Annotated in this window: 50 protein-coding genes, 1 tRNA gene and 8 pseudogenes (2 of these 59 running past the window's edge); 18 read left to right on the forward strand and 41 right to left on the reverse strand. The window is 57.3% G+C overall.

The window, feature by feature from the left end; all coding sequences use genetic code 11:
- The 3 genes in view from ACQVLG_RS05070 to ACQVLG_RS05080 are tightly spaced (at most 19 nt apart) and all read left to right on the forward strand, a layout consistent with a single transcriptional unit that may run on beyond the window.
- Positions 1–195, forward strand: partial view of a hypothetical protein gene (locus tag ACQVLG_RS05070; protein ID WP_474293192.1) — the 3' portion only. 18 nt of this gene lie to the left of the window's left edge; only the last 195 of its 213 coding nucleotides appear in the window; its start codon lies off the left edge, out of view; it ends in the stop codon at positions 193–195.
- A 9-nt stretch (positions 196–204) separates the two neighbouring features.
- Positions 205–450 (forward strand): DUF4224 domain-containing protein, encoded by a 246-nt coding sequence (locus ACQVLG_RS05075; RefSeq protein WP_474293194.1) that lies wholly within the window; start codon positions 205–207, stop codon positions 448–450.
- A 19-nt stretch (positions 451–469) separates the two neighbouring features.
- Positions 470–1459 carry a tyrosine-type recombinase/integrase gene (locus ACQVLG_RS05080; protein ID WP_474293196.1) on the forward strand — a complete coding sequence of 330 codons (990 nt, stop codon included), beginning with the start codon at positions 470–472 and terminating at the stop codon, positions 1457–1459.
- Between the two features lie 13 nt (positions 1460–1472).
- Here the strand turns inward: ACQVLG_RS05080 and ACQVLG_RS05085 are convergent, their stop codons facing one another.
- From ACQVLG_RS05085 to ACQVLG_RS05105, 5 genes are all read right to left on the reverse strand, one after another.
- Positions 1473–1667: a hypothetical protein gene (locus ACQVLG_RS05085; protein ID WP_474293198.1), complete on the reverse strand. Its 195-nt coding sequence runs from the start codon at positions 1665–1667 to the stop codon at positions 1473–1475.
- Between the two features lie 21 nt (positions 1668–1688).
- Positions 1689–2198 carry a deaminase gene (locus ACQVLG_RS05090; protein ID WP_474293200.1) on the reverse strand — a complete coding sequence of 170 codons (510 nt, stop codon included), beginning with the start codon at positions 2196–2198 and terminating at the stop codon, positions 1689–1691.
- The gene (locus ACQVLG_RS05095; RefSeq protein ID WP_474293202.1) at positions 2150–2914 is read right to left on the reverse strand and encodes a deoxycytidylate deaminase; all 765 of its coding nucleotides are present in this window, start codon (positions 2912–2914) and stop codon (positions 2150–2152) included. Before ACQVLG_RS05095 ends, ACQVLG_RS05090 begins: the two co-directional genes overlap by 49 nt.
- A gap of 131 nt (positions 2915–3045) precedes the next feature.
- The gene (locus ACQVLG_RS05100; protein ID WP_474293204.1) at positions 3046–3417 is read right to left on the reverse strand and encodes a hypothetical protein; all 372 of its coding nucleotides are present in this window, start codon (positions 3415–3417) and stop codon (positions 3046–3048) included.
- 246 nt (positions 3418–3663) lie between these two features.
- Positions 3664–3737, reverse strand: a tRNA-Gly gene (locus ACQVLG_RS05105).
- A gap of 298 nt (positions 3738–4035) precedes the next feature.
- On the opposite strand from ACQVLG_RS05105, the gene ACQVLG_RS05110 reads away from it, so the two are divergent.
- The 8 genes and pseudogenes from ACQVLG_RS05110 to rfbD all read left to right on the forward strand — a co-directional run bounded on the left by ACQVLG_RS05110 (position 4036) and on the right by rfbD (position 11769).
- Positions 4036–4287 carry a hypothetical protein gene (locus ACQVLG_RS05110; RefSeq protein WP_230539130.1) on the forward strand — a complete coding sequence of 84 codons (252 nt, stop codon included), beginning with the start codon at positions 4036–4038 and terminating at the stop codon, positions 4285–4287.
- A gap of 418 nt (positions 4288–4705) precedes the next feature.
- A complete protein-coding gene (locus ACQVLG_RS05115) occupies positions 4706–4951 on the forward strand; it encodes a diacylglycerol kinase (RefSeq protein WP_474293206.1) in 246 nt (81 codons plus the stop codon).
- 252 nt (positions 4952–5203) lie between these two features.
- The gene (locus tag ACQVLG_RS05120) at positions 5204–6631 is read left to right on the forward strand and encodes a mannose-1-phosphate guanylyltransferase/mannose-6-phosphate isomerase (RefSeq protein ID WP_474293208.1); all 1428 of its coding nucleotides are present in this window, start codon (positions 5204–5206) and stop codon (positions 6629–6631) included.
- A 938-nt stretch (positions 6632–7569) separates the two neighbouring features.
- A pseudogene (locus ACQVLG_RS05125) lies at positions 7570–8176 on the forward strand (sugar transferase); the annotation flags it as partial.
- A 118-nt stretch (positions 8177–8294) separates the two neighbouring features.
- Positions 8295–9373: pseudogene (gene rfbB, locus ACQVLG_RS05130) on the forward strand (dTDP-glucose 4,6-dehydratase).
- Positions 9373–10266 carry a glucose-1-phosphate thymidylyltransferase RfbA gene (gene rfbA / locus ACQVLG_RS05135; RefSeq protein ID WP_474293210.1) on the forward strand — a complete coding sequence of 298 codons (894 nt, stop codon included), beginning with the start codon at positions 9373–9375 and terminating at the stop codon, positions 10264–10266. Before rfbB ends, rfbA begins: the two are co-directional and overlap by 1 nt.
- A 44-nt stretch (positions 10267–10310) precedes the next feature.
- Complete coding sequence (gene rfbC, locus ACQVLG_RS05140; protein WP_474293212.1) at positions 10311–10856, forward strand: dTDP-4-dehydrorhamnose 3,5-epimerase; 546 nt, start codon at positions 10311–10313, stop codon at positions 10854–10856.
- A 40-nt stretch (positions 10857–10896) separates the two neighbouring features.
- Positions 10897–11769 carry a dTDP-4-dehydrorhamnose reductase gene (gene rfbD, locus ACQVLG_RS05145; RefSeq protein ID WP_474293214.1) on the forward strand — a complete coding sequence of 291 codons (873 nt, stop codon included), beginning with the start codon at positions 10897–10899 and terminating at the stop codon, positions 11767–11769.
- A gap of 641 nt (positions 11770–12410) precedes the next feature.
- Here the strand turns inward: rfbD and ACQVLG_RS05150 are convergent.
- From ACQVLG_RS05150 to leuS, 29 genes and pseudogenes are all read right to left on the reverse strand, one after another.
- The gene (locus ACQVLG_RS05150; protein ID WP_474293216.1) at positions 12411–13514 is read right to left on the reverse strand and encodes a glycosyltransferase; all 1104 of its coding nucleotides are present in this window, start codon (positions 13512–13514) and stop codon (positions 12411–12413) included.
- Between the two features lie 185 nt (positions 13515–13699).
- Positions 13700–14695, reverse strand: a complete 996-nt coding sequence (locus ACQVLG_RS05155; RefSeq protein ID WP_474293218.1) for a glycosyltransferase family 4 protein — start codon at positions 14693–14695, stop codon at positions 13700–13702.
- Positions 14696–14737: 42 nt separating this feature from the next.
- Positions 14738–15964 carry an O-antigen ligase family protein gene (locus ACQVLG_RS05160; RefSeq protein WP_474293220.1) on the reverse strand — a complete coding sequence of 409 codons (1227 nt, stop codon included), beginning with the start codon at positions 15962–15964 and terminating at the stop codon, positions 14738–14740.
- 60 nt (positions 15965–16024) lie between these two features.
- Entirely contained in the window at positions 16025–17227 is a 1203-nt protein-coding gene (locus ACQVLG_RS05165) for a glycosyltransferase family 4 protein (RefSeq protein ID WP_230539141.1), read from the reverse strand.
- Positions 17224–17853: an acyltransferase gene (locus tag ACQVLG_RS05170; protein ID WP_329958045.1), complete on the reverse strand. Its 630-nt coding sequence runs from the start codon at positions 17851–17853 to the stop codon at positions 17224–17226. The genes ACQVLG_RS05165 and ACQVLG_RS05170 overlap by 4 nt, the downstream gene beginning before the upstream one ends.
- Positions 17854–17895: 42 nt before the next feature.
- Positions 17896–18153, reverse strand: coding sequence for a hypothetical protein (locus tag ACQVLG_RS05175; protein ID WP_474293223.1), 258 nt, complete (start codon positions 18151–18153; stop codon positions 17896–17898).
- The gene (locus ACQVLG_RS05180) at positions 18150–18728 is read right to left on the reverse strand and encodes a glycosyltransferase (RefSeq protein ID WP_474295543.1); all 579 of its coding nucleotides are present in this window, start codon (positions 18726–18728) and stop codon (positions 18150–18152) included. Before ACQVLG_RS05180 ends, ACQVLG_RS05175 begins: the two co-directional genes overlap by 4 nt.
- Entirely contained in the window at positions 18689–18892 is a 204-nt protein-coding gene (locus ACQVLG_RS05185; RefSeq protein WP_474293225.1) for a glycosyltransferase family 2 protein, read from the reverse strand. Before ACQVLG_RS05185 ends, ACQVLG_RS05180 begins: the two co-directional genes overlap by 40 nt.
- 4 nt (positions 18893–18896) lie before the next feature.
- On the reverse strand, positions 18897–19505 hold the full coding sequence (locus tag ACQVLG_RS05190; RefSeq protein ID WP_474293227.1) for an acyltransferase: 609 nt from the start codon (positions 19503–19505) through the stop codon (positions 18897–18899).
- Positions 19506–19610: 105 nt separating this feature from the next.
- Positions 19611–20198 carry an MATE family efflux transporter gene (locus ACQVLG_RS05195; protein WP_474293229.1) on the reverse strand — a complete coding sequence of 196 codons (588 nt, stop codon included), beginning with the start codon at positions 20196–20198 and terminating at the stop codon, positions 19611–19613.
- Positions 20195–20758 (reverse strand): oligosaccharide flippase family protein, encoded by a 564-nt coding sequence (locus ACQVLG_RS05200; protein WP_474293231.1) that lies wholly within the window; start codon positions 20756–20758, stop codon positions 20195–20197. Before ACQVLG_RS05200 ends, ACQVLG_RS05195 begins: the two co-directional genes overlap by 4 nt.
- Complete coding sequence (locus ACQVLG_RS05205) at positions 20755–21870, reverse strand: DegT/DnrJ/EryC1/StrS family aminotransferase (protein WP_230539145.1); 1116 nt, start codon at positions 21868–21870, stop codon at positions 20755–20757. The genes ACQVLG_RS05200 and ACQVLG_RS05205 overlap by 4 nt, the downstream gene beginning before the upstream one ends.
- Positions 21871–21978: 108 nt before the next feature.
- Positions 21979–23199: a GumC family protein gene (locus tag ACQVLG_RS05210; protein WP_230539146.1), complete on the reverse strand. Its 1221-nt coding sequence runs from the start codon at positions 23197–23199 to the stop codon at positions 21979–21981.
- 57 nt (positions 23200–23256) lie between these two features.
- Entirely contained in the window at positions 23257–23649 is a 393-nt protein-coding gene (locus ACQVLG_RS05215) for a sugar 3,4-ketoisomerase (RefSeq protein WP_474293233.1), read from the reverse strand.
- The gene (locus ACQVLG_RS05220) at positions 23625–24212 is read right to left on the reverse strand and encodes an acyltransferase (RefSeq protein WP_474295545.1); all 588 of its coding nucleotides are present in this window, start codon (positions 24210–24212) and stop codon (positions 23625–23627) included. The genes ACQVLG_RS05215 and ACQVLG_RS05220 overlap by 25 nt, the downstream gene beginning before the upstream one ends.
- A 165-nt stretch (positions 24213–24377) precedes the next feature.
- Positions 24378–26150: an SLBB domain-containing protein gene (locus tag ACQVLG_RS05225; protein WP_474293235.1), complete on the reverse strand. Its 1773-nt coding sequence runs from the start codon at positions 26148–26150 to the stop codon at positions 24378–24380.
- A 163-nt stretch (positions 26151–26313) separates the two neighbouring features.
- Positions 26314–29175: a YjbH domain-containing protein gene (locus ACQVLG_RS05230; protein ID WP_474293237.1), complete on the reverse strand. Its 2862-nt coding sequence runs from the start codon at positions 29173–29175 to the stop codon at positions 26314–26316.
- A 432-nt stretch (positions 29176–29607) separates the two neighbouring features.
- Entirely contained in the window at positions 29608–30312 is a 705-nt protein-coding gene (locus ACQVLG_RS05235; protein WP_474293239.1) for a DUF4197 domain-containing protein, read from the reverse strand.
- A 183-nt stretch (positions 30313–30495) separates the two neighbouring features.
- The gene (locus tag ACQVLG_RS05240; protein ID WP_474293241.1) at positions 30496–32085 is read right to left on the reverse strand and encodes a tetratricopeptide repeat protein; all 1590 of its coding nucleotides are present in this window, start codon (positions 32083–32085) and stop codon (positions 30496–30498) included.
- A 3-nt stretch (positions 32086–32088) separates the two neighbouring features.
- Positions 32089–34293 (reverse strand): EAL domain-containing response regulator, encoded by a 2205-nt coding sequence (locus ACQVLG_RS05245; RefSeq protein WP_230539152.1) that lies wholly within the window; start codon positions 34291–34293, stop codon positions 32089–32091.
- Between the two features lie 5 nt (positions 34294–34298).
- A pseudogene (locus ACQVLG_RS05250) lies at positions 34299–36450 on the reverse strand (HDOD domain-containing protein).
- A gap of 203 nt (positions 36451–36653) precedes the next feature.
- Positions 36654–37932: pseudogene (locus tag ACQVLG_RS05255) on the reverse strand (multidrug effflux MFS transporter).
- 74 nt (positions 37933–38006) lie between these two features.
- On the reverse strand, positions 38007–39212 hold the full coding sequence (locus ACQVLG_RS05260; RefSeq protein WP_442908040.1) for a THUMP domain-containing class I SAM-dependent RNA methyltransferase: 1206 nt from the start codon (positions 39210–39212) through the stop codon (positions 38007–38009).
- A 122-nt stretch (positions 39213–39334) separates the two neighbouring features.
- Positions 39335–39948 (reverse strand): annotated as a pseudogene (locus ACQVLG_RS05265) (DsbA family protein).
- A gap of 10 nt (positions 39949–39958) precedes the next feature.
- Positions 39959–40396, reverse strand: coding sequence for a CopD family protein (locus tag ACQVLG_RS05270; RefSeq protein WP_076565768.1), 438 nt, complete (start codon positions 40394–40396; stop codon positions 39959–39961).
- 84 nt (positions 40397–40480) lie between these two features.
- Positions 40481–41751, reverse strand: a pseudogene (locus tag ACQVLG_RS05275) (glutamate-5-semialdehyde dehydrogenase).
- Between the two features lie 23 nt (positions 41752–41774).
- Entirely contained in the window at positions 41775–42791 is a 1017-nt protein-coding gene (holA, locus tag ACQVLG_RS05280; RefSeq protein ID WP_230539157.1) for a DNA polymerase III subunit delta, read from the reverse strand.
- A 10-nt stretch (positions 42792–42801) separates the two neighbouring features.
- A complete protein-coding gene (locus tag ACQVLG_RS05285; RefSeq protein WP_474293244.1) occupies positions 42802–43314 on the reverse strand; it encodes an LPS-assembly lipoprotein LptE in 513 nt (170 codons plus the stop codon).
- A 79-nt stretch (positions 43315–43393) separates the two neighbouring features.
- Positions 43394–46034: pseudogene (leuS, locus tag ACQVLG_RS05290) on the reverse strand (leucine--tRNA ligase).
- Positions 46035–46184: 150 nt separating this feature from the next.
- On the opposite strand from leuS, the gene ACQVLG_RS05295 reads away from it, so the two are divergent.
- Both ACQVLG_RS05295 and ACQVLG_RS05300 read left to right on the forward strand, forming a co-directional pair.
- Positions 46185–46973 (forward strand): DUF6597 domain-containing transcriptional factor, encoded by a 789-nt coding sequence (locus tag ACQVLG_RS05295; RefSeq protein ID WP_474293246.1) that lies wholly within the window; start codon positions 46185–46187, stop codon positions 46971–46973.
- 52 nt (positions 46974–47025) lie between these two features.
- Positions 47026–47418 (forward strand): VOC family protein, encoded by a 393-nt coding sequence (locus tag ACQVLG_RS05300; protein ID WP_474293248.1) that lies wholly within the window; start codon positions 47026–47028, stop codon positions 47416–47418.
- Positions 47419–47424: 6 nt separating this feature from the next.
- Here the strand turns inward: ACQVLG_RS05300 and ACQVLG_RS05305 are convergent, their stop codons facing one another.
- Entirely contained in the window at positions 47425–48333 is a 909-nt protein-coding gene (locus ACQVLG_RS05305; RefSeq protein ID WP_474293250.1) for a LysR substrate-binding domain-containing protein, read from the reverse strand.
- Positions 48334–48494: 161 nt separating this feature from the next.
- Here ACQVLG_RS05305 and ACQVLG_RS05310 point away from each other — a divergent pair.
- Both ACQVLG_RS05310 and ACQVLG_RS05315 read left to right on the forward strand, forming a co-directional pair.
- Positions 48495–49672, forward strand: a pseudogene (locus ACQVLG_RS05310) (acyl-CoA dehydrogenase).
- Positions 49672–50919, forward strand: coding sequence for a CaiB/BaiF CoA transferase family protein (locus tag ACQVLG_RS05315; RefSeq protein ID WP_474293252.1), 1248 nt, complete (start codon positions 49672–49674; stop codon positions 50917–50919). The pseudogene ACQVLG_RS05310 and the gene ACQVLG_RS05315 overlap by 1 nt, the downstream one beginning before the upstream one ends.
- A 45-nt stretch (positions 50920–50964) precedes the next feature.
- Here the strand turns inward: ACQVLG_RS05315 and ACQVLG_RS05320 are convergent, their stop codons facing one another.
- Genes ACQVLG_RS05320 through ACQVLG_RS05330 form a run of 3 tightly spaced genes read right to left on the reverse strand, consistent with a single transcriptional unit; the run spans position 50965 to position 52758 of the window.
- The gene (locus ACQVLG_RS05320) at positions 50965–51291 is read right to left on the reverse strand and encodes a barstar family protein (RefSeq protein ID WP_474293254.1); all 327 of its coding nucleotides are present in this window, start codon (positions 51289–51291) and stop codon (positions 50965–50967) included.
- A gap of 8 nt (positions 51292–51299) precedes the next feature.
- Entirely contained in the window at positions 51300–52109 is an 810-nt protein-coding gene (gene dapB, locus ACQVLG_RS05325) for a 4-hydroxy-tetrahydrodipicolinate reductase (RefSeq protein WP_474293256.1), read from the reverse strand.
- A 19-nt stretch (positions 52110–52128) separates the two neighbouring features.
- The gene (locus ACQVLG_RS05330) at positions 52129–52758 is read right to left on the reverse strand and encodes an outer membrane protein assembly factor BamE (RefSeq protein ID WP_329958046.1); all 630 of its coding nucleotides are present in this window, start codon (positions 52756–52758) and stop codon (positions 52129–52131) included.
- Between the two features lie 195 nt (positions 52759–52953).
- On the opposite strand from ACQVLG_RS05330, the gene fur reads away from it, so the two are divergent.
- Complete coding sequence (gene fur / locus ACQVLG_RS05335) at positions 52954–53385, forward strand: ferric iron uptake transcriptional regulator (protein ID WP_034745717.1); 432 nt, start codon at positions 52954–52956, stop codon at positions 53383–53385.
- 47 nt (positions 53386–53432) lie between these two features.
- Here fur and hrcA read toward each other — a convergent pair whose 3' ends face one another.
- Together hrcA and ACQVLG_RS05345 are read right to left on the reverse strand one after the other, a co-directional pair.
- The gene (gene hrcA, locus ACQVLG_RS05340) at positions 53433–54449 is read right to left on the reverse strand and encodes a heat-inducible transcriptional repressor HrcA (RefSeq protein ID WP_230539166.1); all 1017 of its coding nucleotides are present in this window, start codon (positions 54447–54449) and stop codon (positions 53433–53435) included.
- A 117-nt stretch (positions 54450–54566) separates the two neighbouring features.
- Complete coding sequence (locus tag ACQVLG_RS05345; RefSeq protein ID WP_230539167.1) at positions 54567–55292, reverse strand: HAD family hydrolase; 726 nt, start codon at positions 55290–55292, stop codon at positions 54567–54569.
- A 245-nt stretch (positions 55293–55537) separates the two neighbouring features.
- On the opposite strand from ACQVLG_RS05345, the gene ACQVLG_RS05350 reads away from it, so the two are divergent.
- Both ACQVLG_RS05350 and ACQVLG_RS05355 read left to right on the forward strand, forming a co-directional pair.
- On the forward strand, positions 55538–56134 hold the full coding sequence (locus tag ACQVLG_RS05350) for a hypothetical protein (RefSeq protein ID WP_230539168.1): 597 nt from the start codon (positions 55538–55540) through the stop codon (positions 56132–56134).
- Between the two features lie 143 nt (positions 56135–56277).
- Complete coding sequence (locus ACQVLG_RS05355; RefSeq protein WP_474293259.1) at positions 56278–56757, forward strand: hypothetical protein; 480 nt, start codon at positions 56278–56280, stop codon at positions 56755–56757.
- 186 nt (positions 56758–56943) lie between these two features.
- Here the strand turns inward: ACQVLG_RS05355 and mmsB are convergent, their stop codons facing one another.
- Positions 56944–57671, reverse strand: partial view of a 3-hydroxyisobutyrate dehydrogenase gene (gene mmsB / locus ACQVLG_RS05360; protein ID WP_230539170.1) — the 3' portion only. Its footprint extends 175 nt past the window's final position; 728 of the gene's 903 nt are visible here — the last part of the coding sequence; the start codon falls outside the window, past its right edge; it ends in the stop codon at positions 56944–56946.

Raw genomic sequence — 57671 nt, forward strand, 5'->3', positions numbered from 1 at the left:
AATTCGCCGCGGCAAATCGCCTTGGGCGACCGCGTGACATTCGATACCGATGAAGGCTACCAGGCAGGCACCGTCAACGACCTGCGCCGCGACGTGGGCAATGGCGAGCTGCATGCGTGGGTGGAGCTGGACCACCAGTGGCCGGGCATGTTCCGGGCCGTGCCGCTGGCGGCAATCATCCCCGCATTGAGTTAGGGACACAGTATGGCGGACCAGATAGCGACGAATGCCACCTTCCTGTCGATGGCCGATATTTGCGCCCTGACCGGCAGGAAGATGAAAACGAAGCAAATTGAGGCACTGCGGAAGATGGGCCTTCCCTTTTGGGTAAATGCCATCGGGCGGCCGGTTGTCGCAGTCGCAGCAGTTGAGGGGCGCAAGGAAGCGCCACGGGAAAAAACATGGGTAATGCCAAGGATCAATAAAAATGGGCCGACGAAACACACGTAATTTGAACATGCCGCCGTGCATGCACCCGCGCACCCAGCGCAGCGGCAAGGTGTACTACTACATGTACACCAAGGACAAGCCGCGCAAGGAAATTCCACTTGGGCCTGACTTCATCCTGGCGCTGAAAAAATATGCTGAGCTTAATATCGTGGTTGAACCAATGACTGGTGCGACGTTCTCCGATGTGCAAAACCGCTATCTAGTCGAAGTCGTGCCAAAATTGGCAGCCAGCTCGGCCCGCATGTATCGCTCTGACATCAAGCATCTGCTGGCGGCATTTTCAGAAGCGCCGCTTTCGCAAATCAAGCCGATGCACATACGCCAATTCTTGGACGATCGTGCGGACAAGCCGACCACGGCGAATCGATGCAAGCGCGTGTTTTCGACCATGTGGAATCATGCACGCGGCTGGGGCTATACCGATCTGCCAAACCCATGCGAAGGGATACAGGGCCATTCGCTGCCCAAACGCACGGTCTACATCACTGATGCTGTATTCGATGCGGTGTGGGCGCATGCCAGCACTCCCTTGCGCGATGCCATGGACCTTGCGTATTTGACTGGTCAGCGACCTGCCGATGCGTTGAAGATGACCGAAAGCGACATCATCGGTGGCTATCTTGTTGTAACACAGGAGAAAACAAAACAACCGTTGCGCATCAAGGTTGTCGGCGAACTGGAAGCGTTGGTCGAGCGCATCAGGGCCCGCAAAGCCACTCATAGCATAGTCACTGCTGCGTTACTAGTGAACGCGCACGGAAAGCGTCTGACTGGTCCAGCGCTACGCTCCCAATTCGATGTGGCGAAAAAGCTCGCCGCAAACAAACTACCCAACCTTCAACCTGAGATCAAGAAATTTTGGTTCTATGACCTTCGAGCAAAAGCCGCCGATGACACGTCTGACGAACGCGGAGATCAGGCGGCCAGCGATCTCTTAGGCCATGACAGTATCAAAACCACCCAAAGACACTACTTGCGAAGAGGGAAAAAAGTATCCCCAACGAAATAGCTAAATAAACTACCTATTTTGAGTGGTGTAAATTCGAGAAATTTAAAATAGAAATTTGCGCTAGTTGATTAAACTCCATCGACTGTTGTTCAATTAGCTTAGCGCCATTCCCTTCATCTTGCCAAATATCCTTTTTCCAGGCAGGCCAATCACGCACAACACTTTCAGAATCCCTTAGATTTTTCAAAAAATCCATTTCACTTTTCACTTATCTTCTCCAAACATTCTTTCACATAAAAAGTTGTGGCGACTCACGCTCAATATAGCTTGTCGGAAGCATTTGCATACGCAAAGTTGCCCCTTTTTCGGTCCACGTCGTAGGCGTTCCATCTTTCGTCTTACGCTTTACTGCATAACCACTTCCCAGATTTACAGAAAACAAATTAAAAAAACTACGCGGGCCAACACCAACAAATGGTTCAAAATATACTTTGTCTTTTTTCCCTGGCTCTAATGTAATAGAGTCATCATGAAAATCAAGTGCCCTACTCTTCGGATATGGCTCCACATATACAACTCTACTTATTCCTGCCGCAACCATGTGCTTCGCACAGTTATGACATGGAAAAGTAGTGCAGTAAATTTGCGCCCCTTTAGTTGCAATATTGCCCCTCGCACAAGAAAGCAAAGCTTCCATTTCAGCGTGAACAATACGTCCATACTCCGTAATATCCTTTAATTTGCTTCCTTTTAGTACGTCTTTAAACTCTTCCCGCTTATCCTCAGGAATTTGCTCCAAAATATCATTTTTATTTCAGCTTTCGCTAACGCATTAGTATCGCCAGCACGGACATAATCACGCCCATCTTTTTGATCTTTAATTTCAACACCATCGACGTATTCTGGCCAATATAATCCACCACCAAACTTTGGAACGTCATTTGCACCTGTTGCTACAATCGAACAGTCCTTCGCCACAACAGCACCTACTTGACGCGACAGATCGGCTGATCGAAGTGATGCAGAAAAAGCCATGAACATCGCATACTCATCAAAAGTAGGTGTAACGAATGGCTGTCCAAAAATCAAATTCAAAAAGCGCCAAATATCATTTAAAAATTTATCACTATTCGGGCCAAAATCCACAAAAAAATCTGAAAGGTGATAGGTATCCCGAGTATGTTGGCCATGTGGATCTTTTTCATCCGCATCGCGAGATATCAGATGAGAAGCCTCGTCCAGTGTCGCGCTTTTCTTCAAGGTCAAGTAGTCTGAACGCCTAGACTCCAAGCTATAAACACCGATTAAATAAAATCCATTTGAGTATATTTTTCTTAATGCGGCGACTTCATCTGGGTGCTTCAACGAACTAATGATGTATGCCTTCTTTCGCATAGGCATTTTTTCACCATGAACACCTTGCGACTTTCTTTCAGCATTGATGCGTGCTGCTGCGGCCTTCGCCAATATTCCAAAATCTCCTGTCTTTCTGCGCAATTCATTACCTTCAGTCATTAACTTATCTACTCGATCAGCATATGATTCAGCAACAAATTTAACCAATGGTGAAATAATATGATTTGAAATTTTTATAACTTCACAATCATATCCAAAGGTTGCTAACCGCTCTATAATAATAGTCGATATTACAGAAAGGTCAGTGCCAACTGCGCCGACAAGACCAATAATAAGTTCTGAATCAAACTCAGAACGAAATTCAGGTTCAGAAATTGGATGACTATCAATTTTTGTATACTGATAGTCAATTTCTTTCTTTTTATCACTACTTTGATTATTTGAAGCAAGGCAATAGATGCCCCGATTAGTGCCTTTATTCTCTGTGACTGTACATAGTCGCCTTGAACGCTAATCTTACGTGACATTGGGTGCCAGTTAACCAATACTTTTTCAGGAGTGCGCAGCTGGGTCAATGTCTGGTTCTTTACTTGCCACTCGCCGTCGACCCCATGAGCAACAAGCAACTCCTTCAGCTCATCCAATGTTCCGTGAAAATCCATGCAATTTCCTATAGATAGCAGTGACCAGTATGGCCAATTATTGCATTAATTCTAATCTATGTTCCGCCAGGAAATGTCACGGATACTCACACATCTACTATTAAGAAGCCCGGACGCAAAAAAATAGCCGGCGCTCCCCCCTCGATCAGGTGAAGCCCGGACAAAATCGTATAGATGTAGCATTTTTGTGGAGCAAGCAATGCTTTGTGGAGCGGCAGATTGAGGCCACCACCAAGATGTACGCTATGGAGCGGGTGAAGGGAATCGAACCCTCGTCGTAAGCTTGGGAAGCTTCTGCTCTACCATTGAGCTACACCCGCGAAGCCTGCATTTTACGCGGGATGGGAAGGACTTGGCAAACTTGTGCGGCGCTTTTGAATTCATCAGCAATCCTTGCCGAAATGAATAGAAAATATTAAATTCGCATCGGCACGCCAACGTTTTTGTTGATGCTGAACAACATCGCGGGAAGTTTGGTGCAGTGAATGACCTCGAATACGGCTAAAATAAGAGAAATTATTGTCGCCCTGAACGGTGTGGCGCAGACTAGCCGAAGAAATGTTGCTACAATCGAGTGACAGTTTAGCATTCCCGCTGTTCAACCTAAAAGGATATCCCATGAAGAAAATTCTGATCGCTTCGGCAATCCTGTGCTTCGCTTCCGCACAAGCCATGGCTCAATCGGCACCAGCTCCTGCACCAGCAGCAGCTGCACCAGCAGCTGGCGCTACTGGCGCCGCCGCTGCTGGCACTGTTGCCGGCCTGAGCACGAGCGCCCTGATCGCCATCGGCGCAGCAGTTGCCGTTGTGGCCGGTGCAGCAAGCTCGGACTCGACCACCGCGCACACGACCCCAAGCCACGCCAAGTAATCTGTTGATGCCTTTGGCTGAGACAGACAAGGCCAAGCCAGCGGGCTGACGTCAAGCCGCACAACGCTGGCCTGGTCCCACGAGAAGCAAGCCTTGTCATACAAAGCGCCACTTCCTCGATAAAAGCCCTTTTTCATTTTCTTGAAAACGGGCTTTTTATTTTTCTTCAATGATGCGCGCGCTGTTAACGCCAGTCTTTCCTATTCCTGATACCTGGTCCTCTCCATGTGCGGGCGATACGCATCTGTTTTCAGAAAGAGCATCGGTCGTCAGGAAAATGAGTCGCCCTGACCAATCATGCATAGTTAATGAAAAACCAGCCTTTCCATAAACGCATGGGGTTTGCCCTGCAAGGCTTGAGTTCCGCCTTCCGCATGGAATCGAGCTTCCGGCTGCAATGCCTTGCTGCCCTCAGGTATTGATCGTACTGGCCTGGAACCGACCGGCCATGATCTGGTGGGCTTTATTGTTGCTCAACTGTGGCATGGTCCTAGCGGCGGAGCTCTTCAACACCGCCCTCGAAAATTTGATTGATCATATCCACCCGGCCCTCCATCCCTGTATCAAGACCGTCAAGGATTGCGCCGCAGGCGCCGTGCTCATTCTCAGTCTCAGTGCCATCTGCGTGTTTGTTGCTTTTTTGCTTGAAAACGTTGTGTGCTAAGGGGGAATACTGGGGGAGCAAACTACAATACAGGACGCGCTAGAATACCTGCCTCTCAGATTCCATAGAGTCGGGAGAAAATACAAAGATTCCTGTAATTCATTAAAATACTGCCCCTGCTTGCAACATTGATTTTTTGGCAGCATGCATGTCCGCCTCCTGTTGAAGAGCGCGGCAATCCGGGCAAGTTTTAGTGGATGCCGAATGACCAATCATTCAGCTCTATCCAATATTATTTACATTGAAGCATAAATGATGACTATTCCCCTCCTACCGGTAATTCTTTGTGGTGGCTCCGGCACACGTTTATGGCCGCTTTCGCGCGAAGCATTCCCAAAGCAGTTTCTGCGCTTGTCGACTCAGGGCAGCATGCTGCAACAAACGCTGCAGCGTCTGGCCGGCATCGACAATATGTCGCCAGCATTACTGGTATGCAACGAATCTTCACGCTTCATTGTCGCGGAGCAGGTGCGTGAAATCGGCCTGGAACATAGTCGCATGTTACTTGAGCCCATGCGCCGCAATACAGCACCGGCGATCGCCTCAGCCGCCCTGCAGGCGATGGAGCATGGCGAAGATCCGCTATTGTTGGTGTTGCCATCGGACCACGTCATTCTGGATACCCCGGCTTTCCATCGAGCAATCGCGCTGGCGCGTACTGCTGCAGAGGCAGGTAATTTGTTGACTTTCGGTATCACACCAACGTCTCCAGAAACAGGATACGGCTATATTCGCACCGAAGGCACTGCAACCGGGCAAGTTCAGCGCGTACTTGAATTCGTGGAAAAGCCGGCCTTGGCGCTTGCAGAACAATATATCGCCAGCGGTGATTACTTCTGGAACAGCGGCATGTTCCTGTTCCGCGCCAGCCGCTACCTGGCGGAGCTGGAACGCTTCCAACCCTCCGTCCTGGCCGCGTGTCGCGCTGCCATCAGCGCCGCGAAAAGCGACCTCGACTTCATCCGCCTGGACCAGGATGCCTACGCGGCCAGCCCCGATATCGCCGTCGACTACGCCGTCATGGAGCGCACCAGCCATGCGGCTACCATCGCCCTTGATGCCGGTTGGAATGATATCGGTTCCTGGAAAGCCGTACTCGACGTGACGGAAAAGGATGCCAGTGCCAGTCAGAATAGCACCCAAGGCGACGTGCTGGTCCAGGATTGCAACGATTGCCTGGTACACAGCAGTAGCCGCCTGGTCACCGCCATCGGCATGCGCAATACCGTTATCGTGGAAACCGCCGACGCCGTGCTGGTCATGGATGCGGATCAGGCACAACAGACGAAAACCATGGTCGCACAGCTGATTGCCAGGGAGCGTCCCGAGGCCACCATGCACCGTGAAGTCTTCCGTCCGTGGGGCTCCTATGATTCCATAGGCAAGGGCGACCGCTTTCAGGTCAAGCGGATTACTGTCAAACCTGGCGCCAAGTTGTCATTGCAAATGCATCACCACCGCGCCGAGCATTGGATCGTGGTATCCGGCACAGCCCAGATCACCAATGGCGACAAGGAATATTTGCTGACCGAAAACCAGTCCACCTATATCCCCCTCGGCGTCGTCCATTCTCTGGCCAACCCGGGCAAGCTACCGCTGGAATTGATTGAAATTCAATCGGGCAGCTACCTTGGGGAGGACGATATCGTCCGCTTTGAAGATCGCTACGGCCGCGCTTGAGCAAGTCGGCACACAATCGCCATGCATGCGGCACCGCAAGAGTTCACACAGAAGTTTATAAGGTTTAGCAAGTCATCATGAAACCAATCGAAGGCATCTTTGTACAAGAAGTGAAATGGTATTGCAGCAACAGGGCAGAAAAATATTTCCTCACCTTTGCCGATGCACTTGCCATGTTCATGGCATTCTGGCTCGCTGGAAAATGGAACCTCGATACCAGCGACTTGAATAGCTTCGGCCTGGATAGCTCACGCCTGCTCAGCTACAGCCTGCTATGCCTGGTCACTGTGGCGATCTTCAAGCTGAAGGGCCATCATGCCAAACGCCGTCCGTACTCGAATGAAATCAAGGAGCTGCTGAAGATCGCCATGGTCATGGGCTTGATCGACGCGGCCCTGGTCTTTCTCGACAAGCGCGACTCCTCGCGCGAGGCACTCTTGGCTACCTGGCTGCTGGTGCCATGCTGTGTGTTGCTGCTGCGCGGCCTGGTCAAATACCTGCTGATGAAAGCGGGCGGCTGGATACGCCCCATGGTCATCATCGGATGGGGTGACAATGCCTTGCAAACAGCACGCGCCTTCGATGAGGAAGCATTGATGGGCTATCGCCTGATTGCGTTCCTGATCCCGGAAGGCCAAGACCGTCTGGAGCATCATTATGTCAATCGCAGCAAGCAAGCTGTGCCCTGCATTCAACTGGGTGAGAACCCGGAACAAACACTCAAGCTGCTGGGCGACCCGCATACGGTTGTCGCCCTGGAGCAAGGCGGCATTGATGCCTATCAAAGCATGATCCAGCAGGTCAGCCGTTGCGTTGCCAATATGCAAGTAGTACCAGCCGTACGCGGCCTGCCCCTGTACGGTATGGAGGTCAACCATTTCTTTACACATGAAGTCTTGCTGCTGACCATGCGCAACAACCTGGCGCGACCAGGTTTGCAACTGATTAAGCGCTGCTTTGATCTGGCGGCCTCGATTTGCGTGCTGATCGTCGGCGCGCCCATCCTGCTGTGGATTGCGGCCAAGGTCTTGGCATCGGGCCGTCCCATCTTTTACGGCCACAAACGCGTGGGTGGGCCAGAATGGCAAGCATTTTCTCTGCTACAAGTTCCGCACCATGGCCGTGAATGCCGACGTCTTGCTCAAGGAGCTACTGGAGCGTGATCCTGAAGCCCGTGCCGAATGGGACCGTGATTTCAAACTGAAGAACGACCCTCGCATCACATCGATCGGCCACTTCCTGCGCCGGACCAGCCTCGATGAACTGCCGCAGCTATGGAACGTGCTGAAAGGCGAAATGAGCCTGGTCGGTCCGCGCCCCGTTGTCGATGCCGAACTGGAACGCTATGGCAACCAGATCGACTATTATCTTGAAGCCAAACCCGGGGTCACGGGCCTATGGCAAGTCAGCGGCAGGAACGACGTCAGCTATGATACGCGCGTTTATCTGGATGCCTGGTATGTCAAGAACTGGTCTTTATTCAATGACATTGTCATCCTGCTGAAAACAGTAAAGGTCATTTTCAAGAAAGATGGCGCGTATTAAAAACATGATCAAATAGAATTTTAATAATTTCATTTCGGAAATTTTTTCTCCCATTGTTATCAAAACAACAGGAAAAGCGAAGCATCGTGAAGATGTTCAAGTAAACAAGGATAACAGCATGATTTTAGTGACTGGCGGCGCCGGCTTCATCGGTTCCAATTTTGTACGCGACTGGCTGGCGCTCAGCGATGAGCCCGTAATCAATTTTGACAAACTGACCTACGCTGGCAATCTCAGCAACCTGGCCAGCCTGGAGCAAGACCCGCGGCATATCTTTGTACGCGGCGACATTTGCGATACCGCCCATATCTCTCGCCTGCTGGCAGAATACCAGCCACGCGCCATCGTGCATTTTGCCGCGGAAAGCCATGTCGATCGATCGATCCATAGCCCCGGCGAATTCATTTCGACCAACGTCAACGGCACCTTCAGCCTGCTCGAAGCGGCACGCGCTTACTGGTCCGGCCTGGCGGGCGAAGCCAGGGACGGCTTCCGCTTCCTGCACGTCTCGACCGACGAAGTCTATGGCACCCTGGGACCGAATGACCCGCCATTCACGGAAACGACGCCGTATGCGCCAAACAGCCCGTACTCGGCATCGAAAGCGGCGTCTGACCACTTGGTGCGCGTCTACTTCCATACTTACGGCATGCCGGTGCTCACCACAAACTGCTCGAACAACTATGGCTCGTTCCATTTCCCGGAAAAACTGATTCCGCTCATCATCAGCAATGCCCGTGCCGGCAAAGCCTTGCCTATCTATGGCGATGGCATGCAGGTGCGCGACTGGCTGTACGTGGGCGACCATTGCTCGGCAATCCGCCGCGTGCTCGAGGCGGGACGTCTGGGCGAGGTCTACAACGTGGGCGGCTGGAATGAAATGGCCAACCTGGAAGTCGTGCACACCCTGTGCGATATCCTCGACACGCTCGATCCGAAAGCTGCCGGCAGCTACCGCGAACAAATCACCTATGTGCAGGACCGCCCTGGCCATGACCGCCGCTATGCCATCGATGCACGCAAGACGAGCGCGAACTGGGCTGGAAGCCGGCCGAAACCTTCGCCACCGGCATACGCAAGACGGTGCAGTGGTACCTGGACAACCAGGCCTGGGTACGCGACGTGCAGTCGGGAGACTACCTGAAGTGGGTAGAAAAAAACTATGCGGCACGCGATACAGCCCAGGAGCAGCAATAATGGGTACCGCCATTGAACGCAAAGGCATCATCCTGGCCGGTGGTTCGGGCACGCGCCTGTATCCCGTCACCATGGCCGTATCGAAGCAGCTGCTGCCCGTGTATGACAAGCCGATGATTTACTATCCGCTGACCACCTTGATGCTGGCCGGCATACGCGACATCCTGATCATTTCTACACCACAAGATACACCGCGCTTCCAGGAATTGCTGGGCGACGGCAGCCAGTGGGGTATCCGCCTAAGCTACGCTGTGCAGCCCAGCCCGGATGGTTTGGCGCAGGCGTTCATTATTGGCAAAGAGTTTGTCGGCGATGCACCATCGGCGCTGATTTTGGGCGACAACATTTTTTACGGCAACGACTTCGAATCGCAATTGCGGCAAGCATCGGCACGCACAAGCGGCGCCACCGTATTCGCCTATCATGTCACCGATCCGGAACGCTATGGCGTGGTTGAATTCGACGCCCAACGGCGCGCGGTCAGCATCGAAGAAAAACCGCTCAAGCCAAAATCGAACTTCGCCGTTACCGGCCTGTATTTCTACGACAGCCAGGTGTGCGATATTGCCGCCGGCATCGCTCCGTCACCACGGGGCGAGCTGGAAATCACGGATGTCAACCGCACTTACCTGGAGAGCGGACAGTTGAATGTTCAAATAATGGGGCGCGGCATGGCCTGGCTCGATACCGGCACGCATGAATCCTTGCTGGAAGCGGGCCAGTTCATCGCCACCATCGAAAACCGCCAGGGTTTGAAAGTGGCCTGTCCGGAGGAAATCGCCTATCGCAAAGGTTATATCGATGCCGCCAAGCTGGAGCAACTGGCCCTGCCGTTGAAGAAGAACGCCTATGGTCAGTATCTGTTGCAGCTGCTCAACGACCAGATATTCTGAGGTGTGCCGTACTATCTACCTAGTTCAAGTGATGCCGAAATACCATGCACATCCAGACCACAGCAATTCCTGACGTGCTGATACTCGAACCGACGGTGTTCGGTGACGACCGCGGCTTTTTCTATGAGAGTTTTAACCAGAAGCGCTTTACCGAACTGACTGGCGTCACGCGCGACTTCGTGCAGGACAACCACTCCAAGTCAGCCAAGGGCGTCTTGCGCGGCCTGCATTATCAGATCCAGCAACCACAAGGCAAGTTGGTACGCGTCACCGCCGGTGCAGTGTTCGACGTCGTCGTTGACCTGCGCAAAAGTTCACCAACTTTCGGAAAGTGGGCCGGCGTCGTGCTGTCGGCCGCCAACAAACGCCAGCTATGGATACCCGAAGGTTTCGCCCACGGCTTCATGGTCACCAGCGACGGCGCAGAGTCCCTGTACAAGACCACCGACTACTGGGCGCCGGAATTCGAGCGCAGCATCCTGTGGAATGACCCTGCGATCGGCATCGACTGGCCGCTGGACGGCGCACCGCTACTGTCGGACAAAGACAAAGTCGGCACATTGCTGGCCAATGCCGACGTTTTCGCCTGAGCACTGCAACACTGCCGCTTCCCCGTTCATGGAAACAAATATGAGCCGTATCTTAATTACAGGAAAAACCGGCCAGATCGGCTACGAACTGGAACGCAGCCTGCAAGGTCTGGGAGAAATCATCGCGCTGGACCGCAGCCAGATGGACCTGGCCGACCTGGACCAGGTACGCGACGTGATCCGCCGAGTCAAACCAACGCTGATCGTCAATCCAGCCGCGTACACCGCCGTGGACAAGGCCGAGAGCGAACCTGAACTGGCACTACGCATCAACGGCGAAGCGCCTGGCGTGATGGCGGAAGAAGCAAAAAAGCTGGGCGCCGCGATGATCCATTACAGCACCGACTACGTGTTTGATGGCTCGAAAGATGGTCCCTACGTCGAAAACGATCAGACCTGCCCGATCAATGTCTACGGCAGCAGCAAGTTGGCCGGCGAACAGGCGATCCAGGTCACCGGCATCCCGCACCTGATCTTGCGCACCAGCTGGGTCTATAGCACCCATGGCAAGAACTTTCTGTTGACCATGCTGCGCCTGGCACAGGAACGCGAAGAACTGAGTATCGTTTCCGATCAGTTCGGCGCACCGACGTGGAGTCGTACCATCGCCGATACCACCGCCCATATCGTGGCGCAAAGCCCAACGGCAAGCGACCAGCAAGCATGGTGGCAGGCACACTCCGGTCTGTATCATTTGACGGCGCAAGGATGGACCAGCTGGTTTGGTTTTACCGAAGCGATCATGGCCCATGCATCCGTGCATAGGAAACCACGTTTAAATGCGATAGAGGCCAAAAACTATCCGATGCCGGCGAAACGTCCCACCAATTCTGTGCTGTCCTCACAACGCCTGATGGATACTTTTTGCGGCTTGCCCCAATGGCAGGAAGCCTTGAAGCTATGCCAGGACTGAAACGGGCTACAATTTAAAGCGATTTCAAATAGCCACGATTTGAGAAATCGACCTCATGAAGAATCAAAGGCCAAGAAGGAGAAGTGCCCGACAAAGTGATGTTTCAGGGTGTACTTAAGTCATTGGCGAAATGGGGGCAGACTATCACCTGTATGACTGTTCCGGCCATGTAATTCTAAGAATAGACATTAGCTCTCAGGTCGTGAAAATGTCCATTACAAAAGACTGTTTTCATCTGACATTTCCACTCTCTCGGGTGATCACCAACCTCCTTCAGCCGTCAATAGCGGTCAACTCGCACCAAATCAGGTTCCGTATATGCGGTTGTCCTTTCATTGCAATCAATAGGTAGATAAATGGTAGCGCTCCACCTAAGCAACCTGAACAGGCTCGTAATGCGTCGACCGCAACACCATCATCATGCCGCCAGTCAGATCAGCGGGAAAGGTTGAGGTTGATGGATCGCTTACCCATTAGCAAACTGATGTCTCTGGCCAGCATGCTTGCCATTGAAGCACATTCACGGCAGGCTAGATGGTCGTCTCGCGAGAGATCACCTCGCATTTTCCTGAACACATCGCTGCCAGCATAGATCATCCTGATGCGTCAGGGAGGCGGGAAATACGATTCAACTTACACAATTACTCCTGAAATCGATGCTTTTTTTGTGCTTTTTCAATGAAGACACGCATATTTTCCTTAAAGATCTTCACAGAAAATGTTTCTGCATGCGCACGTATCGTCTGAGAATCAAATTGCGCGCGGTGTTGTTCATAATATTGAACAGCATCATTCAGGGACGCAACGGTACTTTCAAAAAAGAACACGCCGGTTTTTCCAGCTACTACAGTTTCCATCGCACCGCCTTTGCCCAGCGCAATCACCGGACGGCCAGATGCCATCGCTTCCAGGGGTACGATACCAAAGTCTTCCACGCCTGGAAAAATCAAGGCCTGACACTCCGCATACAGCTTTTTAATATTGGCAAATGATTGACGGCCAAGGAAGGTCACATTTGAACCCGCCAGTTTCTTCAGTCGATTCAATTCTTCGCCTTCGCCAACGATAATCAATTTCCTACCGCTCTGATTGAATGCCTCAACCGCCAAATCAGCGCGCTTATACGGCACCAGTTGCCCCAGAAGCAGATAGTAGTCCGATACTTGGGAAGCGATATAAAAATCATCACTGGAAACCGGTGGATGAATGACCTCGGTTTCACGACGATAGTACTTACGAATACGCTCTGCAACAAAACCTGAATTCGCAATAAAATTATCCACTCGCATCGAACTGAGCGCATCCCACATGCGGATACGGTGCATCAATATCGGCATCAACAAGCATTTTAACAAGCCAGCATTTCTTCGATACTCGTGGTACATATCCCATGCATAACGCATGGGAGAGTGGCAATAGCAGATATGTACCACGCCTGGCGGCACCACGATGCCTTTGGCCGGGCCACTTTCGCTCGATATAACCAAATCATAGCCACTGAAATCGATCTGTTCCAAAGCCATCGGCATCAATGGCAGATAATTCTGATACAGACGCTTGGCAAACGGCAGACGAGAAATGAACGTCTCATATAATTTGTGACCAGGGAATTCTTTCTGTGCCATTTCCCGATCAATTACATGCGCATAAATATCGGCGTCCGGATACATTTCGGCCAGCGCCTGCAAGACGCGCTCGCCACCGCGCATGGTTAACAACCAATAATGAACCAGAGCCACCTTCATTTTATTTCATCTTTCAACAAGGTCAGGCAGGATGGTACCGGCGATCATACGCCAACATAAAAACATCCTACCTGCAATACCACATCCCATCAGGGAAAATTTGAATACCGTACTTCTCCAGCCAGTTCGGAGGCATACGCAAGAAACACCGACGCACCATGGCTGGCACTCATCGATATTTCTACCTACCTAGAGACACTCGCCAAGGCCCACCTGACTTTTTCGACGGTCGCCGGCCAGGAAAACCTGGCGGCTTGCAGCAGTCCCTTTGCGCTCAGTTCCTTACGCAAGGTTTGATCGTTGCAAAGTGCCTCGATACCTTTCCCAATCTCTTCGATGGAATCCGGATTGACCAGCAAGGCAGCATCGCCAGCAACTTCAGGCAGCGATGTCGTATTGGCAGTCAGCACCGGTGTGCCACACGACATTGCCTCAATAACAGGCAAGCCGAATCCTTCGTACAGAGAAGGAAACACAAGGCCCATTGCACCACGATACAACCCTGGCAGATCCTCTTCCGCCACCCTTCCTACAAATACCAAGCGTGACTCAACACCCAGCGAGCGGGCCAGTTGCAACAACAACTCGTCGGTCGGCTTGCCTGTAAATAACAGGCGAACATCCACATCGATGGCGGCAGCCGCAAAAGCCTTGACGATACGTGGTTCGTTCTTGTGCGGTTTGCGATTACTGACACTCAACAAATAACGAAAGCCCGGCTGATACGCCAGGGCATGAACATTGTAAGCAGGATCGACGCCATTATCGATATTGATGACCTTGGACGGCGCAATGCCGGCCCAATCAATGATGCGTTGCCGAGAAAATTCGGAAACGGTCAGTACGGCTGCAGCCTTGCGGCAGGCACGCCGCATGATCAGCGAATAATATACCGTTTTCAGGAAGCTGGAATTTTCTGGACGGTCGATATGGTTCAGATCATGAATCGTGAATACGAACGGACGCGATATGAATAATGGCGCGTTATAGCCAGGAGTGAACAAACCTTCACCGATGGGGATGTTCTTCAGCGAAGCGAACCATAAAAACAGTGTGTCCAGTGGGGACGAAGGCGAGCCTTTGATATCGAGGTGGGGTAGTTGCAATGCCTCGTCCAATACCCGCGCCACACGCCCGATACCATGTTCGCCAATCCAGCGTGCATCATAAAAAAATCTCAAGATATCTTACCTTTTATTATCAAACCCATTGAAGAACACAAATCAGCCAATCGCCGTATCTTTTTCTTCGGCACCAAATCTTGAAATTCCCATGGCAAAACCAAGAATAACCCAGATATAAAGGAAATAAAATTGAGTTCCAAAAAATATGCAAATTATCGGAATAATAGAAATCGACTTGGGAATAGAGTAAATCAGTTTTTTGTAAAAATACCTGAAGGAGAAGGCAAATGCCAAAATTCCGAGCAGGCCATTTTCCACCTGAATTGTATACATGCCCAACCCTGTAAGATCCCACTGATCGACTACCGGAAACAACCCCAGATAATCCGGATTATTTCGCACTAATGAATAATTTCCCAGTCCGACGCCAAAAATTGGATTATCAAGAATGATATTATAGCCAATAAAAGCACCGCTGATACGTCCCATCACGATATTTGGATCGTCTTCCCGTCCGATCAGAGATTGCTGGATATTCATTGAATCCATGATATATCCCATGACCAGATCACCGTAAAATACATAGCCGACCGCGGCGATCAGTAATGAAAACAGGATCGGAACCAACTTTTTCTTCATGCTTTGCTCGCTGAATAAAGCATAGATAAAGAAATATATCACCAGCAGAAAAATTGCTGCCTTGGATTGCGCAGCCAGGATGACGATGAGAAAAATAATCGACGAGATGGTGACTTTGCGATTCGCGACCAGATCCAGGCATAGCAACGAGGCATAGAAAACACCAAGCGGCCCACCTTCCACAAAAAACCCTTTCAGACGATGGCTTTTTCCATAAGTGAGGCCAAGATCAGCACCTGCATAAGCCAGTGCCAACGCGGCAATGAAAAACAAGCCGAATGCGGCATTTTGCCTCAAAAAAACATTCAAAATATCATGCGCATTCTTCAGCTTGCTGCACAGAATATAAACATAGACAAAAGCAACGGCGCATAGCAACAGCTCAATAAAGCGAATCAAGGAAATCACATAGGATTCTTTGAAGAAATTATCTACTGCTGCCGGAGGGTAAAAATCCACTATTGGATTTTTTATCAATGTGCAGACAAACAGGAAAATGAACAGGTAGATGAATACCATGATTTTCGAGTTTCTTATGGCGCCAAGATTCAGCAAAACAAAAGGAAATGCCAGCAGGACGATCATTTCGCCGGCCTTGATGCCGTAAAAACCAACATCGGTTAATTGGCACATCAATACCAGGATAAACACGCCTGGATATTGCAAATCTAAAAAACGCTTGACCATTTTATTATGCCATTCAATATTTTTTTAATGACTCATCAAATTTCAGTGAATTCATGAAAATCAATCATTCTTGCTTTGCATTTCGAAAAACAGGTTGATATATTGATCAATCCATGCTTTTACATCCATAAATCGTGGCGCAGACTGCAATGCCGCCAGTTGCATTGCATCGAGTAACGCCGGCTGGGCCGAAATCTTCCTGATCAAACCAGCCAGTTCCTCCGGCCGGTCGGGGTCAAACAGGAAGCCATTCTTGCCATCCTCAATCATTTCAGGGATACCGCCGCGCGAGCTGCCAATAACAGGTACGCCATTGACCAGCGACTCGAATACCACGGTCGGCAGCGTGTCATTCCACAGCGATGGCACTACCAGCACATCGATATTACTGAAAAAAACTTCCGGCGAGCTGTAGCCCAAAAAGCGGAGATTGTCAGTTTTGTATTGTTCCAGTTCGCGAACATAGTCCGATGGCCCCGATCCGGCAATCACCAGGCTGATGTCGGTCAACCCGGCCAGATGCGAAAACGTCCGCAATAAAAGTTCCACGCCTTTCGCCGGAACCAGCCCGCCGATATAACCAAAGCGAACATTCTTCCGACCAGCAAAGGGTTTAGGCAAGGAGACGGACTTGAACGACTTTGCATTGATGATGGCGGTCTTGATCTTGGCTTGCGTAAACAGGCCATTGCGTAAATGATGCTTTAGTACAAAATCGCTGACGCCGACGATGCAATCGACATTGTTCGACAGCGTCTTGTGAGGTATTCTGAAAATCTTGCACTTAGTACATTGTGTCTCGCAAGGCTGGCCGGCCTTGAACATGTTTGAATTGGGACACAGCGCGTATTGATCATGCAATACCTGGATAATCGGTACGCCGTGCTTCCTGATGACAGGCCAGATTGCCGCTGAAAAACCGACTACATTGTGCGTATTGACGACATCCGGCTGGAATTCGCGCATGATCTTGTCGACCATTGCCGCCATGCCTGCGTTATAGATATCGCGCAGATGCCAGAACAGGCGATGCAGGGTCGGCTTTTTATCAGCCTTGTAATTCCAGTAAATATTCTTGATACCGACCCGTATTACCTTGATGCCGTCCACTATCTCGGTATGAATGCCCTCATCGGCACAGGTAGTCAGGACACAGACCTCATGACCGCGCTCTGCAACTCCTTCGACCAGCGACTTCAAAATAACTTCTGCACCTCCTCCAATATGCGGGGAATAGAGGGTGTTGATAAATAATATTTTCATTTATTTTTGCTATCTAGCATATTTTCTGAAGGCAACTTTCTTGTGGTTAGCGGCCGCACGCTGATTTTTTTCGCCGGAATGCCGCCCCATATTTCATAGGCCGGCACATCTGAAACCACGACGGCGCCAGCAGCAATAATAGCCCCCTGGTGGATGTTGATACCTGGCAGTATCACAGCATGCGAGCCGATCCAAACATCATCACCGATGCTCACGCCACATTTTTCGGTATCCCATGCCTGTTCACGGATCAGCGATGAGGACGTAATGCCATGGTTGCTGCCGATAACGGTAGCAAACTGGCCGAACAGGCAGTTATCACCGATCTCGATGTGACAGCCCGATGCACGAATATTGCAATACTCATTGATTGCCGTGTTTTTTCCGACCTTCAACACGGCCGCTGGGGAACCAGTGATGCTGTCCTTCGCAACGATTAACAACGTTCCTGTACCAACCGATGTACCTGCCCCCATCCGGAAAACGCAACCGGGATCGACAGCGAGTATCGTACTTCTTGAAATCCGTACGCCTTGCGCGCGTAAATGAGCGCGACGGCCGGCAGCACGCAGATACGTGGACAGGTCGTGCAGGATCAGGGCAAAAAACAGGAATATGGGCTTCATTTTTATATCGTCAATCCGGGAAGTCGCCTGGCTCGAATTACATTATCTTGCGACAAACTGGGAATCCAGTTTTTCACGCGAATTTTTTGAAATGCCGAGTTTCAACGCGACATACAATGGACTGCTCAATCGCAGCAAGCCGGTCATCTGGTATATTCTGGGGTACGGCCTTAATGCGCCTTTGGCTAATTTGAAACGAAAAATTTCCAGCATTCTATCCCAGCGTTGCAGCCCGTTCAGATTGGCGATCTGATAATTTTTATATAAAGTAACGTGATCTTCCAAAAACTGCTGGTTCATGCCGGTTGCATTTCTTGCAGCAGAGATTGTGCTCTCGCTGATCCGGTATGCCACAGGGGCTCGGCAAGATAAGCAAAGTTCTTGTTTTTGGCGAGCAAATTGAGCCACAATGGCCAGTCATCGAGATGAAAAAATCGCCGATCAATGCCACCTACCTCGTTATAATCGGCGCGTCTGAGCAATATCCCGGGGGCAGGGATCAGGTTTCTCACATACAAGGCTTGCTGCAGCCCGCTTGAAGAGCCTGCAATGATCTCGATGTCTTGCTGCCCAGGGATGACCTTATCCTTGGAGACATCTATCTTCGATGAATCAACAAACGGCAGGACCGCCGAGACGACCACGGCGCAATTGGTTTTCTGCGCGAACTCGACATAGCGGGCAATTGCACCGGGGAAAATAAAATCATCGCCAGCGATCGGCTTGATCCATACTCCTTTTGCTTCAGCATAGCCCTTGTGGACATTGCTGCATATTCCCTGATTCGCTGCCGCGGCCAGTATGACCACGCGCTGAAAATGCTGTTCATTTTCAGCTATCCATTGTGTCGCACCTCGACGGTATGATCTTTCGATCCATCATCGCAGATAATAATCTCTATTGGTGAATACTCTTGTTTTAACAAGCTATTCAATGTCTCCAGCAGGGTTGCTTCACTATTGAAAGTCAAGACAATAATGGACACCAGGGGACACGTTTCCATGTCTTGGATTATCTCTTTTCCCGCTACGTCATGCATATTATTACTTTTCCAATCTTCTTTCAGAATACGAGGTACAGCCGGTCGCAATCGTCATCTCCGGAATATTCTTGTTGATCAACGTCGAAGCGCCGACGATGCTGTTGCGCCCAATCTGTACACCTTTAAGCACCGTCACTCTTGCACCAAGAAAAACATTCTGTCCGATGACTACCGGTTTGGCGGTATGCTGGCCGGTGTGCCGGGTTTCCGGCTTCAAACCATGAAAATCGGAATCAAAAATACAGACCTCAGGGCCCAGCAAGGTGTCTTGCCCGATATGAATCAAACTGCGCTCGGCGATGATGCATGCTGAATTATTGATGTACACACCGTCGTCGATCACTACGTGCGAGCCATCTTCTCTTGCCTCGATATGCATGTAACCGGAGAAGAACAGCGGCGAGGGAAACGAACCCAATGTGCACTTGCCCAGCGTAATCGTGCCTTTTCCTGAAAACAGAACTGGCTGCAAAATCGTGGCGCCATGATCGATAACCACTGCAGTGCTGATCATGCGGTAAAACTTGATGCGCGGCCACTGAATCAAGGCCATCAATTCATGGTACAGGCGCCGTTTTAAACGAAAATATAGGGTTTTCTTGCCTTTCATGCCGACTTCCTCTTCAGGCGCCATTCAATAACGATGCAATACATGGTAATGAAATGAAAAACATAGTTGATGGCATAGGCGATCGCCGCTCCCTTGAAACCGTATTCATGCGTCGAAAATAGTGTCAAAAAATACAGCGTGGCTGCAAAGATGATTTCTGTCGCCACCACCATTTTCATCATGGCTTTGCCGACAAGAACAACCCAGCAGCCAGCTGGCGGTCTTGATCACATCGCCAACCAGTTGCCAGCCCATCAATGTAGATACTTCCTGAAAATCCGGCGAGAATAAAATCCTGATCAGGATGTCGCGCAACAAATAAATTGTCAGCGCGATCACGGAGACGACCGGCACAATCAGCTTGAATGCATCGCCGATTTCTTTGCGAAGAACATTATCGTCCTTGACTTCTGAAATACGCGGCAGGTAATAGAGCGACAGGGTAGTGGTGACCAGGGCCAGATAGATCACGCTGATCTTATTGGTAGCATCCCAGTATCCGGCATGGGCGACATCGAAACTGTCGATCAAATGAGATCTGATCAGCATCTGCGCCAGCGGCGTTACAGCTGCTGTCACAACGGCCATCACGATAAACTTGCTCAGCAGCCTGACCGTTTCGCCATCCATGCGCCCGAAAAACACTGACGGACGCAACCAGGACAACTTTCCGCAGGCCAACAGAGTCGTCACCAGGATAATGCCTGCCCCAAACTTAATGCTATCAGGGCACCACGCAGGCCCATGTACCAGGCCAGTCCACCGGACACCAGCAGGCCAACCAGCGAGCTGGCGATATTGGCCACCACATACCTGCGCACCTCTTTTTGTCCGGCCAGCACTGCCAGTAACAGACCATTCAAGCTGATCAACAACAAACACAAGGCGAGCCAAAGCATGGCTTCCGTGTAATCTTTTCCACCAAACAGCCATTGACTGAGCTGCTTGTTAAAAATCACTAACAAGATGCCGCCCAGGATGCTCCCTATCAGGGTCAGTGTCCCGGCCGTACGAAACAAGCGTAGTTTCTTCTCCGGCGCGTCATGGTACTCTGCGGCGTACTTGGTCACCCCTGTATTAATGGCGCCTGCAGCAAACGCCGTCACCATGGCGATAAAATTTTGGAGTTGCCCAATTGCGGCAAAACCTCCAGGTCCCAAATAAATAGCAAAAATCTTATTCAAGACCAAACCAGTCCCCATGCGCACGCACACGGCAATACCATTCAACAGGCTGGTTTTTACCAAGCTCATTCAGCAGCCTGGTGCAATACGAAGTTACGAATGGCTTCCACCACCTGGTCGACCTCGTCAAACGACATGGTCGGGCCCAGCGGCAAACTCAGTACTTCGGCATGCATCGCTTCCGCAATCGGGAAGGCGCCAGCCGTGTAGCCGAGGTGGGCATAAGCAGGCTGCAGATGCGGTGCAATCGGATAGTGAATCACGGTACCGATACCGTGGGCCGACAGGTGCTGGGCCAATTTGTCGCGCTGCGCGTGGCGCACGACGAACAAATGCCATACCGAAGTACAGTTATTGGCCACTTCTGGCAGCGTCAGGCCCGGCAGTTCACGCAAGCCAGCCATATAGCGGGCGGCGATCGCAGCGCGGTGGGCATTGCCGGCATCGAGAACAGGCAACTTGACACGCAACAGAGCGGCCTGCAGTTCATCAAGGCGCGAGTTGTAGCCAATCATTTCATTGTGGTACTTGACCTTGGAGCCATAATTGCGCAGCACGCGGATGCGTTCCGCCAGTTCTTTGCTATTGGTGGTGACCGCACCTCCATCGCCCAATGCACCGAGGTTTTTTCCTGGATAGAAACTCCAGGTCACGGCGTCACCATGTGAACCCAGGCGCTTGCCAGCATATCGTGCACCATGCGATTGCGCGCCATCTTCGATCACTTTCAGATTGTGGGCTCGAGCAAAGCTGATGATCGGCCCCATTTCCGCAGGCTGTCCATATAGATGCACTGGCATGATGGCCTTGGTACGCTCTGTCAGCGCCGCCTTCAGCAGTTGAGGATCCATATTGGCTGTTCCGGTCACCGGCTCAACGGGGACTGGCGTTGCACCGACATGACTAACAGCGAGCCAGGTCGCAATATAGGTATTCGATGGCACCAGCACTTCATCACCAGGGCCGACATCCAGCGCCCTTAATGCAAGGATCAGCGCATCCAGGCCGTTCGCCACGCCGACGCACTCCGCGGCCTCGCAATAAGCCGCATATTCCTTTTCAAACTGCTTTACTTCTTCACCCAGGATATACCAACCGGATTCCAGAACACGGGAAAAAGCGGCCTTAAGCTCTTCGGCCTGTTGTAATTGAATGGATTTGAGATCTAAAAATGGAATCATAATTGTCCTGTCTGTATCGCAACCAGCACCGGGGTTAAGGCGATTGAATTTCTATATTTTTTAAAATAACCATCATGCAGGTATGCAGCTAGGCAAGCTCGGCAAGAACTATCGCCACTTCGCGTACTCTCTCAGCGACTGATAGCGTGCAGCGTTAGCCGGATCAGCTTTCATGTACAAGCGAACTTCGTTCAGAAATGCCCACAGGGTAGCCAATATGGCGGCAGCGACGCCCGCCATCAACACCAGCACGGCGCGCGATGGCTTGGATTTTTTTTCAGGAACAATCGCAGCGTCCAGGACTTGAATCAATGAGCCCTCCTTGGCTTCATCCACTTTTGCAAATTCAAACTGCTTGGCAAACATTTCGAACAGGGCCTCCTGATACTTTACCTCGCGTACAATTCTTGTATATTCCTGGCCCAGTTCCGGCACCGCTCGCACTGCCAGCGAGCTGTCGCCCTGACCAGCATTGACCCCGCTTTCGATCTTGCTCAATTGCGTACGCAACCCGGCAAGTTCCTGCTGCGCGCGAATAAATTCAGCACTTTTATCGGTAACAAAAGTACGCAAGGTACCGATTTCAATTTCCTTCGCAGCGATCATGGCTTTGATCGTGGCTGCAGCCTTGATCGCACCTTCTGCCTGCTCATTGAGTTTGATCACACCGGTTTTTTCTTGCATCGCGCGTAATGCGGTCTCTGCTTGAACCAGGTCAGCTTTGGTCTTCTCCAGCTGTTTCTCAAAGAACAAACGACGCCTGGATGCCTCGGTGATGGCCAGTGTCGACGTCATTTTTTGCATTTCTTCGATATATGCATTCGTCACCGCAGCGGCCAGCTTGGGATCAGTATGGGTAAACTCGATGGAGATCAGGTTTTCCTTGCTGCTCATGATTTTGCTTGCGCTTTGCAGGTACAGGCGGGCATCACTAGCAAACTTGACTCCATACACTTGCTGCAGTTTAAACCGCTCAATCAGGCTGTCGGCCATCGTGCGGCTATTCAAAATACCCAGATAGGTATCATTCGGGTTTTTCAGCGAACCGCCAGTCAGGCTCCCTAGACTACCAAGCTGCCCTAGCAAAGCATTGGCGCTCGACTGGGATTGCGGTGGCAATACCTGGGCACGCGCCGTAAATTTATTCGGTATCAATAGCGTAACACCTGCAGTTATCACCATAACAATTATGGTAAAAAACAAGATTTTCTTTTTATTTTTTACAATAATAATCAGCAAATCCAGCAGATTTACATTCGTATCGGCTTTCATAGCAGCCCCGCCACGTGGCAACTGACCGGACTCATTCACTAACGTTTTCTCAATCATTTATTTTCCCATTTCCGTACCAATTACCCAGGTCAGGCATACATCATTCTATTCAGATCATTCTGATACGATACTGAGAAATTCAGAGTAATCACGAATGTAGTCATTCGCATCGTAAGAATGTGAAGCAAATACCAGCAGTACTGCATCTGCAGAGTACTTGTATTGCACACCCCAGGTTTTCGGTGGCAGATAAATACCTAGATCAGGTGAATCGAGCACGAACTCCTGACGTACTTTTCCATCATCGGCGACAACGGAACACGATCCATGTACGCAGATTAAAAATTGATGGCAGGCATGATGAGCGTGTTCACCACGCAACTCTTTGCTGGGCACATCAAACACCAGGAAATAGCGCTCGGTATCGAATGGAATCTGTTTCTGAAACTCGCCGACCGACAGAGAGCCGCGAATATCTTTAATCAGAGGGAATTTATACAGGCGCACACCAGCGACACGACATAGCGCGCCGTCTTTCGTAAAGGCTGACACGGTTGGGGGAGACTGGCAGCCACTGTTTTCGGTGCCATGTCTGTCGAGTTGGTATACCCAATGACGCGGGCGGGGTTGCCCACCACGATGGCATGGGGTGGAACGTTGCGGGTTACCACGGCACCGGCCCCCACCATGGCGTTCTCGGCAATAATAACACCAGGCAGTATCACTGCGCCGGCACCGATGGAGGCGCCGTTACGTATGATGGTGCGGCTGAACTCTTCTGGATATTGTTTACTTCTTGGAAATTTATCGTTCGCGAATGTTGCATTCGGCCCCACAAACACGTCATCACCGAGCGTGATACCGTCCCACAGCTGGACGCCACATTTAATCGTCACGCGGTCGCCAACCAAGACATCATTTTCGATAAAAACATTATCGCAGATATTGCATTGGTTGCCAATTTTTGCACCTGGCAATATATGAGCAAACGCCCATACATTTGTTTCATCACCGATTGAAGCACCTGGCTCGATAATCGCGTGACTATGAATACGATTTTTTTGATTCATTTTTTTCACTAAATAATGAAGACTGAATTAACACCAATTATCTGACAATATGAATATGCGCTGAGATCAGTTATAGCCCGTCAAGCGAAGGCAATGGGCAAGCAACTGTCATATTAGCCATTACCTTCACTACAAGGGGAACGCAATAATCAACAGCTCTTCAGCTTAATCTTTCAACACTTTCAAGCCAGCCGCTCCCAGGCCAAACTGATAAAAGATCGATGTCCATTCCTTCAAACTCTGCATGAACGTACTGCGTTCAATTTTCTCAGGCACCACCACGGCATCACCTGGATTCAAAGCCGTGCCGCCAATACCGCTAAACCAGCCCGTACTTTGCCCACTCTTGGCCGTGCCGTCCGCGCGTATCACATACATCTCGGATTTATCCGCGGTGGTGGTCAGACCACCGGCTTGCTGGACATAATCGTTCACCGTGCGCTGTGGGCGGTAAACAAAAGCGTTTTGCTGGAATACCGAGCCCAGCACATCCACCGTACCCGGGCGGCGCGGGATCAGAATGGTATCGCCATCCTGCAAGGGCAAGTCGGGCAAGTTCTTGATTTGCGTTTCGACGCCAGGCAAATCGAGCACAATACGGCCTTCGGCCTTGATGGTGCGCAATTTCTGCACGATGCGTCGCTGCTGCTCCACCTCGGCAGCGGTTTTTGCCGCATTTTCCTTGTCGCCAGAGGCGGCCATACGCTGGGTAGCATTCGATTCCAGGTCGCGCTCGAAACGGTCAGCCACTTCATTCAACTTGGCTTGCTGGGCGCGGCGTACTGATTCCCGGTTCAGCTGTGTCGCATACAAATAGCCGTTTTCATTCGCCCCCCCTACACGAGCGACCAACTCGCGCAAGGTCTCGCCTTTCTTCAGGAGAAAGATGCCGCTCTGTTTGGCTTCGCCGGCCACGCGCACGTATTCATTCTGGATTTGCGCTTGCACCGGCACCGCGCCCGGTGCAAACACACGCAGCACGTCGGTTGGTTTTACCTGGATATTCGCCAACTGGCCGCTGATGACAGCTTTGTCGGCGATCAATTCCACCACCGTCTTGTATTGATTGTCGACGTTCTTTTCAACGATAACCTGCTTGGTTTCCGCTGCCGAATCAAAGCCGCCGGCCCAGCTCAATACATCGGCCAGGCTGGCATTGCCTTTCAATTCAAAAATAGCGGGCTGTTTTACATTCCCCGTCAAGGCCACGAGGGGACCGACTTCCGGAATATAGATGACATCGCCGTCGCGCAGGCTCACATCGCGGCTCTTGTCGCCTTTGGCCAGCATGTCGTACAAGTCGAAGGTGCTGACGGTTTGTGCGCCACGCTTCAATTGGATGTTGCGCATGCTGCCGGTGGCGTCCGGCCCACCCGAGGTAAACAGGGCGTTGAGCAGGGTGCTCATGGAATTCAAGGTATAGGTGCCAGGGCGCACCGCATGGCCAACCACGTACACTTGCACGGCACGCGTTTGCGCGATACTCGCCGTCAGGTCGAAATTGGTGTAGATCTTGCCAATGGCTTTCTTCAGATAGCCCTGCAAGTCCTTGTACTGCACGCCGCTGACCTTGATGGAGCCGACGCGGGGAATGAAGATTGCACCGCTGCGGTCGACCGTGGCGCTGACGTCGATATCGACCATGCCCCAGCCGCGTACCTGCAACTCGTCACCCGTGCCGATGACATAGTCCTGGTTCACTTGCGCGCCATCGAAGGGCGCGAAGGTAGATGGTACATCGCTGAACAAGTCCTTGCCGAACATGTTCAATTTTTGTCCAGTCACGCCTTCCGCATAGAGCTCAAATGCACCGACTTCAGCAACGGCGCGTTTGGCCGGACGGCTGGCGGGCGGATTCTGCGCCTGCCGCTGCTCGCTACGGGCGCTGCGAATGGCCGGCAGGCCATTGCTGGTTTCCATCGATTGCATTTTGTGCATATCAATTGCATCAGTATCCTGTGCAAAAGCGGAACTCATTCCCAGCAGGCAAGCCGAGAAAATCATGTGTTTCACGAAAGGCGGGGAAGTACGAAGTTGCTTTTTCATGCTGGTCTTTGTCTGGATAAATGATGTTGTATGAGTAAAGGGGCGCCATGCGCGCTTAATACTTGCCCTGCCAGGTCACGCTGATTTCTTTCGGTCCGGGATTGATCGACAACCCCGATTTGCTCTGGTCGCGCTGCGCGTGCCACAGCCAGCTACCCATGGCGTAACCGACGATGCCACCGGCGACCGTATCGGACACCCAGTGCTTGCGGCCAAATACGCGGCCGGCGGAACCGACGGCGGCCACGCTGTACAGCCATGGCGCATCATATTCCTTGGCAAACGGCGTCACGGCGGCAAAGCCGATGGCGGCATGCGCGGAAGGGAACGCGGAGTTCGAGCGGGACGTACCGCTGCCGACGCGGCTCCACGCTCCGCGGTCTTCCTCCGGACGGGCGCGGCCAAACGCATATTTGCCAGCCACCGCCACGCCCGTTGCCGCAGCAACCGATTGCAGGGAAATGAGTCCCGTATTTTGCATGCGCTCATCGCCCAGGGCGAAAGCGGCGGCGGCGGCGCCCACTGCCGCATACGGCATGGCCTTGCCCAGCTTGTCCCAGTTGCGGTAGACCTTGGAATCTTCATGTTTCTTCACGAAACGATCGACCGGTTTGTCGGCCAGCGCGGAGGCCACCACTACGCCGCCGACCACCGCCGTCGCCTTGAGCCATTCAGGGGCGCTCGGCGTAGCAGATGCGGATTGCTCCAGGCGCGCGCGCATGGCGGGCCATGGGCTGACAAAAGGCCGGTCCGGCGGATTGACGGCAGGCAGGTGCTGTTCGTCCGGGCGCTCGGCAAAGTTACCCAGGCCATCGTAACTGTGCATGTCGGCGCGCGGACGCTCGAACATGTCGTACAGGTCGCCCGGCGAAGCCACCATCTGTCCCACGTCGCGTGTCCATGGGGCGATGGCGAAACCGGCCGTCGATTGCGTGTCCATCGGCAACATGCTGTTCAGCGGTACGGACATGAAGATGCCACGGTCCTGGTATGGCTTCGATGGCGTACCGGGGCTGGTGATATCGTTGCCGTTGGTATGCGTGTACCAGGCGCCGACTTCGATACCGGACTGGAAGCGGCGCTTGAATTCCATGCGCACGCCCGTATCTTTAGCCAGGAAGCGGCCAGCGCGTGCCGTGACGGTAATGTCGTGCGGCAAGCGGTAGTGCAGCGAGCCGATCGCCGTTACCGTCTTGTAGTCGCGCGAATCGAGCAAGCCTTTGTAACCACGCTGCTGCAAGGCATCGACGGCCACGTCGGCCGCCCAGCGGCTATCCTTCGGCAGGTACAGCACCTGGCCGCCCACACCACGGAACATGTCTTCATACAGGCCGGCCGACATGCGGGTATATACGCGCTCGGCGGGATTGTTGTATTTGTTCAGCAAGACGCGGCTCAGCGAAAAACGTCCGCCGCGCAAGTATTCCGCGATATCGGTACGCACGTGCGGCAAGTTACTGTTCGATGGCTGCTTGACGCCCGATACCGTTTCCAGCAACTGCAGGCTGGCGGCGCTATTCAGGTACAGGCCGTCGCCCAGGCGGCGGTCGTAATTGGCCACGGCCGAAATCGAATAGCGGAAGGCGCCGCTCGGGTCGTTGAAGAAGAAGCCTACCTTGGGAGCGACCTTGAAGCGGTTCGCCTCCCGGTCCAGCGATTTGATTTGCACCACGTCGCCATCGACGCCAACGCCGACGGCCAGCTTGCCGTCGTCCTTGATGACATCGGCAGCCTTGCTGGCAACCGGCGCGGACACGGCAGGCGCAGTCGGCACAACGCCAGCAGGTGCCATGGCAGGTGCCGGTGCAGCGGCCACGACAGGCGCCGGCTTGTCGAGGAATTCCTGCAGCCAGCCTTGCTGGTCGTCCCGGATGACATCGCTTTTCTCCGGATAGCGCAGCAGCACGACGTCGAGGAAGGCCTTGCGGTCGATCTTGCCTGCCAAATAGTCATTCAGTTTGGGCAAATCAAAGAATTCGTAAGTGGCGACTGGCTGGTCCAGCTTGGTATACGTGATGCGCAGGGTCGTCACGCCCTTCGGCGTGAAGGCGACAGCAGTGCGCGCGGCACGGCCAACGGCGCGGCCCATGTTCGAAATACGGCTGTTCGTCAGGCTCAGGCTGAGAACATTGCCCTCTTGCTCGACACGGATATTCTTGTAGTCCTGCTTTACCAGGGCATTAACCAGGTCGGCGCCATACACGGGGTCGCGGTGCCATTCTTCCTTGCTCGGCAGCGGTGGCGGATTCTTGTCGTCCACGAAATACGCTGGCTCATACACCTTGGGGACAAACTCGCGCTCGCCAAACGGAATGCTGATAAAGGCATTCACGCTGAACTGGTCGCGGCTGCGTGCCGCTTGCACGGCAAGCCAGCCCCAGCGGTACTCCAGGCCCACGGACGCGCCTTTGCGGCGCTTGCCCGCATCCGTTTCGCTGGCGCGGAAATCGCGCAAGTAATTGGTGGTATCGTATTCGGCCACCACCGACCAGCGCGGCAATGCCGTTGGGGTCCAGCGCGCGCCGGCAAACACGCCGTCCGGGCGTTTATGGGCATAGCCCAGGCTCGCTTCGATATTCTTGCTGGCGCCAAAAGTCTTGGTGGCAACCACATATTGGCCCTTGAACAACTCGGTACCGAACAAGTCCGTCATGCCGACGGCGACAGACGGCATCCACTCCGTTTCCGTCCACAGGCGCAATTTACCGTCGACGACCTTATCCTTGTAGCGGCCATAGCCACTGCCATATTCTCCGGGCACATTGGTAAAACCGGGAATGCCCGTGATCGACACATAGCGCCCCGTCATCTGCAGGAAAGGCAGAATATTCGCCGTGGCCCATAACTGGCCATACGGGCTGTCGTAGCTGTAGCCGACGCTGAAGGTGCCGTCCGTTTCCACCACGGCACTGGGCATGTTGATATACCCGGATTGACCACCATGATTCGAGTCGCGGAGTCGCGGCCATCGCCGACGGCGCGCCAAGCACCAGACAGCCACACCAGGTATATTTGATTGATTTTCTGAGTACGCTTAACAAATCCGGCTACCTAAAATATCCTGCACCTGGAATTCCTGAGAATGTATTCAGAAAATCAATGAGCTTGGGGAAACGTGAATGAAACGAAAAAAGGCCAACCGACGGGCATGTTGCAATGCCACGCATCAGTTCGCCACTAAAACTGGGCACACCCGTGCATCAAATCGTTGCTTAATCATGCCTCAGGAATGTATGTCGCAGAATTTTAACATTGTTTTCTTGTAGCAAATGCTTAACTTGTTTCCCTTGCGCCACACCTATCTACGCGGCGCAAACACCGCCTGCGGCACGGTGGCACGCCGGAACAATCACTTCAAACTGCCAAACACTTTGCCGATAATCTTGCTGCCGTAGGCCAACGGATTACTACGGATGGCTTTTTCTTCCTCGCCGATCATCAGGTACAGGCCATCGAGCGCACGGTCCGTGACGTAGCCTTCCACCGTCGACTGCTGCTGCGGCACGAGTCCCGTCTTGCCGATCTGGCTCATGGTGCTGTTGTATTTGCTGGCCAGGCCGGAACGGTCGGTCACGGATTTTACGATGGGCAAGAATTTGACGGCCAGGGGGGCAGAGGTCTTCTGGCGGAAAAAGTCCGTCACCGACGTGTCGCCACCGGACAGGATATTCTTTGCATCGGTCACGCTCATCGATTTGACCGCGTCGAGCAACAAGGGCTTGGCCATGGGCACAGCCGACTCGGCGGCACGGTTCATCGACACCACCAGATCATCCAGCTGCTGGCCACGGCCCGTCATTTTCAGCAAGGGTTTGGCTTGCTCCAGGATGCCGGGCAGCTTGATTTTGACCTTGTCGTTGTTCAGGAAACCATTTTCGATGCCCAACTTGGCAACGGCGGCGGCCGAACCGGCTTCCAGCGCCGCCTTCAAGCCATTGCTGGCATCCAGGTTGCTGAGAGCATCCAGGGGATTGGCGGCGCCTGCGCCGGACGACAGCAGCGCCAGCGCGCACAGGATGGCGGCGGGACGGCCAGGGAAAGGGTTCAGGCGCATGGTTTTTCCTTTTCTAAAGAATAGTCAGACCACCTTCTTCTGGCACCTTAGCACATCAAAACCGCGAATACTGCAGCATTTTTTGGCGTCTGAGGGGAAACAAGGGGGGCCGCAGATGGCGGAGGAAGGGGACTATACAGCACTTGCTGTTGTATTCGCGCACGTTAATGCCGGCGGCATAGCTTAGTCTGCTATCGCCGCCAACTGTTCGCGCACCCGCGCCAGATCCGTCTCGCGCATGCGCGCCGCCGTCTGGCGCAAGGATTTTTCCGCACCGGCCACGCCGGCCGCCAGCGCCATCGACAGCCAGATATACGCCTGCTGCAAATCGAGCGGGCCACCCTGGCCGCTGGCCGCCATCAAGCCCAGATTCATTTGTGCCCGCGCATGGCCCTGGCGCGCGGCCAGCGCATACCAGTCCCAGGCGGCGGCATAATCCTGCGGCACATCCTGGCCATTGTCATGCCGCAGGCCCAGCGCGAACTGCGCCAGGCTGTGGCCCTGCGCGGCGGCGCGGCAATAGCAGGCGCAAGCCTGCTGGCTATCTGGCGCCGGGCCATCGTCGCGGTCATGCAACACACCCTGCATGTATTGCGCCGGAGCGTAATCCTGCTCGGCGGCGCGGCGGTACCACTCCAGCGCCAGCGACATATCCTGCGGCACGCCCTGGCCATGTTCGTAGCGCAGGCCCAGGTCGAACTGGGCCCGCACATGCCCCTGGTCGGCCGCCTTGCGGTACCAGAAGATGGCTTCCTGCGCATCGGCAGGCATGCCCTGCCCATGCTCGTACAACAGTCCCAGCTGATACTGCGCGGCGGGGAAGCCCTGCCCTGCCGCCTGGCGGTAAAACACCTGCGCACGGGTATAGTCCTGCGCGCCATGCTCATGGTGCAGGCCCAGGTTGTGCTGGGCCGCCGCGTGCCCCTGGCCAGCCGCCTTCACATACCACGCAAGCGCCGCCTGTTTATCGCAGGGCACGCCCTGGCCATTGTCGTAGATCAGGCCCAGATTGAACTGCGAACTGGCGTGGCCCTGCTCGGCCGCGCGCCGGTACCAGGCGATCGCCTGCCGGCTGTCCTGCGGCAGCACGTCGCCGTTTTCATAGCGCAGCGCCAGGTTGAACTGGGCCGGCGCATAGCCTTGTTCGGCCGCCTTGCGCATCCAGGCCGTCGCCTGCTGGCGATCCTGGCGCACGCCCTGGCCATTGTCGTAGCGCAGTCCCAGGTTGTACTGCGCGCGCGCATAGCCCTGTTCCGCCGCCTTGCGGTACCAATTGATGGCTTGCACGAAATCCTGCGGCACGCCCTTGCCATTGTCATACATCATGCCCAGATTATTCTGCGCACCCGCGTCGCCCTGTTCCGCCGCGCGGCTGAACCACAGCATGGCTAGCCCGCTATCTTGCGCAAGACCCTGGCCCTTGGCATACAGCCACCCCAGGTTGTACTGCGCCGCCGCGTAACCCTGTTCGGCCGCCTTCTGATACCAGTGCGCGGCCTGCGCAAAATCCTGCGCCACGCCCTGCCCCTTCTGGCACATCACGCCCAGGTTGTACTGCGCGTGTTCGAGCCCCTGCGCGGCAGCCAAGCCATACCAGTGCAGCGCCAGCGCATAGCTTTGCTCGATACCCTGGCCATTGAAATGCATGAAGCCGAGGCTGTGCTGGGCATTCGCATTGCCCTTCTCGGCCAGCCCTTTCAGGCGCAGGTAGTCGGCCGTGTAATGAGCAGCCGTGGAATGCGCAGCCGTGGAACGGGGAGCGGCGAGCGGCATGGGTCAGGCCTCGATGGCCAGCGTCCGGGACGCTGCGGGAGCCGCATCGGCGATCAGGCGATTCTGCTCCTGCAGCACACCGATGAAGCTGCCCAGCGAAATGGGCCGGTGGTACAGATAGCCCTGCATCGTGGTGCAGCCCTTGTCCTGCAGGTAACGCGCCTGGCCTTCCGTTTCCACGCCTTCGGCAATCAGGTGCAAGCCCAGTCCACGCGCAATCGAAATGATGGCCAGGATGACGGGATAGTGTCCCTGCTCGTCGTGAATTTCCTTCACAAACGACTGGTCGATCTTGATGGTGTGGATGGGGAAGCGGTGCAGGTACGACAGCGACGAATAGCCGGTGCCGAAATCGTCGATGGCGACCGACACGCCCAGCTGGCACAGCTTGTTCAACTGCTCGATCGCATATTGCGGGTTGCGGATGCAGATGTTTTCCGTGATCTCCACTTCGATCTTTTCCGGCGCGATGCCATAGCGCGTCAGCGCGCCGCGCATCTTCTCGAAAAAGTCGCCCCGGTCCAGGTATTGCGGCGACAGATTGAGCGACAGGCGCACGGCCTCGCCACCAGCCGCGTTCCACTGCACCAGGTCGCGGCACAGGGCGCCCAGCATCCAGTCCGAGATCGGCAGCATCAAACCGTTTTCCTCGGCGAACGGCAAGAATTCGCCGGCCGTCAGCAAGCCCCGCTGCGGGTGGTTCCAGCGCATCAACCCTTCGGCGCCAACGATGCGGCCCGTCATCACGTCCACCTGCGGCTGGTAATACATCTCCAGCTGGTTCAGCTCCAGCGCCTTGCGCAGGCTCTGTTCGAGGGCGATCTTCTGGTGCGATACGTCGAGCATGGACTCGTGATAAAAACTGTGGCCGTTCTTGCCCAGCGCCTTGACCTGGTACATGGCGATATCGGCGTGGCGCAGCAGCTCGTCGATGGTCTCGCCGTCGCCCGGATAGATGGCGATGCCAATGGAGGCCGAGATATGCACCTGGTTGCCATCGAGGTCGAAGGGCTGGTGCAGGCATTCGAGGAATTTGTCGGCGATCAGGCGCGCATCCTGGCGGTCGCGCAGTTCCGGCAGCACGATGGTGAATTCATCGCCGCCCTGGCGCGCCAGCGTGTCGCCGCGGCGCAGGCAATCCTTCAGGCGCAGCGCCACCTGCTGCAGCAACTCGTCGCCCTTCACGTGGCCCAGGGTATCGTTGACCAGCTTGAAGCGGTCCAGGTCGATGAACATCACGGCCAGTTCCGTCAGCTTGCGGCGCGCCTGGATCACGGCCAGGCCCAGGCGATCCTTGAACAGCATGCGGTTCGGCAGGTCCGTCAGGATATCGTGGTAGGCCTGGTAGGAAATGACTTCTTCGGCGCGCTTGCGGTCGGTGATGTCGCGCGCCACGCCGTAGGTACCGAAGTATTCCTGCTTGCGGGCCTCGTGATCGAGGTTGTGCATGCCGATCGAATTGAGCGGAACCGTCATCAGCGTGTTGTTGAAGGTACGGTCGCTGCCGCTGCCACTATGGCACTTCAGGCGCAATTCCACATTGCGCGAAGCGCGCTCGTCGAGGCGGCGTTCATTGAAGGCATAGCGCGCCCGCTCCTGGTCTTCATCGTGCACGAGGATGGAATAATGGCTGCCGATCAGCTCTTCGCGGCTAAAGCCCAGCAACTGGTGCACCCTGTCGTTGATGAAGGTGATGCGGCCTTCGTGGTTCAGGGTATAGATGATGTCGGGCGAGCTGTCGACCAGGTAGCGGTACATCTTTTCCGAGTTTTCCAGCTGCAGCGCGATGCGCTCGTTTTCCAGCGCCAGCTTGCGCTTTTGCAGCGCGTTCTCCACCGTCTTGAGCAGCTCCTCGCGGCTGTATGGCTTGCGCAAATAGTCATAGGCGCCACGCTTCAGGGCACCGATGGCCGCCTCGATGCCGACGTCGCCGCTCATGACGATCACGTCGCCCTCGATGCCGCGCCGGTTGATGTGGTCCATGATTTCATGGCCGCTCATGTCGGGCAGGCGCAAATCGAGGAGGATCAGGTCGAAGCGCAGTTTCGACAACTGCGCCAGCGCCTCGCTGCCGCAGGTGGCCGTGTACAGCTGGTAGCCTCGGTCTTTCAGCAATTCGTGGAGGGAGGCGAGCAGGCGGGGCTCGTCGTCGACCAGCAGGATGCGCGGGCTGTTTTCCAGGTCAAACGGAATGGCGGAGGAGTTCATGGACGTTACGAAGACAAGGCGGTATTGCCGGGCGCGGGCAGCGCCGCTGCGGCGCTCGCCGGCAAGGGAATGGGTAGCAGAATTTCAAACGAGGTGCCGGACTTGCTGCTGCGGCAGCCGATCACGCCATGCAGGCGGGTGACCAGGTCATGCACGATGGACAAGCCCAGGCCGTGATGCGCCCCTTCCTTGCTGCTGCGCACAGGGGAAAACAGATTGGCCAGCACTTCCGGCGCCAGGCCGGCGCCATTGTCGCTGACGCACAGTTCCAGGTACAAGCGACGGTCGCGGTTGACGTGGCCACGGTTCGCCACTTCGATGCGCCCGCCATCGGGCAAGGCTTCGACGGCGTTTTTCAGCAGGTTGAGCAGGATTTGCTTGAGCATGCCGGCATCGGCCTCCACCTCGCATGGCGCGTCTGCATGCGCGTGACCACCTCGATCTTCGGCGGCAGGAAGTCGGTGGCGCGGAACAGGCGCAGCACATCGTCGACGACGCGCGCGCAATCGGTGACGCCGCTGGCGGCCGCCGGCTGCAGATCGGCCAGGCCGCCGATCAGCTGGCCGACCCTGTCGATTTCCTCGTTCAGGATCGCCATCTCGCTGCTGACCGGCTCCTGTTTCTCCAGCTTGTGATCGAGTACGCTCAGATAGTTCTTGATGATGGACAGCGGGTTATTCACTTCATGCACGACGCGGCGCGAGGCGGCGCGGTATTCCTCGGCCACGTGATCGAGCTGGCGCCGTGCCAGGCCGCGCGCGCTGATGGCCGCTTCCAGCGCCATGGCGGCCTGGTTGGCATACGCGCGCAGGAACCCCTCGCGCTTCTGGCAGGCGGGAATCTGCCAGGCCGCCACGCCGCCAATCAAGACGCCCAGGCTGCGCTGGCCCGACACCAAAGGCACGCAGACCAGGCTGTCGGTACCGAGAATGCGGAACAGCTGCTCCTCGACGATGCCCAGCGCGGGCATGTCGCGTTTCAGGAACGCCAGCTGGCATTCCAGTGCGGAGGCGGCCAGCGGACCGCCCTTGGCCAGCGGGATCGAAAAGCCGGCCAGGCGCTGCTGATGTTCGCCCGCCGCCACGCCCACCAGTGCATGACCGGTGGGTTTTTGCAGCAGGATGACGGCCGTATCGAAATCGAACAGGATGCGCGCCGAGCGCGTGATGGCTTCGAGCAGGCTGCTCTCGCCCTCTTGCCGGGCAAAGGTCTGGCCCACCTCGGACACCAGCACCATGTTGCGTACTTCGTCGGACAGACGCTGCTGCACCGGATCGACGGCTGGCGGCGCATACGCGGGCGGCGTGGCGACATCGTCCGCGCCGGCCAGGTCGATGCCCAGGTGCTGCGCGGCCTGCGCTACCTGGCGCGCCACGCTGCCGGCCAGCTCTTCCAGTACCTCGACGTCCAGCGCGCACAGGCTTGCCGCCTGCGTAATCGACTCCGCATCGTCGGCATGGCAGCACAGCAGGTGCGCCAGGCGCACGATGCGGATCAAGGGATGGCTCGCTTCCAGGCGCGCCAACGGTTCATGGTGATACAGCACGCTGTCGGCCAGGAAGGAATCGAGATGCCAGCGCTCGATCAGCCAGGCGCCCGCTTCGGCATGCGTAATCTGCAAGGTGCGCAGCTCCACCGCGCACAGGGCGGCATCGTCGCGCGCCGTAAAATTGAACGCATATTCCTTTGGCGCCGTGGCCAGCAAGGCCAGGCGGCCCACGTTATGCAGCAAGCCCGCCAGATACGCTTCCTCGACGTGCGGATAGGCCATGGCCTTGGCCAGCGCGCGCGCCATGACGGCGGCCGACAGCGAGCTTTTCCAGAAGGCGCGCAAATCCGTGCTGCCGGAATGGGGGAAGCTGTTAAAAGTCTGGAAAACGGATTCGCTGATGACCAGCGTCTTGATCATGTCCGGCCCAGCGACACGAGCGACTGTTCCAGACTGGCGACCTTGCCCTGGCGATGGTAGGCCGAGCTGTTGGCCACGCCGAGGATCTTGCTGGTCATGCCGGCATCCTTGGCGATCAGGGCGGCCAGCTCCGGCATGCCGGCATCGTCGGCCTGCAGGTGGGCGATCAGCTTGATGAGAATCTGCGGCATGGCCGGCAGGCGGGCAATCAGCAGGCGATTGCGAATATCTTGATCAGATTGATGCATCGTATCAGGCATTGCCGGTTCGAAAAGGATGAGCGCTTAGCAGCGAAGCGCGGCCACGTTCAGAGGAATCCTCCACTCCTGTAACCAAAAAAATATCGCCTGAGAGGATGCCGGGAAAAAAAGTCATCTTATCATAAGCGCCGGATATTACTTGCAATATAGAAAATTAAGTTGAAATAAATCCAGCGTTCTGCCATGGAAACTTATGCCTTGAAGGAACCCAACAAACGGTGGCGGAAGCGCCGCGATAGCAGCCAGAGCCAGTGCCAGCCCCGTAAACGCCAGCTGCCCGGAGGCCAGCCACAGCACGGAACCGGACAGCAGCGGCGAAATCACGCCAGCCACCACGGCGCCCAGCAAGGTACTGGCAAACGACTGGCAGGAAGCGACGGTACCGCGGATATGCGGGAACAGATCGAGCGCCAGCAGGGTCGCGCCCGGCCCCACCAGGGACATGCCGAAGGTGTAGAAAAACAGGGGCAGTACCGACCAGGGTAGCGACGGCGGCAGGAACAGGTGATACACGACATTGACGCAGGCGGCGCACAGCAGGAAGGCAAAACCGATGCCGATCTGGCGCGCGAAAGTGACCTTGCCGGCGATGCGGTTGGCCGCCGCGGCGCCCATGAAGATGCCGCTCACGCACGGGATGAACAGCCAGCCGAATTGCGATGGCCCCAGGCCCAGTTGCTTGGGCAGCATTTCCGGCGCGGCCGTGATGAACAGGAACAGGCCCGCGAAATTGAGGGCGACGATGCCGGCCTTGATGTGGAACAGGGGCGAGCGCAGGATCTGGCCATAGCTCGACGCCAGGAAGCGGGGATTGAAGGGCTGGCGCTTTTCAATCGGCAGGGTTTCGGGCAGGCGCCAGTAGCAGAACGCCAGCAGCACCACCGTGTAAAAGGCGAGGAACAGGAAGATCGAGCGCCAGTCGAACCAGATGACGATCCAGCCGCCCAGGATCGGCGCCACCGCCGGAGCAATGGAAAAGATCATCGTCACCAGCGACAGCAGCCGCGCCGCCGCCGCATCGGCATACAGGTCGCGGATGATGGCACGGCTGATCACCACGCCGGCGCCGGCCGAGACGCCCTGCATGATGCGGAAGAACCACAGGTAGTGCACCGTGTGCGCCGAGGCGCAGCCGAGCGAGCCGATAGCAAACATCAGCAGCGACACGAGAATGACGTTGCGCCGGCCGAAGGTGTCCGAGATCGCGCCATGCCACAGCACCATGCCGGCAAAGGCCAGCATGTAGAACGTCAGCGACTGCTGCACTTCCAGCGGCGACGCCTGCAGCGAACCCTGGATCGCGCCAAACGCGGGCAGATAGGTGTCGATCGACAGGGGGCCCAGCATCGACAGCCCGGCCAGCATCATCGCCAGCGCACCGCGGCTCAAAGGCGCCATGTGGCTTGGCGTGGGGGGCGGAACGGGCGTGACCGGGTCGGGCGGCACATCGGCCGGAGGGGTGGGAAACATGGCGGGTCCAAAGTGGCGCGCGGACCTGTATTGGTCCGCGCGCGGGGTTACTGCGGGGGTCTTGCAGTGAACGCTTACTGCTGTGGTTTAGGTTTCGCTTCTTCACGGCGGTTGTATCCCGCCACCATATCGAAGCGGAACAGACGGCATTCCAGCGCGCCGTTGAAGAATGGCGTCTTGCGCGCTTCCTTCAGACGCAGCAGCTTGGGCAAGCCCAGGTCGGCCGTGAACAGGAACACGGTCCAGCCAGCGAAGCGCTGCTTCAGGGTCGTGCCCATGGCCGAATAGAACGACGTCGACAATTCATCTTCCGGGATGGTGCTGTCGCCGCGCACGCCGATACGCTCGCCGTACGGCGGGTTGGTCAGCATGATGCCCGGCACGTCGCTTGGCGGCTTGACTTCCTGCGCCTCGATCTGTTTCAGGGGCACGTCGAAGCGCACGCCCGCGCAACGCAGGTTATGGCGCGTCATGGCCACCATGTCGCCCGAAATGTCGCTGCCGAAAATGGTCGGTTCGGCCGGCAGCGGATTGACCTTGATGGCGTTTTTCATGGCATTCCACGGCGCGGGATCGAAGTCGTGGAAGTTTTCGAACGCGAACTGGCGCGACGCGCCCGGCGGAATGCCCTGCAGCATCTGCGCCGCTTCGGCCAGGATGGTGCCGGAACCGCACATCGGGTCGAACAGCACCATGCCAGGCTTCCAGCCCGACACGCGCAGCAAGCCGGCGGCCAGGTTTTCGCGCAACGGCGCGTCGCCCGTCTCTTCACGCCAGCCGCGCTTGAACAGCGCTTCGCCCGAGGTATCGAGGTAGACGGTGAACGTGTGCGCGTCGAGGAAGCCGACGATGCGCATGTCCGGCGTCTTGGTGTTAACCGATGGACGCTCGTTGAACTGGTCGCGGAAGCGGTCGCAGATCGCGTCCTTGATTTTCAGTGTCGTGAATTCCAGGCTACGCAGCGGCGATTTCACGGCCGTGACGTCGACGCGGATCGTGTGGTGCACGCCGAACCAGTCTTCCCAGGCTTGCGCTAGGGTCAGGTCATAAATGTCGTTTTCCGTCTTGTAGCCGGAATGGGCCATGCGCATCAGCACGCGCGAAGCGATGCGCGAATGCAGGTTGATGCGGTAGGAGTCCAGCAGGTCGCCCGAGCAATGCACGCCGCCCGGCACCTGGTTGTGGACCTTCATGGTCGCACTATCCTGGGCGATCTCGCCCAGTTCCTCGGCCAGCGCCGCTTCCATGCCGCGCGGGCATGGGCAAAAATATGAAGCCATAATTAGGATACCTTTTATCCGTTGAAAAACACGTTCAATGAAAACCCAAAAAAAGGCCGGGGTCGTACCCTCAGGGTACGACCCCAGTTCTACTCTTGGGGTTACTAACTACTCTCTAAAAACTACTTCTCCAGCGCCCGCTCGACAAAATCGAGCCTGTCCTGGCCCCAAAACCCTTCGCCATCGACGATGTACCACGGCGAGCCGAAGACGCTGGCGGCGGTAGCTGCCTCGGTGTTGGCATCGTATTCGGCCTGCACGCTGGCCGTCTCCGACGTTTTCAGCAACTGGCGGCCTTCGAAACCCGCGTCGAGGGCGATCTGCACCAGGGTTTCCTCGTCGCCGATGTTGCGCTCTTCGGCCCACAGGCCGCGCATGATGGCGTGCGCCAGATTCAGCGACGCTTCCACGCCGTGCGCCAGGCGCGTGGCGATGATCAGCTTGGCCGCCGCTTCCGGCGAGACGGGGAAGAACTTCGGCTGCAGATCAAGGGCACTTGCAAAAAGGCCGACCAGCGCGCCAGCTCGGCCAGGCGATACGCCTGACGCTGCGGCGCGCGCTTGGCCAGCGGCAGGCCGCCCGAGACGCTGAAGACCTTGCCCAGGTCGAAGGGGCGCACGTCGATCTGTGCGCCCGTCTTAGCGGCGATGGCCATCAGGCGCGCATGCCCCAGGTAGGTCCATGGCGAGTGGGGAGCAAAGAAATATTGCACGACTTTGTTCTGGTTTGCACTCATCACGACTCCCTTAGAAAGGCTTGACCACGACCAGCACGACGACGGCCAGCAGCATCAGCACCGGCACTTCATTAAACCAGCGGAACCAGGTGTGGCTGCGCTTGTTGAGACCTTTTTCAAACTTGCGCAGGATGGAACCGCAGGCGTGGTGATAGCCGAGCAGCAGCACCACGAACGTCAGCTTGGCGTGCATCCAGCCCGGCATCTTCATGCGGCCCTCGCCTCCACCGTACAGCATCCACATCAACGCCAGTCCCAGCACCATCGCCGGCAGCGCCAGCAGAGACATGAAGCGGTACAGCTTGCGCGCCATCAGCAGCAGGCGTTCGGTGGCCACCGTTTCCGTCTCCATCGCCAGGTTCACGAAGATGCGCGGCAAATAAAACAGGCCGGCAAACCAGGACATGACGAAGATGATGTGGAAGGCTTTGGTCCAGAGAAAGAGCATGGGATTCCCAGTGTCAGAGAGCTACAGAAATGAGAGCGCGGGCCGCCTTGTGGGCCGCCCGCGAAGACGTACTACCTACGATGCCTACTTGCGTACTTCGCCGTGGCCAAAGACCACGTACTTGAGCGAGGTCAGACCTTCCAGTCCCACCGGACCACGCGCGTGCAGCTTGTCGTTCGAGATGCCGATCTCGGCCCCAAGGCCGTATTCGAAGCCGTCGGCGAAACGCGTCGACGCGTTCACCATCACCGAGGCGGAATCGACTTCGCGCAGGAAGCGCAGCGCATCGCTGTAGTCTTCCTGATGATGGATTCCGTGTGCTTCGATGAGTACCGGTTGATGTGATCCATCGCTTCGTCGATGCCGTCGACCACTTTCACCGACAGGATCGCCGCCAGGTATTCGGTGGACCAGTCTTCCTCGGTGGCAGCTACCAGATGCGGATAAGCGGCGGCGGCCAGGATCGCATGGCTTTCCGGATCGGCGCGTAGTTCCACCTGTTTGGTCAGGTACAGTTCGGCCAGCTGCGGCAGCACGGTAGCGGCAATGGCGCGCGACACCAGCAAGGTTTCCATGGTGTTGCAGGTGCCGTAGCGGTGGCACTTCGCGTTGAAGCCGATATCGATCGCCTTCCGGATATCGGCCTTGGCATCGATGTAGACGTGGCAGATGCCATCGAGGTGCTTGATCATCGGCACGGTGGCCTCGGCCATCAGGCGTGCGATCAGGCCCTTGCCGCCGCGCGGCACGATGACGTCCACGTACTGCGGCATGGTGATGAGGGCGCCGACGGCGGCGCGGTCGGTGGTGTCGATCACTTGCACGGCATCGGCCGGAAGACCTGCTCCCAGCAAGCCCTCCGCCACCAGCTTGGCCAGCGCGCGGTTGCAGTGAATCGCTTCCGAGCCACCGCGCAAGATCGTCGCATTGCCGCTCTTGATGCACAGGCCGGCCGCGTCCACCGTCACGTTCGGACGGGCTTCATAGATGATGCCGATGACGCCCAGCGGCACGCGCATCTGCCCCACCTGAATGCCCGTCGGGCGGAACTTCATGTTCGAGATTTCGCCGATCGGATCGGCCAGCGACACGATCTGCGTCAAGCCTTCGACCATGGTGGCAATGGCAGAGTCGGACAGGGTCAGGCGGTCGAGCATGGCCGGCGCCAGGCCGGCGGCAGCGGCCGCATCGAGGTCGCGCTGGTTGGCCGCGCGCAGCAGATCGGCATCGCGCACGATGGCGGCGGCGATCAGGCTCAAGGCGCGGTTGCGCGTGGCGCTGTCGGCGCGCGCCATGGCGCGCGAAGCGGCGCGCGCGCGTGTGCCCACGTCCTGCATATATTCTGTGATGTCCATGCTCGTATCCATATAGTAAAAAACTAGCCTCGGGCGATCTTCAGGCCCAGCTGCAGCATGGCATCCCAGGCATCGCCCGCGTAACCCTTGGCGCGCAAGCCCTTGATCATCTTGTCCACCTGCGCCGCCTGCTGCAGCGCCGCTTCCAGCACGGGCAGCGAAATGCGCCGCAGGGCCGGTTCCATCATCCGCTCGCGCGGACCCCAGATGCGGTATTCCTTCAGCAGCGCGCCCAATGGACGCCCTTGCGCCATGCCGGCCTTCAATTTTAACAGCGTGCGGATTTCCTCGGAAACGGCCCACAAGACCAGCGGCAGCGCCTCGCCCTCGCCTTTCAAGCCTTCGAGCATGCGCACCAGGCGCGCCGGGTCGCCGGCCAGCATGGCTTCGGACAGCTTGAAGACATCGTAGCGGGCCACGTTCAGCACCGCGTCCTGCACTTGTTCGTACGTCAGCTTGCCCGCCGCGTGCAGCAAGCCCAGTTTCTGGATTTCCTGGTGCGCCGCCAGCAAATTGCCCTCCACCCGTTCGGCGATGAAGTCGATGCTGGCACGCTCGGCGCTTTGCCCTTGCGCGGCCAGGCGCTGGGATATCCACGCCGGCAACTGCGCCCGCTCCACATTCGGAATCTCGATATACACGGCAGCCTGCTGCAGGCTGGCGACCCAGGCCGCCTTCTGCGTGGCCCAGTCCAGCTTGGGCAAGGTGATCAGGGTCAGGTTGTCGGGACTGAGATTTTTCGCATAGCTTTGCAGCGCCGCGCCGCCATCCTTGCCCGGCTTGCCGGTAGGGATGCGCAGCTCGATCATTTTCCTGTCACCGAACAGCGACAGCTCCTGGTTCGCCGCCAGCAATTCGCCCCACTTGAAGCTGCGCTCCACCGTCAGCACGTCGCGCTCGGAATAACCCTGCGCGCGCGCCGCGCGGCGGATCTTGTCGGCCGCTTCCAGCGCCAGCAGGTGTTCATCGCTGGTGATCACATACAGCTGCGCCAGCGGCTTGGCCACATGCCCATCGAGCGCGTCTATCCGCAATTGCATGGCGTCCCCGTTACTGCTGCGGGGCTGCCGGCGCGACCGGCGCCACGGGCGCCACCGACATGGCCGGCAGCACCGGCTTGATGGCGGCCAGGCGGCGCATGATCTGCTGCACCAAGTCGTTGCGCATGTCGCGGTACAGCGCTGCTTCCTCAGTCTCCTTGGCCAGCACCTGCGACTCGTCGAAGGTGATCGGACGCACCAGATTGATGGTGGTCGGCGCCAGCAACTGGTTGCCGGCCTTGTCGACGACGCGGAAGTTGATCGAATAGCCGAGCTGGTATTCCTGCACGCGGCCATTTTTGTTCAGCGACAGAATGGTCTTGGTACGGTTCCTCTCCGGGTCGCTGAGCACTTCAAGCACGGCGTCGGCGCCATCCTTGGTGTTCACCACCTCCGTGCTGCGATGGCGCGGATATAGCGCTTCAAGCCGATCGCCAGCGGCGACGTCTCGGGCAAGCCGATATACATCGTCGCGAACGGCAGCATGAAACTGCCGTTCGAACCGCGCAAGTGAAAGCCGCAAGCCGACAGCAGAACCGTCAGACCCAACGCCAGCATGGCGCGGCGGCCCAACAGCGATACGGAAGAGGAAGTCGTCATGATTACACCACGATGCTGATTAACTTGCCTGGCACGACGATGATCTTCTTCGGCGTGGTCTCGACATACTTCTGCACACTTTCGCACGCCAGCGCGGCCGCTTCGATGCTGGCCTTGTCCGCATCCTTGGACACCGTGATCGAGCCGCGCAGCTTGCCGTTCACCTGGATCATCATCTCGATCTCGGACTGCTCCAATGCGGCCGGGTCGACTTGCGGCCAGGCGACGTTGAGCAGGTCGCCGTGCACGCCAGCGTAACCCAGTTCCTGCCACAGCACGTGGGTGATGTGCGGCGCGACAGGGTTCAACAGGCGCAGGAAGATCGAGAAGCCTTCGGCGATCAGCGCCTTCGACTGCGCGCTGTCGTCCAGCTTGGCCGACTCCAGCGTGTTGAGCATCTTCATGCAGGCCGACACCACGGTGTTGTACTGGATGCGTTTCAAGTCGTAATCGGCTTGCTGCAGCAGCTTGTGCAATTCGCGGCGCAGGTTTTTCTGCGCGTCGCCCGTGGCCGGTGCGGTAGCGCCAGCCAGTGCGGCCTGGATCGTGGCCGACTGGGCGTAGCCGAAGTTCCACACGCGGCGCAGGAAGCGGTTCGCGCCTTCGACGCCGCTGCCCGACCATTCCAGGGTCTGCTCCGGCGGCGAGGCGAACATGGTGAACAGGCGAGCCGTATCGGCGCCGTACTGCTCGATCTGCGCTTGCGGGTCGATACCGTTGTTCTTCGACTTCGACATTTTTTCCGTACCGCCGATTTCCACAGGCTGGCCGTCGGCCACCAGGATCGCGCTTTGCGGACGCCCCCTTGTCGTCGAGCGACAGGCGCACGTCATCCGGGTTGAACCAGGTGGTCTTGCCCGCAGCGTCCTTGCGGAAGTACGTTTCATTCAGCACCATGCCCTGCGTCAGCAGGTTCACAAAAGGCTCGTCGAACTTGACCAGGCCGAAGTCGCGCATGATCTTGGTCCAGAAGCGCGCGTACAGCAAGTGCATGACGGCGTGTTCGATGCCGCCGATGTACTGGTCCATCGGCATCCAGTAATCGTTGCGCGCGTCGACCATGGCGTCGTTCGAGCCTGGCGAGGTATAGCGCATGTAGTACCACGACGAATCGACGAAGGTATCCATGGTGTCCGTCTCGCGGCGCGCCGGCTTGCCGCACTGCGGGCAGTCGCACTGCAGGAAGGCTTCGTATTTGTTCAGCGGATTGCCCGTGCCGTCCGGCACGCAGTCTTCCGGCAGCACTACCGGCAAGTCTTTTTCCGGCACCGGCACCACGCCGCAGTCGGCGCAGTGGATCATCGGGATCGGCGTGCCCCAGTAGCGCTGGCGCGAGATGCCCCAGTCGCGCAGGCGGAACGTGGTTTTCTTCTCGCCCAGGCCCAGTTCCGCCAGATCGGCGGCTACCGCATCGACGGCGGAAGCGAAATGCAGGCCGTCGTATTTGCCGGAGGCGACGCAGACGCCGTCCTTGCTGCCATACGATTCCTGCCAGGCGTCCGTCGAAAATTCCTGGCCCTTGACTTCGATCACTTGCTTGATCGGCAGATTGTATTTCTTGGCAAAGCCAAAATCGCGTTCGTCGTGCGCCGGCACGCCCATCACGGCGCCGTCGCCGTAGGTGATCAGCACGTAGTTGCCGACCCAGACTTCCACTTGCGCGCCCGTCAGCGGATGCGTGACGAACAGGCCGGTCGGCATGCCCTTCTTCTCCATCGTCGCCATGTCCGCCTCGATGACGGAGCCGAGCTTGCATTCGGCATTGAAGGCGGCCAGCGCAGGATTGCCTTGCGCGGCGTGGATGGCCAGCGGGTGTTCGGCGGCCACGGCGCAGAAGGTCACGCCCATGACGGTGTCCGGACGGGTGGTAAATACATACAGCTTGCCGTCGCCGATCAGGGCGCCGTTCGCGTCCTTGATCTCATGCGGGAAGGCGAAACGCACGCCCGTCGACTTGCCGATCCAGTTGGTCTGCATGATGCGCACGCGCTCTGGCCAGCCCGGCAGCTTGTCGTCCACATACGCCAGCAGCTCTTCCGCGTAATCGGTGATGCGCGCGTAGTACATGGGGATTTCGCGCTTTTCGATCAGCGCGCCGGAACGCCAGCCCTTGCCGTCGACTACTTGTTCGTTGGCCAGCACGGTCTGGTCGATCGGATCCCAGTTCACGGTACCGGTCTTCTTGTAGATGATGCCTTTTTCCAGCATCTTGAGGAACATCCACTGGTTCCATTTGTAATATTCGGGCTTGCAGGCGGTCATTTCGCGCGACCAGTCGATGGCCAGGCCCATCGATTCCATCTGCTGCTTCATATGGGCGATGTTCGAATACGTCCATTGCGCGGGCGGCACGTTGTTGGCCATCGCCGCATTTTCCGCCGGCATGCCGAACGCATCCCAGCCCATCGGCATGAGCACGTTGTAGCCATTCATGCGCAGGTAGCGGTACATCACGTCATTGATTGTATAGTTGCGCACGTGACCCATGTGCAGCTTGCCCGAAGGGTAAGGCAGCATTGAGCAAGCAAAATACTTGCCTTTTGGGAAACGCGGGTCGTGTTCGACGGCTTTATAGGCGTCGATCGCCTTCCAGTGCGATTGGGCGGCTTGTTCGACGTCGGCGGGACTATATTTATCTTGCATAATGGATGTGCGACCAGCGTGGCCCGGCCAATAGTGGATATGAACCGAGCATTATACTGGTTGTCGCGGCCCGATAGCGCGGCGCCCTGGCGGCCCGGGCCGGCATATTTTTGCGAGCGCACAATTATGCTGTGTGATATATACGCAATCTTGTTCTTTGCATCAAAGCCGGCCATGATCATCTACCAGGAAGTCGCCCCCATCCCCGCCCTGCGGCCGTGGCTGGACTGCGTCTGGACGTGCCGCGTGCAGACGGGCGCCACGCCCCTCACGCACCAGGTCTTGCCGGACAATTGCATCGACATCCTGTGCCAGGACCAGCAGGACGCCAGCTTTGCCGTCGGCATGATGACGGCGCCGATTGCCGTCGTCAGCCAAGGGCTCGTGCAGACGGTGGCGGCCCGCTTCAAGCCGGGCGCGGCGGCGCGCTTCTTCCAGTTGCCCCTGTGCGAACTCAATGATGGACGTGCTGATCTGCGGCAGCTGTGGGGCCGCGACCTGGCGGCGCGCCTCGGTGACGCGCTGTGGAGCGCCCCCTTGTCCAACGCGCAAAGAGTTTCCATTTTGCAAGATTACCTGCTGCTGCGCCTGCGCCAGGGATCGCCGCTGCGCCCGGCCGGCGTCGCCGAACATGCCATTGCCGCCATCGAAGGCGCGCACGGCATGTTGCGCGTGGATGGCCTGGCGCAGCAGCTGGGCGTGTCGCGCCAGCACCTGGCGCTGCAATTCCGGCGACAAGTCGGCATCAGCCCGAAGCTGTTTGCCCGCATCTGCCGTTTCCGGGCCGCCAGCGCTGGCTTGAAAAACCTGCCGCAGCAGCCGGACTGGGCGCAAGTGGCCTTGCAATACGGTTATTTCGACCAGTCGCATCTGATCCACGACTTCCAGGATTTCGCCCGCAGTTCGCCCGAGGCGTGGCTGACGGACCGGCGCGCGTAAGCACCTTCCATTTTTCCAATCGCGCGGCGCGCGCCGGTGGCATGATGGCGTCATGCATTTCAACCAACAGGAGCAGAACATGATCAAGGGCTTGCGCACCGTCACCTATCCCGTCCCCGACCTGGACCAGGCCAAGGCCTGGTATAGCCAGGTATTCAATACCACGCCGTATTTCGACCAGCCTTTCTATGTCGGCTTTGCCATCGGCGGCTTCGAGCTGGGCTTGCTGCCGGACGGCCAGCCCGGCACGCAGGGCAGCGTGACGTACTGGGGCGTGGACGGCATCGAGCAGGAAATCGAGCGCATCGTTGCGCTGGGCGGCACCCTGCACCACCCGATCACGGACGTGGGCGACGGCATCCGCACGGTGGAATTGCTCGATCCGTTCGGCAACCAGATCGGCCTGATCGACAATCCCCACTTCGATACGGCCAAGGTACGTTAAGTTGCATTAAGCGGCGGCTTCGCCCTGCAGCCACAGCCGGAACTGCTGCAAGGCCAGCTTTTCATGCGCCGCCTCGGGCGTAATCAGGTAATATGCCCGCTGGCCGCGCAGTGGGCGCTCGCACACAATGCGCAGCTCGCCACGCGCCAGTTCCGCCTCGACCAGCATACGGGGCAGCAAGACCACTCCCTGTCCCTGCACGGCCGCCATGGCCAGCATGGAAAACAGTTCGTAGCGGGCGCCGTAGTGCGCCCCGTCGCGCCCCTCGCCCTCGACCTGCATGGCGTCAAACCACTGGCGCCAGGCGCCCGGGCGCGTACTTTGTTGCAACAACGTCAATTCCAATAAATCCTGCGGCTGCCACTGGCTGCGCGCCGCCAGCAGGCGGGGGCTGGCGACGGGCACGATTTCTTCGTGCATGAGCAAGGTGGCGCGCGTGCCGGGCCAGCGCGCCAGCTGCTCGGGCGTGCCCGCGTACAGGGCGCCGTCGTATTCCGTATCGGCAAACATGAACGGTTTTGTATACGCGTCGATATGCACGACGATGTCCGGATGCAAGCCCGCCAGCGAAGACAGCCGCGGCATCAGCCAGCGCGTGGCAAACGTGGGCACCGAGGCCAGCTGCAGCGCCCCGCCGCCGCCCTGGCGCGCCATCGTATCGAGCGTGTCGCGCTCCAGTCCATCGAGGCGGGCCGCGATCTGGCGTGCATACGCGGCGCCGGCGCTGGTCAGCAGCACGCCATGGCGCGTGCGCTGGAATAGTTGCACACCAAGAAAGCTTTCCAGGGAGGATATCTGCCGCGAGACGGCGCTTTGCGTCAGCGACAGTTCGCGCGCCGCATGCGTGTAGCTTTGGTGCCGCGCAGCCGCCTCGAAGCAATTTAGCGCTTGCAGCATGGGAATTTTTCGCGACATGGCATCTCAAAGGAAGGAAAAGAAACGCCAGTATGCCGCAAGATATGCGCCACACGCATGTCTGGGTGCGAATAAATCGTTTGCGCAAGGCTAGGCAAGAACCTACCATGAGCCATATTCAATCTTGCGCCGATCACCGGCGCTCACCTGCGAGGCCTGTGATGAGCAAAACCGTATTCGACTGGAATTCCCCCCTGCTGCTGGAAGAACAACTGACGGGCGACGAACGCGCCGTGCTGGAAGCGGCGCGCGACTATTGCCAGGGCAGCTTGGTGCCCAGGGTTCTCGAATCGTTCCGCCATGGCCGCACGGATGCCGCCATCTTCCGCGAAATGGGTGAACTGGGCTTGCTGGGCACCACCATTCCCGAAGAATACGGCGGCGCCGGCCTGAACTACGTCTGCTACGGCCTGGCCGCGCGCGAAGTCGAGCGCGTCGATTCGGGCTACCGCTCGATGATGAGCGTGCAATCGTCGCTGGTGATGGTGCCGATCAATGCCTTCGGCAACGAAGAAACCAAACAGAAATACCTGCCGAAACTGGCGACGGGCGAATACATCGGCTGCTTCGGCCTGACGGAACCGAACCACGGCTCCGACCCTGGCAGCATGGTCACGCGCGCGCGCAAGGTGCCGGGCGGCTATAGCTTGTCGGGCGCCAAGATGTGGATCACCAACAGCCCCATCGCCGACGTGTTCGTCGTCTGGGCCAAGGACGATGAAGGCGCGATCCGCGGCTTCGTGCTGGAAAAAGGCTGGAAGGGTTTGTCGGCGCCCGAGATCCACGGCAAGGTGGGCTTGCGTACCAGCATCACGGGCGAAATCGTCATGGATGAAGTGTTTTGCCCGGAAGAAAACGCTTCCCCGACGTGCGCGGCCTGAAGGGTCCATTTACATGCCTGAACAGCGCCCGCTACGGCATCGCCTGGGGCGCGCTGGGCGCGGCCGAAGACTGCTACCTGAAGGCGCGCCAGTACACGATGGATCGCCAGCAATTCGGCCGCCCTCTTGCGGCGAATCAATTGGTACAAAAGAAACTGGCGGATATGTTGACGGAAATCACCATGGGCTTGCAAGGCTGTTTGCGCCTGGGCCGCATGAAGGATGAGGGCTCGCCCGCCGTGGAAATCACCTCGATCATGAAACGCAACAGCTGCGGCAAGGCGCTGGACATCGCCCGCGTGGCGCGCGACATGATGGGTGGCAACGGTATTTCCGACGAGTTCGGCGTCATCCGCCACCTGGTCAACCTGGAAGTGGTCAACACCTATGAAGGCACGCACGATGTGCACGCGCTGATCATCGGCCGCGCCATCACCGGCATCGCCGCCTTCAACTAATGGACGCCTTGGCTTCCACCCTGCGGCCCGCGCCGTTGACCGGCTTGCGCGTGCTGGATCTGTCGCGCGTGCTGGCCGGCCCGTGGGCCGGACAAATGCTGGCCGACCTCGGTGCCGACGTGGTCAAGGTCGAGCAGCCGGGCCGCGGCGACGACACGCGCTCCTGGGGTCCGCCGTACCTGAAGGACGAGGATGGCCGCGACACGGCCGAAGCCGCCTATTTCCAGTGCGCCAACCGCAACAAGCGCTCCCTGTGCATCGACCTGGCCGCGCCCGAAGGCCAGGCCCTGGTGCGCCAGCTGGCGGCCGAATCGGACGTTCTGCTGGAAAATTTCAAGCTCGATGGCTTGAAGCAATATGGCCTGGACTCTGCCAGCTTGCTGGCGCTCAACCCGCGCCTCGTGTACTGCTCCATCACGGGTTTCGGCCAGGATGGGCCGTACGCGGCGCGCGCCGGCTATGACTTTTTGATTCAGGGCATGGGCGGATTGATGAGCATTACGGGCGTGCCCGATGGCCAGCCGGGCGCCGGGCCGCAAAAAGTGGGCGTGGCGCAAACGGACATCCTGACGGGCCTGTACGCCACCATCGCCGTGCAGGCGGCGCTGGCCGAACGCGAGCGCTCGGGACTGGGCCAGCACATCGACCTGGCCTTGCTCGACGTGCAAGTGGCCGCGCTGGGCAACCAGGCGGCGAATTACTTGTGCGGCGGTAAGGTGCCGCAGCGCATGGGCAATGCGCATCCGAACATTGTTCCATATCAAGACTTTCCCACGGCCGATGGCGACATGATTCTGGCGATCGGCAACGATGGACAGTTTTCGCGTTTTTGCGCCGTCGCCGGCCATCCGGAATGGGCGCAGGACGAACGCTTCGCCACCAATCCGCAGCGCGTGGCGCACCGGGCGATCCTGATCCCCTTGATGCGCCAGACCACGGTCATGCGCACGACGGCCGAATGGATCAGCGCTTTCGAGGCGCAAGCCGTGCCGTGCGGCCCCGTCAACCGCATCGACCAGGTCTTTGCCGACCCGCAAGTGGTGGCGCGTGGCTTGAAAGTGGAAATGCCGCATCCGACGGCGGGGACTGTTGCGCTGGTGGCCAATCCCGTGCGCTTGTCGGCTTCACCGGTGCAATACCGCTTGCCGCCGCCGTTGCTGGGGCAGCATACAGACGAGGTATTGGGGCAGTGGCTGAGATTAGGTACTGAGGAAATTACTGGTTTGCGCGAGCGCAAAGTCGTGTGAAAAACTGGGGTCAGAGCCGGCGAGCCGGCGGGTCTGACCCCGGAATTACTTCAGCGTCAATTTCAACGCCGGCTTTTCGCCATAATCGTCATAGCGCTCATTGATGCCGGCGATACAGAACGTGATTTCTTCCAGTAAATCAGGTACTTGCGCCTTCATTGCATCAGCATCCTGCACCACGATTTCCAGCACTTCGTTCGGCTTCAGGCGGAACTGCGTCATGTTTTCATCGTCGCGCAAGTAGCTGAGGCAATCTACCCAGGCATCCATGCTGTTGCCGTAGAACTTGGGGAAACCGAAGGCTTGCGCGCATTGCGCGTGAAAGCTCGCTGCGTCGGTGATATCTTTTCCATTCAGGATGGCAGTGGCCATGGTCTTCCTCAGTTCTTCAGCGACAGCACGTCCTGCATGTCGAACAGGCCCGTCGGCTTGTCTGCCAGGAAACGCGCGGCGCGCAGGGCGCCGTGGGCGTAAGTGACGCGGCTGCTCGACTTGTGGCTGATCTCGATGCGCTCGCCGATGCCGGCAAACAGCACCGTATGGTCGCCGACGATATCGCCGCCGCGGATGGTGGCAAAGCCGATGGTCGACGGGTCGCGTTCGCCCGTCACGCCTTCGCGCCCGTACACGGCGCATTCCTTCAGGTCGCGGCCCAGGGCGCCGGCCACCACTTCCCCCATTTGCAGGGCAGTGCCCGACGGCGCGTCGACCTTGAAGCGGTGATGCGCTTCGATAATTTCGATATCGTAGCCTTCGGACAGGCTTTTTGCGGCCAGTTCCAGCAGTTTCATGGTGACATTCACGCCCACGCTCATGTTCGGCGCGAACATGATGGCCGTCTTTTCGGCGGCGGCGGCAATGGCCGCCTTGCCCGCGTCATCGAAACCGGTGGTGCCGATGATCATCTTGATGCCGTGCTCGGCGCAGTAGGCCAGGTGCTGCAAAGTGCCTTCGGGGCGCGTGAAGTCGATCAGGTAATCGGCATTGGCCAGGCCGGTGGCCAGGTCGGATGCAATCAGCACGCCGGCAGGCTTGCCGAGGAAGGAGGCGGCATCCTGGCCGACGGACGGCGAGCCGGCGCGGTCGAGGGCGCCAGCCAGCACGGCGTCGGGCGCATTGCTGACCGCTTCGATCAGGATATGGCCCATGCGGCCGCTGGCGCCAGCGATGGCAATTTTCAGTTCAGTCATTTTATTCTCTTACAGCAACTTATTTGGTGGGTTCGGCGGCAGGCGCAGGTGCTGGCTCGGCGGCGGGCGCCGGTGCAACGTCAGGCTTGCTCACAGGAATGGCAGGGGCGGCATCGGCCGGCACGGGCACGGCGCTCGGCGCCACGGGCGATGGCACGGCGGCGGCAGGCACGTCGGCCTTGGCAACCTTGGCGAATGGCGACGGGCCGGCGATGCGGTCGATGTATTCTTTCTCGGTCGGCAAGTTGCCGCCTTCGAAGCGTTCAACCTTGCCATCCTTGCCGAAGTACACGACCACGCGGCTGCTGGTGGTTTCGCCACTGCCCCGGGCCAGGCGGAATGGATAATCCCAGCGGTCGGCATGGAAGATATCGGTCAACAGCGAGGTGCCGAGGACGAAGCGCACCTGGTCGCGCGTCATGCCCACTTTCAGCTGGGCCAGCATCTCTTCGGAGACAAAGTTGCCTTGCTGAATGTCAGGACGATACGGCGAGAAAAACCACATGAATTTCTGCAGCGGCGTAATGGTGGTCGTCTGCGCGCCTTTTTCAGGAACGACTTCCTTGCCCTCTTTCTGGGTGATGGCTGGCTTTTCGCCCAGGATGCCACGGCTGGCGCAGCCAGACGCCATCAGCGCGACACAGACCATGCCTGCCACGACTGGTGCTCGAAATGAAATACGGTGCCAGAGAGATGGCAATACAGCCGGTGTTACGCGCATAAATGACCTCAATTGGATGAACAAAACGCCAGGAGTGACCGGCCCGCCAAAAAATGCATATTTTGGCACTCCCCGACAAAACGCTATATGATAAAGCACCTGACCCACATACGAGCAACAAACATGAGTAACAATCCTAGTGATCTCAAGGCAAGCGGCCTGAAAGCCACCCTGCCACGGCTGAAGATACTCGATATCTTCCAGAGTAGCCCGGTACGCCACCTGACCGCGGAAGACGTCTACAAGATTCTGCTGGCCGACAATATGGATGTCGGCTTGGCAACTGTCTACCGCGTCCTCACGCAATTCGAACAGGCAGGCTTGCTCAACCGCAACCATTTTGAAACCGGCAAGGCGATTTTCGAACTCAACGAAGGCTCCCACCACGACCACCTGGTGTGCCTGGACTGCGGCCGGGTCGAAGAATTCTTCGACGAAGAAATCGAAATCCGCCAGCAAAAAGTGGCCGAAGAGCGCGGCTTCAAGATCGCCGAACACGCCTTGGCGATCTACGGCAACTGCACCAAGACGGCTTGCCCGCACAAAACCGCCTGACGTCTGACACATTCCGCCGGCCGCTCCCACGGGGCGGCTTAGCTGCATCAATGCTGGCTGAGTGCGCTCGACAGTAATTTAGCGGTGATGTCGACAATCGGAATGACCCGCTCGTAAGCCATGCGGGTCGGTCCGATCACTCCCAGCGTCCCCACGATCTTGCCGTTGACTTCATACGGCGCCGTCACCACGCTCATTTCATCCATCGGCACCAGGTTCGATTCGCCGCCGATGAAAATCTGCACGCCCGTCGCCTTGCTCGACACGTCGAGCAACTGCATCAAGCCCGTTTTTTGCTCGAACATGTCGAACATCTGGCGCAGCGAATGCATATTCGATGACAGATCGCTCACGCTGAGCAAGTTGCGCTCGCCGGAAATGACCATGTCGTCGCTATGGTCGGCCATCGCTTCGCTGCCCGCCTCCACTGCCGCCTGCATCAGGCTGCCCATATCGTCGCGCAACTGGCGCAATTCGCCCTGCAGGCGCACGCGCACGGCGTCGAAGGACAGGCCGCCATAATTCTGGTTGATGTAATTGGCCGATTGCACCAGTTGCGCGGGCGTATAGTCGGCTTCCGTCAGCAACAACCGGTTCTGCACGTCGCCGCCCGGGGCGACGATGACGAGCAGGATGCGTTTTTCCGACAGGCGCAGGAATTCGATTTGCTGGAATACGGATTCGCGGCGCGGGCTGAGCACGACACCGGCAAACTGCGACAGCGACGACAGCATCTGCGCCGCGTTGGCGATGGTCTTTTGCGGTTGCGGCGTCTGCAGGCGCATGCGCGATTCCACCACGTGCTCGTCCAGGTGCCGGACGGTCAGCAAGGTATCGACAAAGATGCGGTAGCCGCGCGGCGTCGGGATGCGTCCGGCCGAGGTGTGCGGACTGGAGACATAACCAAGCTCTTCCAGGTCGGCCATGATGTTGCGGATCGTGGCCGGCGACAGGTCGAGGCCGGAAATTTTCGACAAGGCGCGCGAACCGACCGGCAGGCCGTCGGCGATATATCGCTCGACCAGGGCTTTCAGCAGTGTTTGGGCACGTGTATCGAGTTGCATGGTGTTTTAGGTAAGCAAATATTCTTTAGATAAGCATATTGTTAAGCAAGCGGCAACGAAAGCGGCCGAACGTGCGGCAACAGCGCCTATTATGCACGTTCGCCCGGCCAGCGGCGATCAATCTTCCAGTTGCCCCTGCAGCCACAGCAGCAATTCATCAAAGTTGGCGCAGATGGCGTCGGGCTGCACGCCGGCGGCCAGATGGGCGTCGCTGCCCTTGCGGTTCATCCAGACGGCACGCATGCCCGCCCCTTGCGCTCCCGTCACATCGAAATACAGGTCGTCGCCCACGTACACGGCTTCATGCGGCGCCACGCCCAGCGCGGCGCAGCCGGCCAGGAAGATGCTGGCGTCGGGCTTGGCCACGCCGAAATCGCTGGCGGCGATAGAGACTTTAAAATGCTGCGCCAAACCGATAATTTCAAGGTCCGCGTTGCCATTCGAGATCGAGCCGACCAGCATGCGCTGGCGCATCCAGGCCAGGCCAGGCAAGACGTCCTCATATGGCTGGACGCGGTTGCGCGCGGCCAGGAATTGCAGGATGGCCCCGTCGACCAGGGCGGCATCCTCGCCGGCGGCCTCGAAGGCGGCCAGCAGGCCGGCGCGGCGCAACTCGATCAGGTTGCCATGGAAATGCGGTTGCTCGTTGAGCATGGCCAGGCGGTGCTGGCGCAGCATCTCGCTGGAGAACTGCTGCGCCACCTTGGGCGCATGCGCGGCCAGCCAGTCGTGCAACAGGATTTCGGCGGCGGCAATCACGGGCGCGATGGGCCACAAGGTATCGTCGAGGTCGAACAGGATGGCCTTGGGCGGCACGGCGGTTTTTACAGGGGCAAGGGACATGGGACTCACAATGGGATGCTGCGTCACGGTGCGCAGGGTGTAGCTATTGTCGCACCGATCGCCGCCGCCGGCATGGCTGCGCCCCCGTGAAATGGGGCCGGGCCAACGCTTCCGGGCGAAAAATTGTTACAGGGTGATACAAGGCAAGGTCATCCAGCTTGCCAGATAGACTAAAATAGGCGCCATTCCAATGCGGCGCCAGCGTCCGCGTTGCGCTACCCAACCTAATTCGTTTTGGAGAATGTATGAAAAATTTGTACCTGCGCTCGATGCTGGCGGCGGCTTGCGCCGTCACACTGGCAGCCTGCGGCGGCAGCGGCGGCAACCTGTATCTGCAAGGCACAGTGAGCGACCTGGCCAAGAACGGCCTGATTCTCGTGAATGACGGGGAACGCTTGGCAATCCCCGCGGGTCAGGGCCAGTTTGTTTTCACCAAGCTGCTCAAGACCGATGACCGCTACGACATCACCATCGCGGAACAGCCCAAGGGCGCCGTTTGCACCATTGCCAATGGCGTCGGCAAGGCATCGAGCTATTCCGTGAGCACGGCAGTCGTAAGCTGCAAGACCAACTCCTACCCGCTGAAAGGCGCCATCACGGGCTTGAGCGCCGACGGCTTGCGCCTGGTAATGGGCCCCAACGGCATCAGCCCACTGACTGGCGCCACCACCTACGAATTCAGCGTTAATGACGGCGCCGCATATGGTATTTCCATACTGACTCAGCCAACTGGCCTGACGTGCCGCTTCCAGGGTTCAAAGAGTGCCGACGCCAGCGATACGGTCGGCACGATGGGTTCTGCCGCCACGACCGCGGCCACACTTGACTGCACGCCGCAGTAATCCTTGCGATCCGTCACCTATTTTTTGGAGAATTACATGAAGTTATCCTGCTTGCTTGCCCACTGGCCGCACTGCTGCTGACCCTGGGACTGGCCGCTTGCGGCGGCAAGGCCTCGTACGATGTCAGCGGCACGATCTCCGGCTTGAACAATGAAGGACTGATCCTGGCCAATGGCGGCGAGGACCTCTCGATTGAAGCCGGCAAGACCTCGTTTACCTTTAAAAAGCGCATCGACTACGGCACCGAGTACAACATCACCTTCAAGCAACAACCGGCCCACATGACTTGCGGCATCAGCGGTGGTTCCGGGTCGGCTGGTCATTACATCAATATCAGCGCCGCTGTTACTTGCTCGCAAAACCGATATACCGTGGGCGGCACGATTTCCGGCCTGACCGTTGAGGGCCTCGTGCTGATTAACGGCAGTACGACAACAACGGTGGCCAAGGACGCCACGACCTTTACCATGAACGGCTCCGTCGCCTATGGCGAGACCTATGGCATCAGCGTCTCCGAAACCCAGCCTAAGGGGCTGAAGTGCGACCTGGTGCCAGGTACAGAAAAAGGCACCATGGGCGAAGCGAATGTGACGACGGTGAAGATCGTCTGCAATCCGGCCTAAGTTGCGGCAACGGTAGCCGCTGCGCGGCTACCGGGAAGAGATATCATGGAAATCTATATTTGATATTCCAAAGATAAATTGGAGTTATATGTGGCGATGCAGCATAATGCATCTGTCTCCTCCAACTCTTCCAAGAATTGGATTTAGCCCGCTTTTACCAGCGGGCTTTTTTTTGCCCAGAATTCCTCAAACGGGTTTATTCAAGCCCGGCTGCAGCATCTGCACGATGCTGGAGAAATCCTGCTGCGCATAGCCGGCTTGCGCATGCATCTGGTACAGCTGCCGCACCAGCCCGCCCAGGGGCGTGGGCGCATTCGCCGACAAGGCCGACTGCTGCGCCAGCCCCAGGTCCTTCAGCATCAGCGCCGTGCCGAAGCCTCCCGTGTAATTGCGCGAAGCGGGCGTGCCGTCCATGACGCCGGGCCACGGGTTGTACACTTCCAGGGTCCAGTTGCGGCCCGAGCTCTTGGCCATGATGTCGGACAACACTTTCGGATCGAGGCCATGCGCCACGCCCAGGTTCAGCGCCTCGGCCGTGCCCGCCATCAGAATGCCCAGCAGCATGTTGTTGCAAATCTTCGCCACCTGGCCCGCGCCCGCCTCGCCCGCATGGAAGATATTCTTGCCCATCTTTTCCAGCAGGGGCCGCGCCTGCTGCAAGGCCGCTTCGCTGCCGCCGACGATGAAGGTCAGGGTGCCGGCCGCCGCGCCCGCCGTGCCACCCGAGACGGGCGCATCGATCATGGCAAAGCCGCGCTCGCTGGCCGCCTGCGCCACCTGGCGCGCCACGTCGGCGGCGATGGTGCTGCAATCGATGAACAGGGCGCCCGGCTTGGCCGAGTCCAGCACGCCGCCGGCCGCCAGGTACAGCTCCTGCACGTGCTTGTTGGCCGGCAGCATGGTGATGACGGCGT

The sequence above is a fragment of the Janthinobacterium sp. TPC_1 genome (assembly GCF_056037845.1).

Coding starts and splice junctions, on each gene's coding strand:
- ACQVLG_RS05240 (WP_474293241.1), bottom strand. CDS start 32,085: ATGCCGCTCGCCGCTCCCCGTTCCACGGCTGCGCATTCCACGGCTGCT.
- holA (WP_230539157.1), bottom strand. CDS start 42,791: ATGCAATTGCGGATAGACGCGCTCGATGGGCATGTGGCCAAGCCGCTG.
- ACQVLG_RS05160 (WP_474293220.1), bottom strand. CDS start 15,964: ATGGTCAAGCGTTTTTTAGATTTGCAATATCCAGGCGTGTTTATCCTG.
- ACQVLG_RS05190 (WP_474293227.1), bottom strand. CDS start 19,505: ATGAAAGGCAAGAAAACCCTATATTTTCGTTTAAAACGGCGCCTGTAC.
- rfbA (WP_474293210.1), top strand. CDS start 9,373: ATGGGTACCGCCATTGAACGCAAAGGCATCATCCTGGCCGGTGGTTCG.
- ACQVLG_RS05315 (WP_474293252.1), top strand. CDS start 49,672: ATGGACGCCTTGGCTTCCACCCTGCGGCCCGCGCCGTTGACCGGCTTG.
- ACQVLG_RS05330 (WP_329958046.1), bottom strand. CDS start 52,758: ATGGTCTGTGTCGCGCTGATGGCGTCTGGCTGCGCCAGCCGTGGCATC.
- ACQVLG_RS05175 (WP_474293223.1), bottom strand. CDS start 18,153: ATGAACCAGCAGTTTTTGGAAGATCACGTTACTTTATATAAAAATTAT.
- rfbC (WP_474293212.1), top strand. CDS start 10,311: ATGCACATCCAGACCACAGCAATTCCTGACGTGCTGATACTCGAACCG.
- ACQVLG_RS05245 (WP_230539152.1), bottom strand. CDS start 34,293: ATGAACTCCTCCGCCATTCCGTTTGACCTGGAAAACAGCCCGCGCATC.
- ACQVLG_RS05260 (WP_442908040.1), bottom strand. CDS start 39,212: ATGGCTTCATATTTTTGCCCATGCCCGCGCGGCATGGAAGCGGCGCTG.
- ACQVLG_RS05110 (WP_230539130.1), top strand. CDS start 4,036: ATGAAGAAAATTCTGATCGCTTCGGCAATCCTGTGCTTCGCTTCCGCA.
- fur (WP_034745717.1), top strand. CDS start 52,954: ATGAGTAACAATCCTAGTGATCTCAAGGCAAGCGGCCTGAAAGCCACC.
- ACQVLG_RS05100 (WP_474293204.1), bottom strand. CDS start 3,417: ATGGATTTTCACGGAACATTGGATGAGCTGAAGGAGTTGCTTGTTGCT.
- ACQVLG_RS05165 (WP_230539141.1), bottom strand. CDS start 17,227: ATGAAAATATTATTTATCAACACCCTCTATTCCCCGCATATTGGAGGA.
- ACQVLG_RS05345 (WP_230539167.1), bottom strand. CDS start 55,292: ATGTCCCTTGCCCCTGTAAAAACCGCCGTGCCGCCCAAGGCCATCCTG.
- ACQVLG_RS05235 (WP_474293239.1), bottom strand. CDS start 30,312: ATGCGCCTGAACCCTTTCCCTGGCCGTCCCGCCGCCATCCTGTGCGCG.
- ACQVLG_RS05205 (WP_230539145.1), bottom strand. CDS start 21,870: ATGATTCCATTTTTAGATCTCAAATCCATTCAATTACAACAGGCCGAA.
- ACQVLG_RS05305 (WP_474293250.1), bottom strand. CDS start 48,333: ATGTCGCGAAAAATTCCCATGCTGCAAGCGCTAAATTGCTTCGAGGCG.
- ACQVLG_RS05220 (WP_474295545.1), bottom strand. CDS start 24,212: ATGAATCAAAAAAATCGTATTCATAGTCACGCGATTATCGAGCCAGGT.
- ACQVLG_RS05270 (WP_076565768.1), bottom strand. CDS start 40,396: ATGCTCTTTCTCTGGACCAAAGCCTTCCACATCATCTTCGTCATGTCC.
- rfbD (WP_474293214.1), top strand. CDS start 10,897: ATGAGCCGTATCTTAATTACAGGAAAAACCGGCCAGATCGGCTACGAA.
- ACQVLG_RS05230 (WP_474293237.1), bottom strand. CDS start 29,175: ATGCCCAGTGCCGTGGTGGAAACGGACGGCACCTTCAGCGTCGGCTAC.
- ACQVLG_RS05095 (WP_474293202.1), bottom strand. CDS start 2,914: ATGACTGAAGGTAATGAATTGCGCAGAAAGACAGGAGATTTTGGAATA.
- ACQVLG_RS05210 (WP_230539146.1), bottom strand. CDS start 23,199: ATGATTGAGAAAACGTTAGTGAATGAGTCCGGTCAGTTGCCACGTGGC.
- ACQVLG_RS05075 (WP_474293194.1), top strand. CDS start 205: ATGGCGGACCAGATAGCGACGAATGCCACCTTCCTGTCGATGGCCGAT.
- hrcA (WP_230539166.1), bottom strand. CDS start 54,449: ATGCAACTCGATACACGTGCCCAAACACTGCTGAAAGCCCTGGTCGAG.
- ACQVLG_RS05200 (WP_474293231.1), bottom strand. CDS start 20,758: ATGAGCTTGGTAAAAACCAGCCTGTTGAATGGTATTGCCGTGTGCGTG.
- ACQVLG_RS05080 (WP_474293196.1), top strand. CDS start 470: ATGCACCCGCGCACCCAGCGCAGCGGCAAGGTGTACTACTACATGTAC.
- ACQVLG_RS05350 (WP_230539168.1), top strand. CDS start 55,538: ATGAAAAATTTGTACCTGCGCTCGATGCTGGCGGCGGCTTGCGCCGTC.
- ACQVLG_RS05170 (WP_329958045.1), bottom strand. CDS start 17,853: ATGAAGCCCATATTCCTGTTTTTTGCCCTGATCCTGCACGACCTGTCC.
- ACQVLG_RS05150 (WP_474293216.1), bottom strand. CDS start 13,514: ATGAAGGTGGCTCTGGTTCATTATTGGTTGTTAACCATGCGCGGTGGC.
- ACQVLG_RS05300 (WP_474293248.1), top strand. CDS start 47,026: ATGCATTTCAACCAACAGGAGCAGAACATGATCAAGGGCTTGCGCACC.
- ACQVLG_RS05120 (WP_474293208.1), top strand. CDS start 5,204: ATGATGACTATTCCCCTCCTACCGGTAATTCTTTGTGGTGGCTCCGGC.
- ACQVLG_RS05185 (WP_474293225.1), bottom strand. CDS start 18,892: ATGCATGACGTAGCGGGAAAAGAGATAATCCAAGACATGGAAACGTGT.
- ACQVLG_RS05320 (WP_474293254.1), bottom strand. CDS start 51,291: ATGGCCACTGCCATCCTGAATGGAAAAGATATCACCGACGCAGCGAGC.
- ACQVLG_RS05225 (WP_474293235.1), bottom strand. CDS start 26,150: ATGCACAAAATGCAATCGATGGAAACCAGCAATGGCCTGCCGGCCATT.
- dapB (WP_474293256.1), bottom strand. CDS start 52,109: ATGACTGAACTGAAAATTGCCATCGCTGGCGCCAGCGGCCGCATGGGC.